We start from the raw sequence: 57,671 nt of genomic DNA, 5'->3' as shown, positions 1-57,671 counted from the left end.
AATCGTTGCTAGTGGCCATTGAGTCACGACATTTTTTTCGTAACGAGCCCACTCTAATCTCAGAGGCATAATATCGCCAAACAGTAAGTCTGTGTATCGATAGTTAATCGAAAAACGGTGTGTTGATTCGGGGAATAATGTTCCTTTTACTAAAAAGGAACGATTACGACTGGAGGTATTAGGGACTTCATTACCAGGACGATAAATATGGGCAATAAAAGGAACATAAGGCGTTAACCTTAATTTATAATCAATAGAATGGATTGCCTTCATATCATCCGTTTCGAGATAAGCTTCTGTATTTCTTTTTCCTGCTAAATAATTTCCTTTTTCTCGTAATGCATAGGTAAATAATAAATTAAATTTTTCTTTTTCAAAACCAATCCCAAGTCGAAATGAATGATCATGAAAGTGCCAATCTTTATTTTTTTGAGGGGTTATTTCTAAAGCTGGATCAACGACCTTTGAACCATGATGATAGAAATAAGGATAATTGCGATAATCTCCGAGCATATCTAAATAGACTTCTTTATACCGTGTGGAGTTATTACTAATATCCCCTTTAAAGTTAATACCAAAAGAATCGCCAATAGGTACAATATCTCGAATATCTAAGGTTTTTACTGCAATACCCCCACCAATACCGGTTTTCATATCAGGTGTTAATGAGGGACCTTTTTCAATATAGATACTGCTAATCAGATTAGAATCAATATAATTACGATTAGATGCGCCACTATAACCTCGATAAACAGTAATTGCCTGCTCTGTACCATCGACAGTCACAGGTATTCTACCTTGCCCTTGAATACCTCGAATATTAGGATCAAGCGCTCCCCCATTACGCGCTTCGCCACTATAAACACCAATGGCGCTTTTTAGTAAATCAGCGGGAGAAACGCCTTGATAACGCTCTAATAGCTCTTTTCCTAAATAAACATTAGAAACATCTTTCTCATAAACTTGTGAATAACCCTGTTTATCTTTTTCTTTATTATCAGAAATCTGAATATGACCAAGATCGGTTTTATCTTCTTTGGCTTGCAGATAAAAGCAAGGAGAAAATAGCGATAGAGAAACGAAGATTGAAACAATTTTTCGCTTTCTAAAAAGCATTACATGCATTGTTTTACCTATTCAATTAATAAAGGAAGTCACTTATTTAATTAAAATTGTTTTTCTAATTTAAATAACACTTCATGTTGCTGATATTGATATAACCAATCCACATTGCTTAATCTTCGGGTATAACGTAATTCCATTGTGGGATAACACCCTAAAACAAAAGGTGATTTGCTTTTAATATTGGTTGTAAAAATAAAACCATTGTCTTTTCTTCTCTTTTTTAATAAAGGGTTATAGTTATTAAAATATTTAAATTGATGCTGTAAAAAAAGAGAGATATGCCAATTAGCTGACAATGGATAATAAACGCCAGTTTTTATACCATACAGCTGATAATTTAATAAAGTGTTTTTTTTACGATCTAACTGATAATTTAATTGATTAACTAAGTGTATTCCATTATTAAAATAATAGTTATGGTAAGCACTATAACTTACTCGCTTACTATTTAAATTATTTAACGTTTTTTGATATTTCTTTATTTTATAATCCAAGCTTAAATTAATAGTTTGCTTTTTATTAATAAAATAGGAAAGCTGTGTTTCATTTCCCCATGCTTGATATTCATATTGTTCCCGTGATGATTTTATTTCGTAATAAGGTGTTATTGACCACTGATATTGCGGTTTTTGATAGCGGTAGCCCAGTTGTGTATATAATGCAAAAAAATTGGCATTACGGTGAGAGTGATAATCTATATATCTAGCATAAGTATAAGAAGAAAAAGTATGGTGAGAATAAATAATAAAAGGTTGATAAAAAGAAAAATAATGAGTAATTCCTGTAGATGCAATAGGTTTTGCACCTCTTAGCGTCGTTTTTCTTTGAGTGGATTGAGAAATAATTTTTTCAGATAAGTAAGGTGCATGGTTAATATTATCATCATAAAAAAAGCCAAGTTGATAGAAACGTTGGCCTTGAAAATAAGAGGCTAACTTAACCTTATAAAACTCAATAGATTGGATAATATCTTTAGATAAATCAACAATGTTGCTCAGTTGATTAAGTTGTTTCTGTGCTTTTTTATATTCTCGTAAATGAAAATAAAGTTGAATTAATCCTGTTTGGGCTGGGATAAAATCGGCTTTTTGCTTAAGTTGTTGCTGATAATAAAATTCAGCGTTTAAAAAATCACCTCTATTTTGTGCCAATAACGCCTTTGCATAATTAACAAGTAATGCTTCATGTTGGGGTTGTTGCTGATAATAAAGCAGTAATTTTTCTGCTTTTCGCCACTGTTGCTGTTGCAAATAGTGATAAAGTTGCTGACCTACTTTAGCTGTACTCGTTGTTTCAAGATAAAAAAATAACTTGTCGCGACTCTCTTTTGCGCTCCCATTAAATGAAAATACAATGAGCAATACAGCCAGTAACCCTCTGGTTAAAAGTTGATCATAATTCATGGTATATCCTTATAAAAACAAAAGAACAATTCCTTTAAATCGGCTTAATTTAGATAAAAAAAAACAGATAACCCTATACCAGATTATCTGTTGCTAACATTTAGCGTAATGACCACTAATACCACTTTTAAAGAATTAACCGATTGTATTACCAAATAAATCTATAATGTTATTTTTGAAAAAATCAAGAAGCGTCCGTGCTTGCTGTCATTTATTCACTGTCACTGCTATTTTTCGTACCACCAAAACTAATGTCTTTTTTATGATCTGAACTAAACACCACAATACCCGCTAATGCTTCTGCACTTTCACCAAAGAAAGCGCCTTCAACAACCCCTGATGTTGACCCTTCATTTGCATCTGCAGAAAACGTCACTTGGTTATTTGCGGTATAAAGATTTCCTCCTGCTAAATCAACCGTACGTTGGCTATTAGTCAGCGAACCTTCGATTTTCTTTTGTGAAAAATCAACATCAAACGAACCTGAAAGTAAGTTACTACCACTGTATTGGCTAATACCCGTTACCGTATAAGTGGCACTATCTGCTGGTAATGTGGTTGTAACATCTTTACCGACATAATAGGTTTGGTGTGTCGCATCCGTTGCTGATGTTGTTTTTGCCCAGTCACCAAAATAGACATTGGCATCCGTGATTTTGGAAAAGTGGAAAACCCCCATATCACTATGTTGATGATTAGATTGAACTGTATAAATTCCATTACTATCCGCTCCACTACTCATTCTTGGCGAGGTTAATGAAGCAAAACCAATTTTTTTCCCACCTCCTACTGTACTAATACCAACACCCGGCTCTCCACCTGGTATTTGACTATGACCACGCTGTATAGCATCACTTGCACCGACTTTCATTGTCGTTAAAGGGCCACTTTGATTAGAGTGAATTTCAGCATGTACTGCATGAGAGCCCATTAATATAAATAATGCGCAGACTAATTTATTACGTTTATTCATAATAACTTCCTTATTATTCATTGAAGGGTGTGGCTACTTATTATAAATAGAAATAACAAGTAGCCACTTACAGAAATATTGATATTTTATCTATCGTTCCAGCTTCACTTACGAATATAAAGTTTGCTGTGTTGTTCGTAGGTAATATTAAATAAATCTCTTTTATTGTAAATAACACATTTTAATTAGAGAGATTTTAATTAACCCTATTTATGTTATGAGAATTAAATTAATTAAATGATTTACTTTGATTTTTTATTTAAACACATAAAAAACAAATAAATATTTCATGTTTATTTCTGTGAACAGTCTCGCAATTATTTATCTTTATTTGTTTTAAGACTAATTAATATTTATTAGGTATTTTAGCTTTATTATAAATTATATGTTAGAAATATAATCATTACTCAAATTAAAAACCTTTTTCATTCACTATATTTTATTTATTTCCTCATAAATTATTTTTATAAAGATATCACGATCTTTATTCTGAATATTATTATTCCAAATAACACCTATTTCCCATTGTGTATACAAACCAGACAGTGGCAATAAAGTGACTTTTTGTTTGTCACAAATAAGTTCTGCATTTTTAGGCACCAATGCCATACCTAATCCTGCGGCAACTAATGCTAACTGCGTTTGAATATCTTGTGATTGTTGTAATACACGAGGTTTGATTTGATGATGTTTTAGAAAATCATGGATTTGTTGATACAGTTTTTTTCCTTTTTCAGGAGACAACTGAATAAGCCCAAGCGTATTAAAGTAGTGGAGTGGATCATCATCAGCCTCTAGCACCATAATAGTTTGCGTGGGGATTGCTAACATTAATCGCTCTTGCACTAATGAAATACTTTTTAGTGGCTCTGTAACCGGTAAACGTGAAAATGCCAGATCAAGCTCACCCAAAAGTAATTTGTCTTCCATTGTGTTAGAAGGCATATCATCAATATGAACAGTAATATCAGGGTGAACACGATTAAATTTTGCCAATAATGGTGTAATAAAATTTAATGAGGACAGACCAAATCCTGCATACAGCTCTACTTTTTGAGGTGCACTTAATTGGCGAGCTTGTTTTTCTAGAATACGGGCTTCTCTTAAGACTGACTGAGATTGACTCAGTAAATACTGTCCTTCAGGGGTTAATTTTGCGCCGTGACGCCCACGCTGAAAAAGAGTGACACCCAACTGAGATTCTAATGTTTTTATCTGTTTAGTGAGTGCGGGTTGGCTAATAAAAAGCCTTGATGAAGCTTCACCAAAATGTTCTGTTTCAGCTAAAACAACAAATGCATTCAATAAACGGGTATCCATGATTAATTATTGATCCTATCTTATTTTTCCTTTTATTATTCTAACATAGAATAAATAAATAAAATTAATAACCAACAGCAATACATTAATAAGTAAAACAAATAAATTAAATTGAGATTATTCTTTAACCAAAACAAAAACAGCCAACAAAATGAAAGCTGTTTTTTTATTGAATTACTCTTTACCAAATCGAACTGAAATAGGATCTTGTTCATTTCCTAATCTTGTCGTTAATATCGAATAAAGTTCAGGTCTTCGCCCTGTTAGCCAACGTCTTCCTGTTGAATTTTCTAATAATGTAAGATCAAGATCTGCAATCACCATATCATCATCAATTGCTTTGCTCTCTTTTATTACTCGTCCATAAGGGTCAATGATCATCGCATTACCTGTGCGAATTTCTTCCTCATCACGGCCTACACCATTACTAAATAACACAAACATGCCGTTATCATGGGCTCTTGCTGGCAACCAACGCATTAACCAACCTCTTCCATACTCTCCTTGAAATGCCTCTTGTAATGATTTGGGATCTTGATGTCGATTTTCCCAAAGTGTCATAGGGATCGGCTTCATACTATGTGGACTACGTGAATTTGTTCCACCTGTTTGATGAGGTGCGAGTAAAATATCAGCACCTAATAATGCATTAGCCCGTGCATTCTCAACCAAATTATTATCCCAGCAAATTAATACTCCCATTTTAACGCCCCAAGGGGTTTCAAATACGGTGTATTGCTCACCACTTTTGATGATCGGATGTTCGAAGGCATGTAATTTCCGATGCTTATGCAAAGAGCCGTCAGGCATACAAACAACCCATGTATTATAGAGTGTATTATCTTCTGCTTGCTCAATAAGCCCGACACCTATCGCCATTTGATACGCTATCGCTTTTTGTTTGATTAACGCTAAAGACTCACTATCAGAAACACGCTCGCTTAATGCATAGACCGCATGTTCTGGCAATTGAGGAACGTGCCAATATCCAGTAATACACATTTCAGGAAGCACTAATACATTCACCTGCTGACTGGCTGCACTATCTATAAATTGATGGATTTTCGCTAAATTATAAGCTTTGTCGTTTGCTTTATGCTGAAACTGCACTGTAGCAACGTGTAATGTTTTAGATGTATTCATACGTTTCACCTATTAAGCCTGATATCTCTATCAATATAAAAACGTATTTATTGCTTAAAAGATAATCACTTATTCTCTATTTTTGATAACCATTTGGAATGAAATTAGATAACAGCAAGAAATAACAGGGTTATACACCTCTGTTTCACGGAACAATTACCTTATTTTTTGGCATCATAATGGCAATAAAGGAGTATTTATGTCTGCTAAGTTCCTATTTATAATTCTTTCATTGTTAGGATTATCTGTTTCCTGTTTAGCGGGAGATGGCTTAGTGGATAGAACATGGCCAGCTTCTGGATTAGATACACAAAGCTATCGGCAAGCATTAAGACAGCCAACGGCAAGTTCTCGATATACTCTTTTTAATATCACACCAGATATGCCCGTTCCGGGTGGTGCAAGCCATTCTGATCCTCAAGGCATTCGCTATATTGCAATGAAATATGGTCCTTATGGTCAACCGGAACACTACAAAACCTACCAAATTATGTTTTCTCACTATTCAAATAGTAGTACGAAGAAAATTCGCTATTTAGGTGAACTATATACCGTTGTCGGCGATATCTATTTGATTGATCCTTTTGCAACAACCAATGAATGGCAACGTGGCCGTAGCCAAATCGTCGAAGAGTATTATGAGATATTAGATGCTCACGGAAATAGAACAGGCAAAGGATTACGCTTTAATAATTGGGATAAACCAATTCATATAACTAAATGGTCATCAAATTAATATACTCTTAATCAATATTCCTTTTTGTTAACTCTCTCTTAATGTCATCATTTTTTCTTTTATTAAAATAAGTACTTTGAATATTAACCTACGTTAATACTTTCTAAGTTTATATAAATAAAAAAAATATAAGAATATCAATAACTGACATTATTCTCTTAATTTCTATTTAATTTAATTATTTCTTTATATAGAAGTTTAATTCAAAGAAAAGTTAGTTTTTATTTCACTTATCTATTTAAAATAATCATTAGCTTATGAAAATCATAGAATATTATTTCAAACAGTTTCGAACTCTCGCATTGCCTGATCGTGTGTATTTAAAGAACAAGTTTATACGTAACTTAGGTTATCAGCCTAACTTTAAAATACCGACATCACTTAATGAAAAAATTAATGCTCGTATGCTATTCGATAGAAATCCAATTTATACGCGCTTAGCTGATAAAATCAAAGTCAGAGATTATGTGATAGAAAAGATTGGCCCACACTATCTTGTTCCTATCATTAACACCTATTCTCATCCTGATGAAATCGATATTACTCAACTTCCTTCACGTTTTGTACTCAAATGTAATCATGACAGTGGTAGTACAATCATCTGCCTTGATAAAACCACTTTTGATTTTGAAAAAGCAAAGAAAAAGCTTCAGTTTCATTTAAAACGTAATCTCTATCCTGTCACGCGCGAATGGCATTATAAAAATATCAAGGCTCAAATTCTCTGCGAAGAATATATTGATTTATTTGATACACAAAAGCCAATGATACCAACAACTTGTCGTCTTCACTGTTTTAATGGTCAGCCTCTTTATGCTGAAATTGATATTTCTGACACCAAAGGGAATGAGTATATTAATGTGTATGATACAAATTGGCAGTTACAACCTATCACATTAGAAGATCCCAACACTCCAGAACATGTTGAAAAACCAGCTCAATTTGAAAATATGTTGCAATTAGCCGCTAAAATGGCAAGTGACTTTAATTATTGTCGAGTTGATTTTTTAATGTCTGAAAATAAGCTTATCTTTAGCGAAATGACTTTTACTCCAAATGCAGGACGTATCCCCATCAAACCTAAAGAGTGGGATTACAAATTAGGTGCATTGTGGTCATAATCGGCTGACTACGTTTATTAATAAATTAATTAACTATGAAGAATATCGTAATTACACATTTTCAGTCCCGTACTGATTTACTCGAAAAAGCAGAAAAAATGATAGGAGCTCATTGGCCTGCTTTTATGATGGGAACATCGGTTAATGAAAGCTATTGGGATCGCTTATATGCACCTCCTTTTTCTGATTATCAATTTCTCGCAGTATTAAAAGAAAACGATCAAGAAGAAGTCGTTGGTGTAATAAACGCTGTCGCTTTACCTTGGGAACACAACAGTTTTGATGCACTTCCTGATAATGGCTGGGATTGTGTATTTGAATTAGGTATGCAAGCAGATGAAAAACAGCTCCCATGCCAACTTATTTCAGCATTATCTGTAACCGTTGATAACCGCTATCGTGGCCAAGGTATTCCCCAGCTTTTAATTAATGCATTAAAAGTATACGCAAGAAAACAAGGTTATCTTGGTGTTGTGGTTCCCGTTCGTCCCACATTAAAACACCGCTATCCACTGCACTCTTTTGAAGAATATTGCCAATGGCAGAATCATAATAATGAACCTTTTGATCCTTGGATACGGACACACTGGCGATTAGGTGCAAAGGTTATCAAAATAGCCCCACAGTCTATGAAAATCGAAGCCCCGATAGAAACGTGGGAACAATGGACGTCGCTACAATTTCCAACAAATGGTGATTATGCCATTCCTATGGGGCTTGCGCCGGTGAGTATTGATATTCAACACCAATTTGGCACTTATCTTGAACCCAACCTTTGGATGTTCCACGATATTAATTAGTCAATCAGTCGTTGTGGATGAGTAAACACTGTTGCTCTTCCGCGACGACAAAAACCCACCAGCGTCACATTGTATTTATTAGCCACTTCAACAGCTAAAGAGGTTGCCGCAGAAACAGCGAATAAAATTTCTGCGCCACACATAGCAGCTTTTTGCACCATTTCATAACTGGCTCGACTAGAGACTAATACCGCACCTTCATTCCATTTTTCTTGTGCTTTCATACCTAAAAGCTTATCAAGTGCAACATGACGACCAACATCTTCACATCCCCCTTGCATTTCACCTTCTGGCGACAACCAAACAGCGGCATGAGTACAACCCGTTAGCTCTCCAATTTCTTGAACGGTTGTCATCTGCTCTAACGCTTTATCAAGGTTTGAAAGTGAAAACGTTTGTGTAAAAGGTAACGGCGTAATAGGACGGAAAATCTCTTCCAGTTGTTCAGTTCCACAAATACCACAGCCAGTACGGCCAGTCATATTGCGACGACGTTCTTTTAATCCCATAAAACGTCGGCTTGATAATTCAACTTGAACTTCAATGCCACCGTTACAACTTTCCACAATTTCGATACTGCGAATTTCATTAGAAGATTCTATAATGCCTTCGGATAAAGAAAATCCGACAGCAAACAACTCTAAATTTTTAGGGCTTGCCATCATAACGACGTGAGAAATTCCGTTGTACACTAATGCAACAGGAACTTCGAGTGCAATATAATCGTCTTCTTGTCTGCTAAGCGATCCTTTGTGTTGCACAATTGTTTGATCTACGCCAATGATTACACGTTTAGTTAACAATTTTGTCGATTTTGTTTCATCCATAAGATGAATTCCTAAATTTATTAATACATAATAACAATACGGGTAAAACGATTTTACACTACCTATCAGGCAATGAACCTGATCCTATTAAGGATAATAGGAATAAAAAAACAATCAGCTCCATTTTCGTGAAGAAAATCAGAGTCAGTAAAAGCAATGTATGATGAGGAGAGACCCCATGCAGGTCAGCAGAAGACAGTTCTTTAAGATCTGTGCTGGCGGTATGGCAGGTACTACAGCGGCGGCGCTCGGTTTTGCACCAGCAGTTGCGCTAGCAGGTTCACGTCAGTATAAATTACTGAGAGCCCGCGAAACCCGCAATACCTGTACGTACTGTTCTGTCGGTTGTGGACTATTAATGTATAGTCTGGGCGATGGCGCGAAAAACGCAAAAGAAACGATATTCCATATTGAAGGTGACTCAGACCATCCAGTAAACCGTGGTGCATTATGCCCTAAAGGTGCTGGTCTTGTGGATTTCATCCACAGTGAAGGTCGTTTAAAACACCCTGAATACCGTGCACCCGGCTCGGATAAATGGGTAAAACTCTCATGGGAAGAAACGTTTGATCGTATTGCGCGCTTAATCAAAAAAGACCGCGATGCCAACTTCCAGAAATTCAATAAAGAAGGTGTAGAAGTCAACCGTTGGTTAACAACGGGTATGCTTTGCGCCTCCGCAGCAAGTAATGAAACTGGGTTTTTAACTCAGAAATTCTCAAGAGCTCTTGGGATGCTAGCTGTCGATAACCAAGCGCGTGTCTGACACGGACCAACGGTAGCAAGTCTTGCTCCAACATTTGGTCGCGGTGCGATGACCAACCACTGGGTTGATATGAAAAATGCCAACCTTATCGTCGTTATGGGCGGTAATGCGGCAGAAGCACACCCTGTGGGATTCCGCTGGGCGATGGAAGCTAAAATCCATAATAACGCCAAGCTAATTGTTATTGATCCTCGCTTCACCCGTACTGCGGCTGTTGCGGATTTCTATACGCCTATCCGTTCTGGTACTGATATTACGTTCTTATCGGGCGTTATCTTATATCTGCTCGAAAATAAGAAATATCAAAAAGAATACGTTGAGGCTTATACCAATGCTAGCTTGATTGTCCGTGAAGACTATCATTTTGAGGATGGTTTATTCAGCGGATATGATGCAGAAAAACGTAAATACGATAAAACCACTTGGAACTACGAGATGGATGAAAATGGTTTCGCAAAACGCGATACCACATTACAACATCCTCGTTGTGTCTGGAATCTGTTAAAACAACACGTTAGCCGTTATACGCCTGATGTGGTTACTCAGATTTGTGGTACACCAAAAGATGATTTCTTAAAAGTCTGTGAATATATTGCTGAAACTGCGGCGAAAGATAAAACAGCTTCTTTCCTGTATGCATTAGGCTGGACTCAACATACCGTTGGTGCCCAAAACATTCGTACCATGGCGATGATCCAATTACTGTTAGGTAATATGGGTATGGCGGGTGGCGGTGTTAACGCACTACGTGGTCACTCCAATATTCAAGGCTTAACTGACCTCGGTCTATTATCTCAAAGTTTACCAGGCTATCTAACGTTGCCTTCTGAAAAGCAGACTTCATTAGAAACCTACTTAGCTGCGAATACGCCAAAAGCGACAGTACCAGGACAAGTTAACTACTGGGGCAATTATCCTAAATTCTTCGTCAGTATGATGAAGACATTCTATGGCGATAATGCTCAACGTGATAATGATTGGGGCTTCTCACTGTTACCTAAGTGGGACAAACCTTACGATGTTCTACAATACTTCGACATGATGGATAGAGGTGAAGTCAACGGCTATATCTGCCAAGGCTTTAACCCAGTTGCATCATTCCCGAATAAGAACAAAGTTGTTCGTTCATTATCAAAACTGAAATTCCTTATCACAATGGATCCGCTAAACACTGAAACTTCATGTTTCTGGCAGAACCACGGTGAAGAGAACGACGTTAAAACAGCAGATATCCAGACAGAAGTCTTCCGTCTGCCAACAACCTGTTTCGCAGAAGAAGACGGTTCTATCGTTAACTCTGGTCGCTGGTTACAGTGGCACTGGAAAGGTGGTGATGCCCCTGGTATTGCTATCCCTGATGCTGAGATTTTATCAGGTATTTTCCATCGTTTACGCCAACTCTATAGAGAAGAAGGCGGCGCGATGCCAGAGCAGGTGTTGAATATGACTTGGGATTACTTTGATCCTGATAATCCAACATCGGCAGAAGTGGCACAAGAAAGTAATGGTAGAGCATTAGTCGATTTAAAAGACGCTGATGGCAATATCATTCTGAAAAAAGGTCAACTGCTTAGCTCGTTCGCTCAGTTACGTGATGATGGTACAACAGCAAGTGGCTGTTGGATCTTCGCTGGTAGCTGGACAGAGAAAGGCAACCAAATGGCTAACCGTGATAACTCCGATCCATCAGGATTGGGTAATACATTAGGTTGGGCATGGGCATGGCCTCTTAACCGTCGCATTATTTATAACCGCGCATCGGCAGACCCACAAGGTCAACCATGGGATCCTAAACGTAAATTAATCGAATGGGATGGCAGCAAATGGACAGGTATTGATGTACCTGACTATAGCAACGCTGCACCGGGTTCTGATGTTGGTCCATTTATTATGCAGCCGGAAGGTATGGGACGTCTGTTTGCTATCGATAAAATGGCAGAAGGCCCATTCCCTGAACACTATGAGCCAATTGAAACACCATTGGGTACTAACCCGCTGCATCCAAATGTAGTTTCAAACCCAGCAGCGCGTGTCTTTAAAGATGACTGGAAAGATATGGGTAAAGCAGAAGATTTCCCATATGTCGGTACAACTTATCGTCTGACAGAACATTTCCACTTCTGGACTAAACACGCGCGCTTAAATGCGATTATTCAGCCACAACAATTTATTGAAATTGGTGAGCGTTTAGCCGCAGAAAAAGGCATTGTTCAAGGCGATACCGTTAAAGTCAGCTCAAAACGTGGTTATATCAAAGCGAAAGCGGTGGTCACTAAACGTATTAGAACCCTTGATGTTGATGGACGCAAAGTGGATACCATTGGTATTCCTATTCACTGGGGCTTTGAAGGTGTTGCAGTGAAAGGCTTTATTGCGAATACATTAACGCCATTCGTTGGTGATGCGAATACACAAACGCCTGAGTTTAAAGCGTTCCTTGTTAATGTGGAAAAGGTGTAAGGAGATAAATTATGTCACTGCAATCCCAAGACATTATTCGTCGCTCTGCTACCAATTCCCTCACTCCCGCGCCTAAGGTGCGGGATTACAAGGAAGAAGTGGCAAAACTTATCGACGTAACAACCTGTATCGGCTGTAAAGCCTGTCAGGTTGCTTGTTCTGAATGGAACGATATTCGCGATAAAATTGGCACTAACGTCGGTGTTTACGATAACCCAACTGACCTAACCGCGAAATCATGGACAGTGATGCGTTTCTCTGAAGTTGAAGAGAATGGCAAACTGGAGTGGCTAATTCGTAAAGATGGTTGTATGCACTGTGCTGATCCAGGCTGTTTAAAAGCCTGTCCAGCAGAAGGCGCAATCATTCAATACGCTAATGGTATTGTTGATTTCCAATCAGAACATTGTATTGGTTGTGGTTATTGTATTGCAGGTTGTCCTTTCGATGTGCCTCGCATTAATGAAGAAGATAACCGTGCTTACAAATGTACGTTATGTGTTGACCGTGTCGAAGTCGGTCAAGAGCCTGCATGTGTGAAAACTTGCCCAACAGGCGCGATTCATTTTGGTTCGAAAGAAGCCATGATCAATCTTGCTAATGAGCGTGTTTCTGAACTGCAAACTCGTGGTTACGACAACGCTGGTCTTTACGATCCACAAGGTGTGGGTGGTACACACGTGATGTATGTTCTCCATCATGCTGACAAACCAAATCTGTACCACGGTTTACCAGAAAACCCAGAAATTAGCTCTACCGTTAAATTCTGGAAAGGTATTTGGAAACCATTGGCTGCCGTTGGTTTTGCCGCAACCTTCGCGGGTGCAATTTTCCACTATTTAGGTGTCGGTCCAAACCGTACAACTGAAGAAGATGAAGAAGAAGCACTCAAAGAGATGGAAGCATCTTCTAAAACACAGACTTCTGTGAATAAGGAGGAGCAGAAATGATGAAGAAGAAAGGCGATAAAATTCTTCGCCACACCGCTTCTGAGCGTATTAACCATTGGTTAGTAGTGATTGTATTTCTGTTTACTGCTATCAGCGGATTGGGTTTCTTCTTCCCATCTCTGAACTGGTTCATGAATATTTTAGGTACACCAGAACTGTCGCGTTTGTTACACCCATTCGTGGGTAGCGTGATGGCGTTCCTCTTTCTCTTTATGTTCTTCAGATATCTGAAGCACAACTTTATTGATAAAGATGACTTAGTCTGGGCTAAAAACATTCATAAAGTACTGCAAAATGAAGAAGCTGGTGATATTGGCCACTACAACTTAGGTCAGAAGGGCATTTACTGGACATTAAGTATCAGCCTGATCTTACTAACAGTCAGTGGTGTTATTATTTGGCGTCCTTATTTCGCAGAGTATTTCTCGATCCCAGTGATCCGAATTGCCTTATTAGTTCACTCATTATCAGCAATCTTACTGATAATCACCGTATTTGTTCACGCTTATGCGGCATTCTGGGTGAAAGGTTCAATTCGTAGCATGATTGAAGGCTGGGTAACTCGTGGTTGGGCTAAAAAGCACCACCCTCGTTGGTATCGTGAAATTCTCGAAGAAGAGAAAAAAGAAGCCGAAAAGCAGTCAGAGAAATAATGCCCTAAAGCATATTTCAGAACAAACGGAGGCTTGTAAGCCTCCGTTTTTTATTCAATTTACGTCTGATTTTAAGGCGTAAAAAACAATAAAATCACGCTATTATTACCCACTGTCATGGCTTCGTATCTGTATTTGATTTATTCTGAAGCCAAACCCTGTGGGTATTCACTATAAAATTTATGATAATAGGAAGATAGAACGTTATGAGTATTCGCATCGTTCCTAAAGAGCAATTAGGTAAAGAGCAATCAGAAAAAGGGATCAGTTTCATTCCCCCCGTATTATTCCCTAATCTGAAAAACCTTTATCAACGTCGTGCTGAACGTTTTCAAACACTAGCAAAAGATAACCCTTTCGCAGACTACCTTGAATTTGCAGCAGAAATTGTCAAGGCTCAAGAAAAAGCACTTCATGACAATCCGCTTGTCATTGATCTTGCTCCACTCCTTGCACAACAAGTTGGCGTAGCGCCTTTAGATAGAAAAACATTTAAACGCAGTAAACATTGGCATGCTTTATTAGCCTCGATTATTGCTGAATTACGTCCAGTTGTGCCTGAAAGTGCCACTATCACTTTAGAAAACCTCTCTAAAGCTTCTGAAACTGAATTAGAAGAGATGGCAACAGCATTACTCAATGATGAATATTCAAAAGTCTCAGCAGATAAATCTGTCTTTATTTGGGCAGCACTGTCTCTTTACTGGGCACAATTAGCAGCAAATATTCCGGGTAAAGCGAAAACAGAATACGGTGAAAATCGTCAATTCTGCCCAGTTTGTAACAGTATGCCAGTGGCAAGCATGGTACAAATCGGCACAACACAAGGTTTACGCTATTTACACTGTAATTTATGTGAAACACAGTGGCATGTCGTACGCATTAAGTGCACCAACTGTGAATTAACAGGCAAATTAAATTACTGGTCTTTAGACAGCGAAAATGCCCCAGTAAAAGCAGAAAGCTGTGGTGATTGTGGAAGCTATCTGAAAATTTTATATCAAGAAAAAGATGCCAATGTGGATGCTGTCGCTGATGATTTAGCGTCTATTGTCCTTGATGCAAAAATGGAAGAAGAAGGCTTTGCTCGTAGTAGCATTAATCCATTCCTGTTCCCAAATGAATAATAATTAGGTATTAGCATGACAAATGATACGCGCTCACTTTATAGCCAACTGCCATCTATTGATAAGTTACTGCACCAAGCAGACATTCAAGCCCTTGTGGCTTCTTATGGACAGACATTTATTGCAGAGCATTTACGAAAGTTACAAGAAGAAGCGCGTATCATTATTCGTCAAAAAAACGAGTTACCACAATGGCACAACCATTGGGCTGATGAATTAAAAAATCGCATTACATTACAACGAAAATCTTCGATTAAACCTGTTTTCAATTTAACGGGTACCGTTTTACACACCAATCTAGGGCGTGCATTAATGGCAGAATCCGCCATTGAAGCCGTTAGCCAAGTTATGCGTTCACCAGCAACCTTAGAGTATTCTCTCGATGGTGCTTCAAGAGGACACCGTGATCGCGCTATCGCTGATTTGTTATGTGAATTAACAGGAGCCGAAGATGCCTGTATCGTAAATAACAATGCAGCGGCTGTTTTATTGATGCTTGCAACAATGGCTCCAAATAAAGAGGTTGTTGTTTCTCGCGGTGAATTAGTTGAGATAGGTGGTGCTTTTCGTATTCCTGATGTAATGACACAAGCAGGATGTACACTCAAAGAAGTCGGTACAACAAACCGAACTCACCTTAAAGATTATCGTAACGCCATTAATGAAAATACGGGTTTGCTAATGAAAGTTCATACTAGCAACTATTGTATTCGAGGCTTTACAGCTGAAGTACATGGCGATGAACTTGCTGCGCTTGGTAAAGAGATGAACTTACCAACCGCTATCGATTTAGGCAGTGGCTCAATGACTAATTTAGCTGCCTTAGGTTTACCTTCAGAGCCAATGCCACAAGATTATCTGCAACAAGGCATCGACCTTGTCACCTTCTCTGGCGATAAACTGTTAGGTGGCCCACAAGCAGGGATAATCCTTGGTAAAAAAGTGTGGATTGAGGCTATTCAGCGCCATCCTTTAAAACGTGCATTACGTGTTGATAAAATGACATTAGCTGCTTTAGGCGCCACATTACGCCTTTATCAGCAACCTGAAAAAATGGCTGTTGAGATCCCGACATTACGTTTGTTAACTCGGACACAAACAGAAATTAATGATATGGCGCAACGGTTATTGCCTCATTTTCAGGCATATTATGGGGATAACTACCATATCACGATATCCTCATGTGCTTCTCAAATAGGCAGTGGTTCGTTACCTATTGAAAGTTTACCGAGTGCAGCACTTACCTTTGAAGCCAAAGATGGAAAAGGTAGCCAGTTAGATGCGCTAGCTGCGCATTGGCGTAATTTAGAAAAGCCAATTATTGGTCGAATTACTGATGGTCGCCTGTGGCTTGATCTGCGCTGTCTTGAGGATGAAAATGCATTAATACAGGCACTTTTACTATGATTTTTGCGACAGCAGGTCACGTAGACCACGGAAAGACCACACTTATACAGGCCATTACTGGGGTAGATACGACCCATTTACCTGAAGAGAAAAAACGAGGCATGACCATTGATTTAGGTTATGCCTATTGGCGTCAAGATGATGGAACCTCAATTGGTTTTGTGGATGTTCCCGGCCATGAGAAATTCCTTTCAAATATGCTCGCGGGCGTCGGTGGGATCTCTCATGCACTATTAATTGTGGCTTGTAACGATGGCGTTATGGCACAAACCATCGAACATATTTCTATTTTACATCTTGCTGGCTGTCCTCAAGTTACCGTTATTCTCACCAAAGCAGATCGCGTTACACCTGAGCGAATTGAAGAAGTTCGTTCACAAACAATCGATGTATTAGCCAATTTAGGCTGGCAACAACCTGATATTTTTGTCACTTCAGCCCCTTCAGGTGAAGGTATTCCAGCGCTTCGTAACTACCTTGTTGAGTTGCATCAGCAAGAGCAACAACACCCTCAATGGCATAAACGTTTTCGTTTAGCAATAGACCGTGTTTTTAGCATTAAAGGGGCTGGCTTAGTTGTCACGGGTACCGCACTTGCAGGACAAATCTCTGTTGGTGATACCTTTTGGCTAACTGGTGCAGATAAACCAGTAAGAATAAGAGCCTTACATGCACAAAATCAGCCCGTAGAGAGTGCGGGTGCAGGTCATCGTATTGCCATTAACATCACAGGTGATGTCAGTAAAGAAAATGTCTCTCGTGGTGACTGGTTGCTTTCTCAAGCACCTAACTATCAATCTCATAAAATATTAGTCAGTTTAATTGGAGATGAACCTTTAAAGCATTGGCAGCCTGTACATATTCACCACGGTACACGCCATATTACAGGTCGTGTTGCTCTTTTAAATGATGCTAATGAAATACCACAGTTAGCTGAGCTTATTCTTGATGAATCCCTTTGGCTGGTGGATAACGACAGACTTATCTTGCGCGATATCAGTGCTCAACGCACTTTAGCCGCCGCAAAAGTCTTACATTTGCACTCACCACGTAGAGGTAAACGACAAGCTGAATTCTTAACTTGGTTACACCAACTTAATAGCGCAGACAGCGTTAGCGCCAATTTAGCGTTATGTTTACCAAAAGGTGAACTCTCTCTAAGTCAATTTGCTTGGGCTCAGCAATTAACTGAGAGTGCACTAACTCAGTTATTAGAAACCTTTGATTTAGTCAGCGTTGCAGGCGTTATTCTTTCTAAAGAAAATGCTGATAATGCAAAACAGAAATTACTCGATACCCTTGCGGAATATCATCAACAACATAATGATCAAATGGGTGTGGGTCGTTCTCGTTTAAAACGGATGTCACTACCGACTTATCATGATGAATTGGTCTATCACTTAATAGATCAATTACGTAAAGAAGGTGCTATTAGTCAAAGTCGTGGTTGGCTTCATCTCCCAACTCATGGTCTTGCTTTTTCCCCAGAACAAGATGCGTTATGGCAAAATGCCAAAGTCTACTTTGAGCAATCTGAACCTTGGTGGGTACGTGATCTAGCCAATGAAATGAAAAATGATGAGAAGGTGATCCGCTCATTATTACGTAAAGCGGCGCAATTAGGTTTAATTATTCCGATTATTGCCGATCGCTACTATACACACCAAACAATAGAAAAATTTGCATCTATCATTGTGAAATATAATGAAAACAATGGCAGTGTTACCGCAGCGGATTTCCGTGATGAATTATCCGTTGGGCGTAAATTAGCAGTGCAAATTTTAGAGTATTTTGATCGCACGGGTTTTACTCGCCGCAAAAAAGATCTTCATATTTTACGAGACAAAGGGTTATTCTAAATACAGATGTTAATTTAGGCTAAATAAAGTTATTTAGCCTATTTAAGGTTATCGCCTACAATATTTGTAAAATATCCCTTTATTCTTTATCGCTATACTCGGAAGAGACATGAAAAAAATATTAGGAAGTGCTTATCTTGCACTTATTCTTATAGCATCACTCTTTATTGTTTTTGAGAAAGTAACGTTTATTTATACTGCACTTCTTTCTGTAGGTGCTTATTTTATTCTTTTTTCTCTTTGCTTTATTTTATCTGCTCGTGTCTTATTTTCGGCTATTACCACCGGTACACTCTTCCTGATAACTAAGTTTATTAATCAGCTCAAAGTCCATTATTACAAAGAAACATTAATGTTCTCTGACTTTGATCTGGCTTTTGATAGCTCGAATTTAGGGACATTAGGCCATTATTGGGAAGCCGGTGTTGCATTGATTGCGATGCTAATATGGCTTCTTATCAATATGTCCATCGCTTGGCGTTTTTCCCAAAAATCACGCCCAGCCTTACGTATAAGTAGCCTACTCTTAATAGTCATTGGGTTTACCACTATCCATTTCACCGTAGAAAAATGGCAGGCTGAATGGGAAGGCACACTTCCGGGTGGACGAGGTACTGTCACTAATTTAATTATGTCTGGCTACCAAACGGCTTATCACCCTCCTTATTTCAAGGAAGATGCAGATTACTTTCTTGAACAAGCGAACAAAACCGTGTTACCAGAAACACAGACAGACATAAAACCTGACATTATTGTTTTATTACAGGAATCGACAGTTAACCCTCATATTTATCAATTTAATACAGATGTTGCACTGCCTGATTTATTTATGTTCCAAAAAGATGAAGGTGTGAGTGCACAAAGCCCTTTACGTGTACAAACCTTTGGTGGTGGTACTTGGCTTTCTGAATTTTCTGTATTAACAGGGCTAAATACGGATGATTTCGGTGCACGCAAAAACTCCGTATTCTATTTTGTTGTCGATAATCTTAATGAAAGTTTATTCCGCCAACTAAAAGCTGAAGGTTATTACACTGTTTTACTCACCCCGTTTAATCGTAGTGCTTACCATGCAGGTTACGCTTATGAAAAAATGGGAATTGATGAAATCATTCAACCTCAGGAGCTTGGCTACCCGGGAACATTAGAGGAAAACCTCTGGAAGATATCGACAGTAGATATGCTGGGTTACGTTGAAGAGGTACTGAAGAAACGTACAGACAAACCCTTGTTCATATTCTCATTAACTATGTATGAACATGGCCCTTATGACGAATCACACAGAGATATGTACCAAATTGCAGGTCATACAGAAAGCAGTAATGCACCGGGTAAATTTAGCCACTATATGGAAAAAATAATTACCAGTGATCCGGCAATTAAAGATTTCTCTAATTTTGTCGCCCAAAGAGAAAAACCGACAATGTTTCTCTATTTTGGTGATCATCAACCTAATATTGAGCTAAATAATTACCAGTCACCATTTACTAACCCCGCACATATCACTCAATTCACATTGAGAGACAACCTAACGCAAGGTGCGTCACTTTCAACGGGTGAGTTAACGGATATTAGCTTCTTAGGTGGCATGATACTGGAGCGTGCTCGTTTGCCATTATCTCCTTTCTACAAAGCAAACATTCAAATGCGCCATTTATGTGAAGGTAAATTAAATGACTGTGAAGACGAGAAATTAGTTAACAGTTATAAAAATTATATCTATAACAAACTTAAAGTTGCAGGTAGTACAGATAATTAATTTTTATTACCTGAATAAAAGATGATCGGGATAATAAATTCAAAAAGATAATTAATATCAAAAAGAAAGAGGCTAAATATTTAGCCTCTTTCTTTATTTCAAGAAATAAACTTGCAATTATTTGCGTGTCGCAACAATCACACTTGATGCTTTCACTAACGCTAAAACATCACTACCTTTTGCCAGTTTCATCTCTTGTAAGCTTTCATTTGTAATAACAGCTGTCAGTTCTAGACCTTTAGCTGTTTCTAAATGAACGGTAGAGTTCACCGCACCTTGTGCGATTTGAGTTACTTTACCTAAAAATTGGTTACGTGCAGAGAAATTTAAACCGCAATCAGGCAGTGCTAAAACAACCCACGGCGCTTTAATAATGGCAATTGCTTCGCCATCTTTTTTGATTTTTAAACTGTCACGGCTCTCTTTAGTAATAATTGTGGCAAGTTTTTCACCATGGGCTAAAGATAAAATCACTTCGCTATTAACGGCACCTTCAATAATATCAATAACTTTACCAACTAACTGATTGCGTGCTGAAACTTTCATTTATTCACCTCTATTCTATTATTGATGAGAGATTATATTAATAACACTGTCAAATTACTGAGATAACTTTAGCATAAATATCATCAAATAAATTATTTTTAGATCATAGCTTAAGGTTTATTTATTATTTAAAAACATAGTGTTACAAAAACATAGAGATAACAAATTACTATTAACTTATTAGTATTGAATAAGTATAAATAATTTATAAATTTATTTTTTAGCACTATCAATATAAACAAAATAGATAACTTAATGCCTTTCTGTATTAAAAGGAATTTAAGCTATCTATCATTCAAATTAACTAAATATACTTATTGTCCGTTTTGAGCAAAGGCCGCTAATAAATGTAAAGCTGAAGAATAATAATCCGTATCTTCACTTAAATCGACATCTTCAATAGGTGCTTTCATCGTTAAATCTCTCACCGCCATCATGCCGGGAGTAAGGTTATATTCAGCGCGCTCTTGAGCATCAATACTTACCCAAGCTGGGGTTTTATAACGATCAAATTGCTGCCAATACTGCACAAAAGGTTGTAGCGCTAATTCATCATGTGCCCAAGCTAAATAAAGCGGAATACGTATTGCGTCAAAGCTAAATCGTGCAGGCCATTTTTCACTCGGTTCTATCTTTCCATCTGGATATAAACTTACCCAGTCTGTTGGTAATTGATATTCACCAAATCGCATATTTCTAAGTAAAGACTGACTATCATTAATTAACACTTTCCAACGAACATCGTTACTTGTGCGGTAAAAATCTTTCCATGCAGGGAAAATAAAATAGGATGGATTAATAATAATTTCTTCTGGCGTCTTAAAACCATTAATACCGGGTAAAAGTACGGTATAACTTTTTGTCTTAATTAAAGTATGTTCCAAAATAGCGTGTTGAATAGAATCAGAAGCTGAAAGGTAACTTTCATCATTCCATTTTTCGCCAGCTTTTAATAATGCCCACGCAATTAAGATATCACCATCTGTTGCATTATTAGGATCAGGGGTATGTTCACTATTTTCAGGCTCATAACGCCACTTAAATAAGCCTAAATCGCCACGATAAAGAGAAGTGGCAGTCCAGCGCCATAACTTATTAAATGTTTCATGATCATCACTCATCACGGCCATTAACATGCCATAGCCTTGACCTTCAGAGTGTGAAATGTTTTTGTTAGCGCTGTCTATAACTCGCCCATCATCCTTAATATAGCGCTCTTTAAACTGTTGCCATCCTACTTGGGTATCTGCTGCCTGTATTGAGGGAGAAACCATAAGCAACAAACCTAAAATAAAAAAGGTGGAAAATAGAAAATTACAACGAGATAAGTGCCTAAAAGACATTGACTTTCTCTCCTGCTATTGCCGACCGCCATCTTAGTTCGGTCGGCATATTGCATATTATTTCAAGATAAACTCAAAAGATAGCAACTATCTTTTGTGCTTCACTTACTTCATCTTCTTCTATGACTTCTGTTTTGGGTAACAATGTTTTTTCACAAAAGTCCTGCATCCAAGAAGCAAATTCTTCTTTTAAGGCAGAATTATGTAGGCCATATTCAACAAAGGCTTTCATATATCCTAGCTTATTACCACAGTCATGTGATTTACCCACTAAGGTATATGCTTCAGCGACTTCTTTTTTCAATAATAAATCAATCGCATCCGTTAATTGAATTTCACCACCTACGCCAGCTGGTAGACCATCTAATAATTCCCAGATAGCTTCAGAAAAAACGTAACGGCCAACAACAGAAAGATTAGAAGGTGCATCTTCAGGATTGGGTTTTTCCACGATACGACGAATAGGAGCCCAATTACCTTGAGGACAGAAAACCCCTTCACAATCTACAACACCATATTGTTGTACTTGGCTCATTGGCACAGGCTCAACCATAATTTGGCTACGTTCTGTTTTTTCAAAACGTTTTATCATTGCTGATAAATTATCATGTTGAGGATCGCAATAGTGTGCATTTAATAAAACATCTGGCAGTAAAACAATAAATGGATTATTGCCGATAACTGGACGTGCACAGCAAATTGCATGGCCTAAACCTAAAGCATGGCCTTGGCGAATTTGAACAATTTTGACATTGTCAGGACAAATTGAGCGCACTTCTTCTAATAATTTATTTTTAATACGCTGTTCCAGCATATTTTCTAATTCAAAGCTGGTATCAAAGTGATCCGCAATTGAATTTTTAGAAGAGTGAGTCACTAAAATAATTTCCTCAACGCCTGCCTGAGCACACTCTTCAACAATATATTGAATTAAAGGGCGATCAACGATTGGCAGCATTTCTTTAGGAATTGATTTCGTTGCAGGTAACATACGAGTACCTAATCCAGCAACAGGGATAACCGCTTTCATCATAATAAAATCCTCTAATAGACATTTATCTAAAACTAATATTTAGTATTATTTTAAATTTACTCTTATATTTCATCAGGAATGCTAGATATATTTTAAAAACAGTTATCCCCTCTTCGTTAAAAAGAAATAACGTTATTTTTATATATCTTTATTTAAAAAAACTTCTATTTAAAACCTTTTATTTAAAATCCGGAATAAAACCCATATTTATTACCACCCATTTCTTTTATAGAATAAAGTGTTTCATCTGCAGATTTTAATAATTCAGATAATGTTTTTCCGTCTTTAGGATATTCAGCAATACCTAAACTAATTGAAGGGGTTAACACAAAATCCGAATTAATATCGATGGGCTTTTCCATTGATTTCCAAAGTGATTCTATTATTTCTAACAAAATCACAGAACAAGAACGTAATCCTTTAGGGAAAAGCACAGCAAATTCATCGCCACCAAGCCGCCCACAATAGACTTCACTATTTTCTAATTGTGACAATCGTTTTGATATTTCACACAATACTTTATCGCCTGCATGATGCCCGAATTGATCATTAATAGATTTGAATTTATCGCAATCTATAATACCAAGACAAAATGAAGATGGCTGTGAAATATTTAAGCGTTCATTTTCGATTTTTTCAACAATACTTAATCGATTAGATATTCCAGTTAATGAGTCAATATAACTTTTATTAAATAACTCGTTTCTTAGCTCTACCTTATCAGTAATATCTAAGCTAATAAACACATAGTGAGAAATTAAATTATTTTCATCAAACACAGGAATAATACTAATATCTTCCCATACATCTTTTTGTGTATCGTTATTTCTTTTGGCTTCTAATCTATATACTCCCTTATTATCATTATTACCATTTACACAATAATTAATTTGATTCTCATCAACCAAGTTAAATAAACTGTATTTTTTACCTTTTATATTTTCAAAGTGAACATTATTGAATTCACAATATTTTTCATTTGCATAAATAATGATGCCATTAATATCTGTTACTAACATCATGAAAACATTATTAGTAAATTGCTTTATTAATAAGCATTTAGAATTATCATCATTAAATATCATTTCATTCATTTTTGACCTCCTATGCTCATCAATAAAGCATATATATTATTATTCAGCTGATGAGTTATGCGCATAGCGGAAAATAAAGACATCTTTTGCATCCGTAGATTGACGATGCACTTGCATTTTGGCATTACCACCTTGATCCGTTAACCAGCCTTCATATAACCCTTCTAAAACACTGGCACTTGCAACACGCCACTGTTCATCATCTTGGCTTTGCGTAAAATGAGGCCATGCACAATGAACCAGTAAAAGTTCGCTCATTGCAGGAGATATCGTGACAAAACCCCATTTAAATAGCGTTAATACGCGATTAATATGTGATTCAAGTAATTGAATATTTTCGCTTTCAGGTAAAGGATAACGTAAGGCAATATCTTTACCTATGTTCCTTAATTTATTTCCAGCAGTAGAAATATCATTGTCATTTAAGATTTGAAAAAATAATAATTGAGTTAGATCTTGCCAGCCACTTTCAAAAGGTAATTGTAAGATATCACTGTCATGCTTATTCATTATTTGTCTCCTTAATTATTTAGACAGGAAGTCTGGGGTATATTTTAAGTGTAACCACATATTATCTTCAGCATAATCACCCGATGTATCATGCGATAAGCTGACACCTAACTCGGTTTCTTTGTTTAAATAATATTTCGCGTCTAAACCTAATCTGTAAGTAAAATTCGTTTCGTCTTCTTCTTCGTACTGAGATTTAATACGAGGATCGCTCGCATTCTTTTTATTTAATGCGTTTTGCATATAACCATGCGTTGGGAAATAATCGCTACCTTTCTGTTTGTAACTTTGTATCCCTATTGCACCATTTAATGAGACTTCACCTTTTTCAAAACGACGGGTATAAGCAACAGGCAATGAAACCGACACATAGTCTTGTGGACTAAAATAACCGCCGTGTCCTAGAGAGAAGTAGTTTTGGTTATTTCTAAAGTTCATATAATCAACATGCACACCTGCTTTGACTTCTTGTTGATCATCTTTATAGAACTTAGCATAAGAACCAATCCACGCTTTCACTTCATCATTACTCGCAACACTTTTACCTTCGTAGTTATAGAAACCACCACCAGCATAAGCCCCAACTTTTCCATCATCCCAAGCATATTGAACTTTAGCGCCGTTACGAGTTACACGGCCCCAACTTTCGCCAGTCATTGGATCAGTACGCCCCATATAAGAAAGTAGACTATCTTTTATGGCTCTGCGCTCTGCGGTCAGTGTTAATTGCCCATTTTGGCTAATTTGAGGTGAATATGTGAGGCCACCGACAACCGTTGCCGTATCTTTACCTAATGGCGTTGAGCCCACATCAAAGCTGACATCCTTGTCTGATAAACGTAGCCCTAATTCAACACCAGAAGCACGTTGGCTACCTGCTTCATCGGCATTAATTTTGTTTTTCTCGTCATGGTTATCGCTATTCTTAGCAAAGCGTTCAGCATGTTGAAGCTGTCCTGTACCAAAGCGGTTAGCTCTTTCTCCTGAAACCGAACCACTGGTCATCGAAACTGGGTTAACACTAAATTCCCAACGGAACTCTTCACCAGGTACACTTGAAATACTCATTGGTGCAGAAATTTCGGTGACGTTAGATAATCCTTTATCACCATTACGATGACGTATAGCTACACCACCTTGTACCCAAGGTGAGACTTTCTCTTCTAGCTCACGAATAGAGCGTTGAACCGATGCCATCTCTTTACGTTCATAAATAGACCCCGCAATCGTGGCATTATCACTGTCACCTAATGCTTTTAATTGGCCTGCTGAAGTTTTCAATGAGCTATCACTGTTTTGCCATTGCGCACTACGTAGCAATGTTAATGCTTTACGATTTTCACCATTTAATTGCGCAATTTGCGCGGCTTGTAATAAATAAGCCGGTTGTGAAGATGAAGGTATTTGCTGCAACAACTGCTGTGCTTTTCTTCCATCTTTCTGTGCTAATGCCACTTCAATTTGAGCTTGGATTAATTTGCTATCTTTTCCTTGCTCTTTTTCTAAGTAAGAAAGAATTTTGTTTGATTGTTCAGGCATTGATTGCGCTAAATAAACACGACTTAATGCCATTAATAAATCGGGATCATTAGGTGATGCCTTTAAAGCAACGACTAACGTGTCGTAAGCCGCTTTAATTTCGCCTTTTTCACGTAAGCTATCTGCTTGCGCAACTTTAGTGGCAACTTCTAAACGTTTTTTCTCAACAATCGGTGTTTCTTGTTGTAAAGCGGGATCATTAATCAAGCTAGATGCCTGTGTATAATGGCCTAACTCATTGAGAACGTTGATGTGGCCTGCGTAGTTACCAACCGAGCCTTTAGTGCCTTTTGCAATATCACTTTCAACTAATTGTAACGCTTCATCGTTTAATCCACTGTTAACCAATTTCTCTGCTAATTCACCCACATCATTTGGATAATCAGCAACTTGATTAATTAATGGGCGTAAAATATTACGCATAGCCACAAGGTTTCCAGCCTGACGATAATGGTCAGCTTGCGCAAGTTGGCGATGGAAACGAGCTCGTTGTAATAACTCTTTTTCAGCTTCAGTTTGTTGATTATGGCTACTTAGTAAGTTAAAAACTTTATCCCACTCTTTTTGCTCAACATAAAATAGAGATGCCACATAATCAGAATCTCTTGTTCTGCGGTTTTGTAACTGTGAAATAATATTTTTTGCACCAACACTGTCGCCATCAGCCGCCATTAGGCGTGCTAAATCAAGGTAAACCCAGTTATTTTGCGGGTTTTTACGCTGTGCTTGTAAAAGTAATTGTCTTGCTTGAACACGATTACCACTTTCTAATGCTTTTTGCGCTTCACGGCGTAATTTCTCAGAAGGGTCGGTATTCGCAGTCAATTTTTGACGCAAAGCAGCAGATTGTTGAGCCAGTAATTGTTCTGCTTTCGTATTCTGTCCTTCCTGAACTAATAAATAGTAATAAGCAGAAATCACTTTTTCATTACGGCTATTTTGCTGATAAAGCCCTGACAGCAATTGGTGGGCAGCAGGTAAATTACCTTGCTTTCGCAATAAGTCAGCTTGTAATAAATTGGCAGATAACCCTTTTTCACCTGAAGCACTGGTTAATGGCGCTAATTGTTCAATAGCTTGTTGAATATTGCCTTGTTTAGCGCGTTGTTGTGCGTTGCGTAATTGCGCGTAAAAACCCGCATCTTCCGCTTGTTGCTTCCATTTACTGCCTTGTTCGCCACCTGATTGCGCAGCTTGATTTAATAAACGTTGACCTGTGGTTAAATCGCCTGAACGTAATGCGATATAACCTAAACCCGCTAAGGCTTGCGCATCATTCTTATCTGACGCCAAAGCTTGCTTGAAATAACCTTCGGCTTCTTTCAATTTACCTTTGTTTAATGCGGTATAACCTGCTTGGCGTGCATTACCTTGAATAGCGCCTTGAAAATGTTCTGCAACCGCTTTATCGTTCGGGTTTGCTTGCAAATAGGTTTTGTATAACACTTCATCATCAGGACGAACATTCAACCATAACAGTGCTTGACGCAGACCTTTTTTGGCCGACTCATCACCCGAAATATTCCCTAAAATAGTTATCCCTTCACGACGAGTTTCTTCGTTATAAGTCAGTGTTAATCCTAATGCTTTTTGCGTTTCTTTATTATCAGGCATTAATGCAGCACGTTGCTTTAATCCCGTAATGGCTTGAGGCAACATTGCCGGTACACCTGCCATCGTTTGATAATATTCTAACGCCAGTGTTTCAGGTGGCTCACTGCTGACAAATAAACGTTGGTACGCTTTTATCGCTTCTTCGTGTTGCCCTTTTTTCGCTAACTCTCTGGCATATCCTAATTGTTGTTCACTAAATTGTGATGAACGGATGTTTTTTAATCCTTCAATTCGTGGATCTTGCGGTGCAATTTGCGCAAGCTTTTCTCGCCAATAAGTTGCTTGTTTTTCATTACCTTGTTGCGCAGTAAAGAATGCCATTAAATACAGCGCATCTTGATTATTGCTTTCCATAATCAAAACTTTTTGCAGTGCTTCTACTGCACGTTCATCGTGCGCTCTACCATGCCAATAATTAGCTTGTTCAATAAGAGAACTAACAATAGTTGGATCAGTTGCCGTTGTATTTGCCTCAACTGCGGTTGCTTGTACTTGGCTTGAAACCCCTAGAATACAACCTGCATAGATGACTTGAACGATGATATTAAGTGCGTGATTTTTCATCTCATATCCCCCTTTATTTGTCTGAACGATGCTGTGATATCTGATGTAAACGACGAGTTGAGCGACGTTGTAACCAGCAATAAGTCACGAAGCCCGTCAACGCACAAAAACCAACCGCTAAAAGACCCAGCAAATAGACGTGTCTAGAGCTATACCAAAGGAATTGTTGTAAGAAAGGTAAGTCACCTTGCGAGAAGTGTTCACCTAAATGGAAACTTTTTACGGTGTCTTTACCACTAATAAGTGTGATATCGCCTTTAATCGCCGCATTTATTTGGGCTAAATTTAAGTCATTGATAATGGTTTTTATCGAATCATTACCTTTCGCGGTAACTAACACGACAACCCTATCGCTTGCCCAAGGTGAAATAAAACTCATCATGCCACGCCAATCTTTCACTGAAGATAAGTAACTTGCAGCATCACCACTTTGAGATAAATAATCGCCAGCCATCCAACCTTTTGCTTTATCAATCAATGATTGCGGTTTGACTTCGACGTTTTTATTTAAAAACGAGAAAGCTTGTTGTGAAAAACGTGCTGGTAAAAAACCGTCACTACTTAATGAGCCAATCGCTAACACATCGTGTTGAGAGAGATTATTTTTCTCAAGCTCTTTAGCACCTAAGAAAACTGATGCATGAGAAACCGGTGTACCTGTGGCATAGCCTGATCTCGCCATTAAGTTCACTAAGGTATAAAGCTCTTCGATTGTTGGATTCTCAGGTAATAACAGTGTCGTTTGTGAAAAATCAGCACGACGACTAAATGGGAATGAAGCCCCTGAAAAATACGCCAAATTCGGCATTCTTGAATAGTGCCAAGTATTTTTAAATTGCAGCGTTGATTGCGGATCAATTTGGCTAATTAAGCCACTACCATCCGTTAAAATACAAGGAGCATCCTCAGGTTCACGTAAGTCAAAATAAAACTGCAATTGATTCTGACTGTAGATCTGACGAGGATTTAAATAGAGCGTGCTATTTTGCTGTTCACTCTCCATTCCTAGCCATTGTCTTAACATACCTAAAGGTTCTGAACGCGCCGGATACAATGCACCTAAGAATTGGTTATTCAAAGAAGCAATCAATGAAGAGCGACGACTATTTAGTTTATCCGAATGAGGGAAAACATATTTCAAATCTAAAGGCAACGCATCACCATCCCACCAAAAGAGATCAGGAGAAACACGAAACGAAAACTGATTCGGTGCATGGTTAATACCTTGACGCGAAAAGTCATCACTACCATTAGCAATTTGACCTAATGTGACGGGTTTATTAGTGTTTAACCAACGAGGGGCATCGTAATCTTTGCGTACTTCCAATGTTTGAAAAGGTACGATTAAGTGATCATTTTGTGGCAACTTGCCGTTGTTTAACGCCCATACAGCTTGGCGAAGAGATTTCTCATTATCACCACTTATCAGTAATAATTTGAAAACAGGATCGACTGGATTATCAACAATGGTTAATTGCCCACTATTTCCTGACGGTAATGTAATACCCGCGATAGTTTGTCCTGAATAACCAACTAAAACACCATCACTTTCAGGTAACTGATTCATTAAAACAGGTAAATCAACTTGCTTAATATCATGACTAAAACTGCCAAACCATGATGCAGCAATAGCTGCTGTTGTTACCTCTGCATGGTCAGGTTTATCTGACAATATGATAGGTAACGAGGTCGCTGTCATTCTGTCAGGATCAAAGAACGGTAGGGGCAATCGTTCCAGACTATACCCGCCATTAATCCAGCGACCTCGATAATCTAATGATGAATCTGGTGAAATAACCAAACTTAATCCTTCAGCCAATGGAGGGATACATTGGTTTTCATCCAATGCATCACGATTGGCCAAACGAAAACTGAGATTATTTACATTCGTCAACATCATTTCAGGGATTTCTAAAACATATTCATGCTCTTGCCCACCTTCTTCTAAAGGTAGAAATCCCATAGGTTGACCATTTAGCATTAAGTGAAGTGTTTGATCAGATTGAATTAATCCTTGAGACGCTTTCACTTTCATCGTTAATGTAGCGTTATCAATAAATAAATCGTTCGCCATATTAAACGTCACACCAGAAAGTAATCTTCTTCCTGATAACACGATAGGTGATGGACTTCCCATCTGTGCCAATGTTAATTGCTCTTCGATATTACGTGCTTCAGACAATACACCCTCTTCAAGTTGGATCGGGTTATTCGTATTTTGTTGTACTGGCGAATGTGTATAAGAAGTTGGGTCAGGTAAAAACTCCCCTCCTAGCTCTAACATTCCCGTATCTGCTTGAGAAAGATTAATACTTGCGATCGCCATCGCCGTTAGGCTTAGCATTAATGTCAGTTTCTTTTTCATGCTTAGTCATCCCCGTTAATAGATTGCACAGAGAGTGAAGCTTTTGCTTTCGTTCTTGTTGCTGGTGCTTTCACTTTTTGGCGACGACCAAAGAACAGTTCAAAAATACAACGCGTAATGCCTGCCAATTCTTTAAATGGTTTGTCTTTATAATCCGCTTGATGGATCCATGCATCAGCACGACCAAAGACAATACGCACTAATTTGCGGCGAAGATTTAAATCAATAGGTAAGAATTCAAGACGTAGTTGATTGCTTTCTAAACTCACCATATCAACAGGAACAGTAACTTCATCTCGTTGTACATTCAGAGTGATTGACGTGACATTACGTTGGCGAAGTTCAGACATCTTATTCACGGCGATGCGAACGCCCCCCATTGAAATATCTTCAGTGGTTGTCGTTAACTCAGCGCCATCATCAAAATGTAAGGTAATAGGGAGAGATGCATTGATCCGTGTATGCTTACGAATTTGTCGAGTCTCTTTACCTACTGCAATAGAAGCAAGAATAATAAATAAACTATAAGTTGCCCAAGTCAGGTTTAAAACAATTACTAGTGGATCAATGCCTTGGAAGTCATTTAATAGGTAACGAACAATAACCCATGAAATCCCAGTGATAAGAAGAAGTGCAGTGATGATTAATGGACGCACAGTGAGGTAATCCATATAGCTTTTATCAAGCAAATCACCTTTATCTGTTACGTTAAATTTACCTAATTTTGGTGAAACTAGGCTCAGCAAAGTTGGTAACACCAAACTAAATGCCATAACGGTTTCATAAATTTCGCCCCAGAAAGAGTAACGGTATTTACCGATATTTTTCGAATTTACATAAACCGACATGATTAAGTGTGGTAACGCATAAGCAAATATCATGCTGGCGGATGAAGCGATAATATTGAGGTTAAATAACATAAACAGTAACGGTGCAGTCAAGAAGATGATACGAGGTAAACCGTACTGAAAATGGAGCATGGCATTGAGATAACATAAACGCTGAGGGAATGTTAAACCACGACCTAACATTGGATTATCGACACGGAATATTTGCGTCATCCCTCTAGCCCAACGGATACGTTGGTTAACGTGTAATGCTAAACGTTCTGTTGCAAGACCTGCGGCTAAAGGAATATCAATAAATGCAGAGTTCCAACCTAAACGTTGTAATTTAAGCGCGGTGTGAGCATCTTCAGTTACCGTTTCAACAGCAATACCACCGATTTCTTCAAGAGCACTACGACGCATAACAGCACATGAACCACAGAAGAATGTCGCATTCCAGTTATCATTACCACGTTGAACAGGGCCATAGAAAAGTGCGCCTTCATGGGGTGCATCTTTAGCGGCACTTAAGTTACGTTCAAATGGATCTTGTGAGTAGAAATAGTGCGGTGTTTGTATCAGTGCTAATTTAGGATCTTCAAGGAAGCTACCAACCGTTGCTTGCAAGAAAATACGTGTTGATATGTGGTCACAATCAAAAACACAGATTAACTCACCGTCTGTTAATCCCATTGCATGATTTAAGTTACCCGCTTTAGCGTGATCATGAACTTCACGTTCAATGTAAGTTACACCAACATCACCAGCGAATTGTTTAAATTCTTCACGGCTACCATCATCCAATATATAAACTTTCATTTTATCTTGTGGATAATCGATAGCTTGTGCAGCTAAGACGGTATCACGTACTACATCCAAACTTTCGTTATAGGTTGGAATATAAATATCAACAGTCGGCCATTGAGAAACATCTTTAGGTAACGGTGCTATTTTTCTATTTAATGGCCATGATGTTTGGAAGTATCCTAGGACTAATATTATCCAAGAATAAATTTCAGCCATAAATAAACCACTACCTAAAACAGCCTCGATAGTTGTATTAAAATTTAAGGTATTTGTTGCGCGCCAATAGAGATAACGCGTTGACATCAACAATGAAATAAAAACCATTGTTAACAATCGTTTTTTTGATTTTTTAAAACCGATAACAAATAACAGCAATATATTGATAATACCGAATATATATTGTTGTTCGGCGCTCATTGGCATAACAATGAGTGAAAACATTGTTATCAATAGAAAAGCCGTAATTAATGTTTTAAATATTTTATTCATAAACCTATACCTTTGTCATCGCCATAGATATTTTCTTAAGACAAAGGCACCCCATCGACATTAATAAACATCGAAAAGAAATAAACCTATCTTAAAAAATAAAATAACAATGGCTAAAGATTGACACCAGTCAATATTATTTATTTACACAAAGAGTTTTGCTTATTTAGATTAGACAGAGGCAATAAATGACAATATATCTTTTAATGATATATTTTCATGAGCATGAGCTCTATCCGTTTCGTTGCTATCAAATATTTTATTATCTGCTAACAAATTTTGCTTACTCTTAATTAAATTGTCTTTCTTTGCTTTAACAACTAAAGCATCCTGGCGATAAGAAGGGATAGACGATGAAGTAACAGGCTGTTTTGGTTCGTTTTTCACAACAAGTGAAGTTTCAGAAAACGTATTATTACTTAAATTACTAATTTTATTATTATCTTCTTTATTTATAACTACTGGTTCTATTTTATTATCAACATCTTGTATTGTAGAGGAAGAAAACTCCTGAAAAGCAAAGGCATCTTCCTGAAACTTATCTTTTAGGTTACTAATATCATCATACATAGTGTGGCCCCTTTAATAACAGTACTCTAAACCTTGTTCAATAATTTGATGCTCATCCAAAATAAGGAAGAGAGAACCTTATAGATAATTTTCACAACAAGTTAAAAATATATCTTTATAAATTCATATTTAAACTCTCATTAAATCATCAATTAATGAACATCAACTATGTAGGGTAAAATAATCTTATAAATACCAACTTATTTAATTACAAATAAACATCATCCGATTAAGAGCAATGATTATTTAAATTAAATTGTATAATTATTTTAATGAAAAATACAACATCAAAAAAAGTGTAAAAAGTAAAACAGTACTCATTTTTACTTTATAAAAATAAGTATTTTTACTTAACTAAATATTTATTGTTACTATTAAAAACAGCATCTTTTTCACCTAAAAAAACAGGTTTAAAAACCAGATAATAACTAAAGTTAATTAATAACAATTTGTATAAATTTTATAAAAATAAAATTCTAAAATAATTATTTATTGATATTATTTCTTCTAAAAATCAAAGAACACATCAAGATCAATTTTAATAAACTCTCTTTTTTTGATTCTAAAAAAGACTAGAAAATAATAATTTAAAATAGAAAATATTATTTATTGATATTGATCATCATCAAAATAGGTTTCTTTTTTACACCTAAAAGGTGAATTTATTGCTTTTTATCATATTAAGACCGTTTCATTTTATTAAGGGAAAATAAAATACATCAGCCTTGGTTAAGTTTTAGAAAAAAACATCAAAATAAAAGACAAAAATAGATTATCAATCTATGATGTGTTTTTTTATTTGCTTATAGTAAATACCGCTAAGAATAACCTGTATTACAGAATAATTAACTTAAGTAATATTTTATCTATAAAATGGTATTGTTAACTTAGCTTAACAAACACACAAGCGTGACATAGTTCAAATAATAAATGTAACAATGAAAATAAGCACACAAACCAATATAAGTTATTGAATTTATAATATTTTAAATATTAAATTAGTTATAAATACCAATGTTTAGTATAAATACCAGTATTTACGATTTTTTATATTAAGAATACTTAATTAAATACACCTTTCTACTAAGAGATTGGTATCATTTTAAGATTATCTTTTTATGTAACTATATAAATAAAGATATTTTTTATATAAATTTTTTAAGAGCAATCCTAAGAAACTAAGCTCTATTTTTTTTATCATTCAGTAAAAACCAATCAAATTAAGATTAGTTTAATAAAGATAATTTAAAATAGCGGAATCGCTTCACCTGTTCACAGAATAGCAAAAAGGCACTCTATCCTTCTTTACTTCTATGCTATCTTTATTAAGTGAATCAGGAGTATTCGACATAACGGGAAAAAGATGGATTTAGAACAATTAAAAAAAGAATTTCGTACCGGCAAGAAAATAAAGTTCGTTTACTTTTGGGGACACAAAAGTAAAGGTAATGACATCGCAAAAAGTTGCTTTAGCCAATGGTATCCAGCACCTTTTATATTAGATGAAGTACGTTATGCTAGCGCTGAGCACTATATGATGGCTGAAAAAGCAAGATTATTTAATGATATAGAAGTCAGAGAGCGCATAATTACCACCTCTAATCCAGGTTCAGCAAAAGCATTAGGTAGAGAAGTAAAAGGATTTGACCAAAACATTTGGGAACAACACCGTATGGATATTGTTATTCGTGCCAATATCGCTAAGTTTTCCCAAAATAAAGAACTCGGTAAATTTCTGATTTCAACAGGCAATCGTGTGCTTGTTGAGGCAAGCCCCGTTGATAAAATATGGGGAGTCGGTTTAAGTGAGCAAGATAACGAGATTAACAATCCTCTTCTTTGGAATGGATTAAATTTATTAGGTTTTGCTCTAATGAAAGTACGTAGTGTGTTGATTGAAGGTAGAAATCAATAGATAAAGAAAACTCAACTGTCACCAATCACTGTTCTTCTTTAACCTAGTGTATAAGCAGTAGAGATAACTTAAGTATTGACTGAAATAGAAATGGCCACGTAACGACAACCTTGTCGTTGCTATAAATAATATTTACAGAATAATTAAGAGACTGATATGTATTATGGTTTTGATATGGGCGGCACAAAAATTGAGCTTGCCGTTTTTGATAAAGATTTAACTCAAGTATGGCAAAAACGTGTTCCGACACCTAAAAATGACTATCAGGCATTATTGAATGTTTTTAAGGATCTGACTTTAGAAGCTGACAATGAATTAGGTTGTAAGGGAAAAGTGGGGGTGGGTGTTCCTGGTATTGTGAATGCTAAAGAAGGAACAGTGTTTACCACTAATGTTCCGGCAGCTAAATACAAACCTATGGTTCACGATCTCGCACATATACTCAATAGACCCGTTAAAGTCGAAAATGATGCTAACTGCTTTGCCTTATCGGAAGCTTGGGATCCTGAGTTTCGTCATCACCCTTCTGTATTAGGTCTTATATTAGGCACGGGAGTGGGGGGAGGATTTGTTATTGATGGCAAAGTATTGTCTGGCAAGAATGGGATTGCTGGTGAAATCGGTCATATGAATCTGAATGTAGATGCAGATAATGTGATCGGTGAAACGATGCCAAAAATTATTTGTGGCTGTGGTAAAAAAGCGTGTTTTGAAACCTATTTATCGGGCCGTGGTTTTGAACGCATGTATAAAGCCTTCAATAATACCCCACAAAGAGCGGTTGATATTGTTGAGCAATATTATGCAGGCGATGAAAAAACTCAAGAACATGTTGATCGCTATATGAAAGTACTTGCGATTTACCTTAGCAATATTCTTACTGTACTTGACCCTCATTTGATTGTTATTGGTGGTGGGTTATCACAATTTAACGCACTGTATGAGCTATTACCTAAATATCTCTCACACTGTGTTTACGGCAATGCACAAATTCCAGTAATAGAAAAAGCACGTCATGGTGATGCAGGTGGCGCTCGTGGAGCGGCTTGCCTTAATTTATTAGACTGATAAATAAAAAAGAGCCTTTCTTCTTTTTTTCTTAAAGGCTCTTCTATTTATAGCTTATAGTGTTTTATCAGAGCCATCACATTATTAAGGCTATCGGTATGGATAAGATTTGGTTTAAAAAAAGACTCACCTTTCTTGGTGGATTAACTATCATATTAGTCTTACTTCAACTTATTAACTCACTACTCCCCATCTCTCTTCTTCAATGGGGCATTATTCCAAGAACAGGTGAAGGTTTAATTGGTATTTTTATCGCGCCTTTCATTCATGGATCTTGGTCTCATCTATTTAGTAATCTACTCCCACTTCTTATTCTTAGTTTTTTATCCATGACCCAATCTCTACGAGAATATGTGTTATCTAGTATATTTATCATTATTGTAAGCGGTTTATTAGTTTGGATTTTTGGACGAAGCGCTGTTCACGTTGGTGCAAGTGGATGGATTTTTGGGTTGTGGTCTTTGCTTATTGCTCACGCTTTTACTCGACGTAAAATCATCGATATCGTGATCGCACTCTTTGTTCTATTCTATTATGGATCAATGGCCTACGGATTAATCCCGGGACAATTAGGTGTATCAACAGAATCACATATTTCAGGTGTTGTTGCAGGGCTACTTTATGCATGGTGTGCAAGAAAGCTAATTCGCCGTAAAAGCCGAGTAGTAGAAGTGGCTAAATAGCCACTTCTTTATAAAACAGTTACTTATGACCAATTGGCAGTATTGTTCTGCCATACATCTCATTTAATACTTCAGCCATTGCAAGATAAAAAGCACTGGCACCACAAATAATCCCTTCAAAACCTGCAATTTTTAAAATCAGTGCATTGCCGGTGATATTTCCTATCGCCAGTAAAGCAAATAAAACTGTCAGACTTAAAAAGACAAACTGTAGCGCTCTATTGGCTTTTAACGTGCCAATGAACATGAAAAAGGTAAAAATTCCCCACAGTGCTAAAAACACACCTAAAAAGAGAGGTGTTGTTGGCTCGCTTAAGCCCATCACTGGTAATAACCAAATTCCTACCAATGTTATCCAAAAGAAGCCGTAAGAGGTAAATGCAGTGGCGCCAAAAGTGTTGCCTTTTTTGAACTCAAAAATTCCAGCAATAACTTGAGCGATCCCACCATAAAAAATTCCCATACTCATAATGACTGAGACAACTGGGAAAAAACCGGCATTATGTATGTTCAACAAAATCGTTGTCATACCAAAACCCATTAAACCTAATGGACCCGGATTGGCAATACGTTCGTTAGTCATAAAACCTAAAACCTCTAAAAATAATAGGGGAAAATTAAAAAAATTTTGAAAGCGCTGGATGATAAGAGGTAACACATCCAAAAACAATGATCCCAAAGGGTATATTTTTGAATAACTGCCAACACCGATCCTAAGGGGAAATAACTAGTAGATTTAACTTAGAGAAAAGAAGTATTTAGTGATAGATACTTATATCAACAAAAAGAACAAAGAAAAATAAAGGTCTATAATTTAAATGTTAATATCAATCAGTTGATATATTAATACTTAAATTTACCTTAAAATGCGGTTTTATACATAGAAATGAAATAAAATCTAATACATTAATTAGTTGAATTATTAACCTATAAGCGAGCTTGTTATGAAAAAAATACTTGTATTATTAATCGGTAGTACTTTGGCTTTTGCATCTCAAGCAAGTACAACACATGAAGGTGGCTTTCAAGGATCTATTCAGACCCCCACAACAGAGCAAGGTGGATTTAAAGGCCCTTCTATTAGTGAAACAACCGTTGCTAAAGCAAAGGATCTTTCTGATGACACTTGGGTTATCTTAACGGGTAAAATTACCAAAAAAATTGGCGATGAGCTGTATGTTTTTGAAGATAGCACCGGCGGTATCAATGTAGATATTGATAATAAAAGATGGCGCGGACAAACAGTCACACCAGAAAATACTGTCAGAATTGAAGGTAAAATTGATAAAGAGTGGACAAGTACCGAGATCGACGTAAAACAAATTACTATTATCAAATAATTACCATCAAATAATTTGTCTTCAAATCAAATACAACCTGATTATGATAAAAGCTAATATATTGAAATATATTGGCTTTTTATTTTTCACTTTTTTATATTTTAGTTTAATCAATAAAATTGGATCCTTTATACAAATTTCTCCGCTTTAACCTCAGGTTAAGTTTAGGTTTATAGTTATTATCAGTTAAAGCACAGCTACTCTTCGCAAGAGGTGATTTAACTCATGAGATACCCTCATAGTCGTTTACATCCTAACTACTCTACGTTTACCCTGTTTTCTCCATTTTAAGCCTGCTATGCAGGCTTTTTTTCTACTTATATCAAGTCATATTCTCGAAAAAAATCAAAAAAAGATAAGCAAAGTATTATTTATACCTTTGTTTTCTATAAATATTTTTTTACAAAACTCTACGCGTTTATACCTTAATTAAATTGACCTTCCTGTAGGGGGAAAGATTATTGTTTCATCTATCAACTTAATGAAAGGAATAGACAATGAAAAAGTTATTACTACCTTCTATTATCGCTATCTCTGCTTTTACAAGCACAGCTTATGCTTCTAGTCATAATGTTGTTGAGGTTTATAAAACAGAGAGTTGCGGATGCTGTACTTTATGGGCTGATGGTGTAAAAGAAGCTGGCTTTAACGTTAAAGTAAATATCGTTTCAGAAACACAATTAATGGAAAAGTACCAACAAGCAGGTGTACCCAATAATTTATTAAGTTGCCACTTTGCGACTTATCAAGGTAAAGACTTAGTCGGACATATCCCGGTTGATAGCTTAAAAAATATCGACTTAGTGGATAAATCTAAATCGGGTATTGCGGTTGGGGGAATGCCTGCAGGAAGTTTAGGTATGTATGCCGGTGATTATAAAGAGCCTTACCAAGTTATCGCTTTTGATAAATCAGGTAATCAATCCCTATTTAAGTCTTACAACTAATTTTTTCTTACTTATTTTCTTAATTAGTTTTGTTCTTACTGTAGTGTTGTTTTAATAGCAATATATCTCTCCGATAGTGCTATTTTCCTCTGCCTGTTATCGATTACAGGCAGAGTTTTATTTTTGAATAGTAAATAATGTTGGCACAATAGGATTAGCGGGTGAAGGTTTTAAAAAAAATAGACAAATCAATCCTAAAACAACAAACCATGTTATTAAATGAAATCCATCTATAAAGGATGCAACATGAGACTCCCTTGTTATTAAAGCCATAACATCTTGAACGTTATTAAGTCCCTTTCCTAATAATTTTTGTTCCCCAGTTTGCACATACCCTCTTAATGATCCTTGGTGTGTATCATAAGATATTCTTAAATACGTATTCATTAAGGCTCCAGCTAGTGCTGGCATTAATACTCTTGCTATTGAAATATAAGCCCCAAGATGCAACGCTTCACTGGGTTTAATATTGGTCACAAATGAAGCAATTAAACCAATTAATAAAATACATTCCCCAATAGCTTGTATCACCATAAGCAAAAAGAAATCGTCTGATCTCCACTGATAAGTAATTTGATGACCAAGTAAACAAGAAACACCAATAATAGTCATTCCTATCATCATCACTAAACGAGGCTCTAGCCGACGTGCGATAATAATGGCTAAAGGACTACAAAGAAGATAGGTAATAAAACCAACATTGCTTATTTCTCCTATTTGTTGTGCTTTTAAGCCTGCAACAATACTCAAAAAAGAAGGCACAAATAATGAGTTGGGCAACATTAAAAAACCGTATAAACAAGCAATGACAAAACAGACCCTTAAATTATAATTTGTCAGCCAATTTAGATATCCAAAACTTTTGCTATAAGTTACCGCTCTAATAATAAAAGTCAGTATTAAAATAGCACTACCAAGTAAACAAGAAATAATCAGTCCTGAATCCCACCATCCAAGTAACTCACCTTGAACAACACTAATATATAATAGAGTTAAACCTAGGCATTTTAATGTCATTCCTCCCCAATCACTTTGTGCAAGTTGCTCCTTATTGATAGGTGAAATTGGCATTCCACGCCAAGCAAAAAAGATAATAGCTAACGAAAATAACATTGAAATCCAATAGAGCCAGCGCCAATTTAAGATCTCAAATATTGAACCTGAAATTCCTATTCCTGCATCCATTCCTACTGAAACACGTAGGCTATAAGCCGCCATAACGATTAACCAAACATTAGGGTTTAAACTTCTTAATGCCAAAGAAATTGTCATTGGCAAATAGACCCCCAAACAAAAACCAATCAAAAAATGCAGTATTAATAAAAAAGGTAGCCCAATAAAATCACCATAACTAGAGACAAAAATACAACAGACAAAAAGTAATAAGCTTGAACTAATTAATATTTTCTCAGCACCATAAATCACCATAAACCAAGGTACTAATGTCATACTGATTAACTGAGCAGAATTAATCGCCACGTTTAACCAAGATCCTTGGACTACATCTAGAGCAAAAATGCCTCGTAGATCAGCCAAAGAAATAGAAAACATACGAATAAATAACGTAGATAAAATAGCACCAAAAAAAACAGAAAATACGATAAATAAAGGTCTATTTTCTTGTGCGCCAGACAAGAAATTAAGCGTCACCATCAACCTCCTCTATAGATAAACTTTCTGTGTCTATTTTTATTTCGACAGACATGCCAGCACGCAATTTAGCGAATAATTTATTATTACTATCAAAAGTGATGTAAACAGGAATACGTTGAACAACTTTAGTGAAATTGCCACTTGCATTATCGGCAGGAATTAGTGCCGACTCACCACTACTTTGCGCACCAATATAACGAACTTTTCCTTGATATATTTCATTAGGAAAAGCATCTATCTTGATAGAAACAGTTTGTTCAGGAAGAATTTTTTTTATCTGTGTCTCTTTTAAATTCGCAATGATGTAAATATGATTTAGAGGAGTCAGTGTGACGATTTCTGTGCCAGGTGTAACTAAACTACCAAGATTGACTTTTATTTTATTTAACTGAGCATCAAAAGGGGCTTCTATTCTTGTATAAGTGAGTTCTGTTTCTGTTTGTTGATAACGTGTTTGGGCAATATTTTTTTCTGTTAGACGTATTTCTTCTTGAGCTTTAAGTAATACCAATGATTGTTTAGCTTGCTCCCATTCATTTTTAGCTGCGCTTTGTAATTTTATTAAACGTTGTAAATCAGATTGCGCATCAAGGTAATTTTGTTGAGTTATAGCCCCACTTCGAATTAAATCTTTTCGTAATAAAGGATTTCTTTTCGCTTGAGCGACATCAATAACTGTCGCTTCATAGCGATTATGTAAAGTTTCGATATTAAGTTCAGACGCTTTTATCTCTTCTTTTAAATTATTAAACTGTAATTGTGCTTTTTTAAACTCGGCAATAGCGGCCTTTTTACTAAGTAACTGTTCGTTATCATTAATAATAGCAATAACATCTCCTTGTTTAACAAACTGATAATCCTCCTTTTTTATTTCAGAAATAAACCCCGTCATTCTTGATTTTAATATTGTAGGGTCTGTTTTTATGTAGGCATTATCAGTGGTTTGATATCGTGCATCACTCCTCCATTTATCCCAATCTAACGTCGCAGTTGTAATCAATACAATAACTAAAATGACCGCAATCCAAGGAGTATAAGTCATTATAAATTGCATTATTTTTTCTTTTCTTGATGATGTATTTTTCATATTTCATTCCCAAATAACGATATTTCTACTCACTTAAACTGCAATCTAACATTGTTAGTCTATGTAAACATGTTAAACTAACAACGTTAGATATAAAAGAGGGTAATGAGAATTATTTATGAAAACACCTAAAATTGAACGGCTAAAAGTAGTAGATACCGCCCTTGCATTACTAGAGACAGAAGGTATTGAAGGCTTAACAATGCGTAAACTAGCGGATGCTCTACAGATAAAAGCAGCCTCTCTCTATTGGCATTTTGATAACAAACAGACGTTAATTGAAGGGATTGCAGATAGAATAGTCAGTGATGTTGCCGTAAATTTTGAATTTCATAATGATTGGAAAAAAGATATAACACGCCTTTCTTATGATTTAAGAAACGCATTTTTACGTCATAGGGACGGTGCCAGAGTATTTGCAGGTACTTATGTCATTTCTGAAAATGTATTACGTATAAATAATACTTTTATTAATGCAATTATGCAGTCAGGTACTTCAGCTCAATTAGCCAGCAAAATGACAATGGCGTTACTTTATTTTATTTTAGGATGTTGTATAGAACAACAATCCGTCATGCTCATTGAAAAAGCAGAATTAATGGATAAAAGAGAGGCATTTGAGCAATTAGTCCAAGATAAATTTCCTCAAACTTGGCAAGCAAGAGAGGTTCTTTTTGCTGATGATTTTACAAGTCGCTTCGAATTTGGATTAGAGCAATTATTGCTCGGTTTTCAACATCAAATTAATTAGAATTGAAAAAATAGCCGCTTATTATATGCGGCTATTTTATTTTCTTATTTTATAAATCAGACAGGGCCATAGTTAATAGCGGTTGCGATACCAATCGCCGCCATACCAATCACTGTCCAAATCATCAAGATAGGGAAAACAAATTTAACCCAACGAGTCCAAGGCACTTTTCCTACGGCCAATACTGCCATTAATACGCCAGATGTTGGTGTAATTATGTTAGTAAATCCATCGCCTAATTTAAGGATCAAGACACCAGTTTGGCGAGTGAGATCCAAGATATCTAAGATAGGTACCATAATAGGCATCACTATAGAAGCTTGTCCGGTTCCTGATGTTACCAATAAATTAAATAATAAATTAAAGAAATAAAGTAACTGCGCTCCCCAAAAGTGAGAGGTTTGCTGTAATGGAACGAGTGTGGCTTGAACAATAGAATCCAGTACTCGTCCTTCATCTAAAATAACAATTACAGCTCTTGCAATACCAACAACTAATGCACCATAAACTAAAGATTGAGCACCTTTCATAAAGGTTTTGATGTAGTCATTAGGGCTAATTTTAAACATCGCCGCTACCACAACACTCATCATAATAAAGATGGCAGATAAGTGTTCAATTCCCCACTTATATTCAAATGCACCGTATAAAAACAATCCGATAAATGCAATAAAGACAACAAGACTCAATTTTTGCATTAAAGAGAAAGTACCATCCATTGTTTGATCTTCATGAGCATCATAATCAGGATCATCAGTTGTAAGTCCATACATATAACTTTTAGTTGGATTATTCGCGATACGTCTTGCATACCAAACAATATAAGCAATAGTGACTACAATCAAAATTGAGAATAATACAATCCTAAAAATTACACCTGAAAATAGAGGTACTTCAGCTAACGTTTGTGCTGTACCTAAAATAGTAGGATCTAAAACGCCGACTGCATTTCCTGCATAATATCCGAGGTAAACAACAGCGACTCCTGTTATGGCATCTAATTTCATCGAACGCGAAAGGGCTATTCCTATTGGAATAAAAGCAATAACCGCGTTGGCAGCCAATCCTAATGATGAAAGCATTCCAAAGATAAATGCAACAGTAATAATCAGTGCTTGGTAATTACCTTTTGTTTTGATAATTAACGCATTGATCCCTGAATCAATAGCACGAGTTCTATCATAAATAGCTATCGCACCACCAATCATAAAGATCAGGAAAATAATGCTCGCTGATTGCTTTAATCCCACAGGAATGGCGTAAAAAACATCCATTAATGAAGCTGGATTCTGGTCAACATAACCAAAACTTCCCGGTACAACACGATTTAGCCCATTTACTGTTTCGCGTTCGTAAGTGCCGGCAGGAATTAAATAAGTTGCAATAGCGGCTAAGATAACGATGCCAAAAATAATAATAAAAGCATCTGGCATAGCCCATTTTATTTTTTTATTCTTATCCATACATTCACCTTATTGAGACAAGCGCTTTAAAATATTGGCAAATAGCGCCGTTCTTTCGGTTAATGAAGGCAAATCAATATATTCTTTATCGCTGTGTTGATATCCCCCAATAGGGCCTAAACCATCTACACTAGGTGTGCCAACCCCTGCTGTAAACGAAGCATCAGAGCCACCACCTGTTGAAATATCTTCAATATCAAGACCAAGTAGACGAGCTTGCTCTTTTATGATGTCAATTAAAGCACCACTTTCAGGCGTTTTGACCATAGGAGGGCGATTAATACCACCATTAAGTGTAAGCTTAATACCTTCCAAGGCAGGCTTGCTACATACTTCCCTTACAAGTTTATCAATTTCAACACCTTGCTCATCGGTTGAAATACGAACATCAATTTCAGCACGCGCATTAGGTGCAACGGTATTGACTGATGTACCACCAGAAATCAATCCTACGTTGACAGAAAGCCCGTCATCATGGCGAGAAAGCGCATGTAATGCTTGAATTTTATAAGAGAGTTCTTGAATAGCACTAATTCCCGCTTCTGGTGCAATACCTGAGTGAGATGCTTTACCTTCAATTAAAAGCTCATAAGTGCCCACTCCACGACGCGCACTCACAATCGCCCCATTAGCTCGAGCAGGCTCCATCACTAAGGCATAGGATTTATTCTTGGCATACTGTTCAATCAGACCACGAGAAGTTTTTGAACCAATTTCTTCATCACAATTCAGGAAAATTTCAACATTTTTATAAGCACTATTGCCTGATTGCATCAGTGCATTGATCGCGTAATAAGTCAGAACATGACTGGCTTTCATATCAATAACGCCAGGGCCGTAAGCACGAGTACCTTCAATACTAAATGGACGCTCTGCCACTGTTCCTTTAGGGAAAACTGTATCAAGATGAGCAGCAATGAAAATTTGTGGATCTTTAGCTTCTTTATGCACTAAACGGTAGTTATTCCCTAGTTTGTCATTTTTAAAAATTTCAACAACAAAACCGAGTTTTTCATAACGTTGGATAAGTAAATTAGCAACAGCATCAACGCCCTCTTTATCATAAGAGCCACTTTCTGTGTTCACTAATTCTTTTAAAAATTCAACCATTTCATTGTATTGTGAATTAATTGTGTTTTGCATTTCTCTTACCTCTTGTAATTATAATTTGCAGTTTTTCTTAGCTTGCTTTTGAGCTTTATTTCTCCTGAAATAACTCGCTTATAAACTGCAACAAAACGCTAAATAACAATCATTAGCGTTCATTTTTAATTTTCATTATTTACTAATAAATAAAGAAACCTTAAACTTTACATATATTTAATATGATTGCATCTGTTTTTTAAAATCATAATAACAATTAATTAAACAACCAATAAAAGCAATATAAGAAATATATTTTTTAAATAAGAGATCAGAGGAGATAAGAGAGTTAACCTGAATATTGCTTGACTGTTTTAATAAGAAACTAGAAAAATAAAACAAAATAAAACGTAAAAAAATCTCATTTTAAATCAAATTAATATAGATAAAATAAAATACCGATATAAGAAAAGATCCAATAAAAACAGAATACTCATAAAAATAAAAAATAGAATTATCAAAATAAACAGTAAATTACAACACCAATCTTAACTATTTTTTAAATTATAAAATATAATTTACTTTTATTATTAAATATTTTATTTCTAGAAAAGATAAATAAACGTTCTTATTTAATAAAAAGATTACTTGAATTATTTTTCTTTAAGTTAAGCGCTCCTCATTAATCATTATTAACGATAATTATTGTTGACGTTGTTGTTAATTAGCAGTGTTAGCCTTATTTAATAAATTTTTTTTATATCTAAAAACCTAGATATACGATAAATATAATAAAAAACCCAGTGTATCAGTTAAGATCTCACTGGGTTTAAGTATAAATAACAATAAATTTGTGGGCGGACAAAATAGTTGGGAACTGGGAGGGGTGGAAATGGAGTTTTTAAGGATTATTTAGGGAAGAGTGACAAAATAGATGGGAACTGGGTGTAGCGTCGTAAGCTAATACGAAAATTAAAAATGACAAAATAGTTTGGAACTAGATTTCACTTATCTGGTTAACTAATCTAGCTAACCTGCCGCTCAGCTTAGTACGATCCTATATCCAACTGATCATAATCCTTTCATCAGTATCCCAAATTAAATCCCCCTCCTAGACTGCCTCACCAACACTTTACAGTGATCCCGTATTTCCGGACAGGTGATTGATTTTTTTCGCTTGTACAGGTGTTAAGCCACAGTTATCTTGATGTGGACATTATGCATTGTAATAGCCCATTAACATGCGCTAAGAGCATAAATTAATATACAGTAACAAGCATTACGAGGTGCTAATGTTTGGAAAGCAGCCTCTTCCAACTACAATAATAAGTTAACTATCCTCCACCCACAAATAATTACAAATGACCCCTTTCCGCTATAACTCCGATCTCACCAGCGGCTCGCTACAAACCCGAGAGTGTCGCATTATTACTGGCTTGTTACTCCAAGAGCTTGATGAAGCTGCCTGGGATAAAGCCATGTATAAGGAAAATGTGCTTCAGAAACGCACGCAATCTACGGTAAGACGTATTTCTTCAGCGCTTAGAAAACGCCTAGAACACCTAAGCTCTGACTTTTGGGCTTTTGCGTTTTTATGTTAGGCATTGTCTGGCAACTGGAGGAAGTGTAATGACCATGAATGGTCACTGTGATTGACAGTATCTTGCTTAAACTTATCTGAACAATGGTAGAACTGGCTCATATTTATCCCCTCTATGATTGTTTATCTTTTTCACCATAAAAAGTATCAGGGGCTACTCAGGGCTACATAAAGATATTTATCTACTTTTACTGATTGATAAGTAGCATCAGTCCATCCGCAGGACTGGTGGTGCCGGCAAAATGCTGACCCAACACATGCGTATAGATTTGCGTGGTCTTAACATCGTTATGCCCTAAGAGTTCTTGCACAGTGCGAATATCACGCCCCGCTTGTAATAGATGCGTAGCAAACGAGTGACGAAATGTATGACAAGTGACACGCTTGCTAACGATGCCTGCTTTTTGTACGGCTGCCTTCAATGCCTTTCGCGCAACGGAGTCATGCAGATGATGGCGGCATAATTTGCCGTTATACGGGTGGTTGCAGAGCGTGCTGGAGGGAAAGACAAACATCCACGCCGCTTGTCGATAAGCAGAAGGGTATTTGTGATCTAAAGCAAAAGGCAGCGATGGCCCTACGCCTTGTAAGTTGTCGTCTTGCTGAATAAGCCGCGCTTGCTCAATGAGTTATTTTATTGCTGGGATTAGGCGCGTGGGCAGTAGGCTGTTTCTGCTTTTCCCACCCTTACCGTCATGCACAGTGATGCAGCCATTATCAAAATCAAAATCTTTAACCCGCAAACGCAAGCATTCATTAATGCGCAAACCTGCACCATACAGCAGCGTAAAAATAACTTGGTTGCGAGTATCCATAACCTGCAAAATGCGTTGCACTTCATTTGCAGAGATAACAGAGGGTAGCCGTCTAGGCTTGCTTGCAGGGATATAATCAATATCGCCCAACGGCTGTTGTAAAAACCTGTTGTACAAAAAAGCTAGGGCATTTAAAGCGATTTTCTGCGTGTTTATGGCTACATGTCTGCTGTTTGCTAAGCTGGATAAAAACAGCCTGACCTCTTCACTGCCCATGGTCTGAGGATGACGTTTTTTGTGAAACAGAATAAAACGCTTAATCCAGTGCAGGTAAGTTTTTTCAGTTTTCAGCGCATAACCTTTTTGTCGCATATCCGTGCGTATAGAATTTAAAAATGGACTGTTAGACATAAAACGCTCCTTGTCTTGCAACTGTCTGCCTATACAGCCTATTCTAGCTGGGATTTAAAAAAGTGCCTGTTTTTTACGCCTAGAGATGCTTGTTTACCGGTAGAGTTTTAATTTAATGCTAAATAAATTAAAATGTTATGAGTTCTTTGGGTGAGATAATGTGCATCGTGCAAGCAGGATAGACGGCATGCACGATTTGTAATAACAGAGTGTCTTGTATTTTTAAAGAAAGTCTATTTAATACAAGTGATTATATTAATTAACGGTAAGCATCAGCGGGTGACAAAACGAGCATGCTTACTAATAAAATGTTGTGCGTAAGAATAAAACAAAAGCTGCGTATACCTTTCCGCAGAATCAGTGGCTTCAACAAAAGGATGTTTCAATGCTTCAGCAGAAAATGATCGAACGCTTCAAGGAAGCTTGCCATGAGGATGCACGAATAATCGCGGCGCTGATGTTCGGCTCATTTGCTATCGGAGAGGGTGACGAGTTCTCTGATATCGAATTTGCAGTGTTCATCCAGGATGATCATTTTGAAAATTTCGATCAGCGCTCGTGGCTTAATGCTGTAAGTCCGGTTGCAGCTTACTTTCCGGATGACTTCGGCCACCACACCGCGCTTTTTGAAAACGGCATTCGCGGTGAATTCCATTTCATGCGAAAATCGGACATACCGGTCATTTCCACTTGGCAAGGCTACGGGTGGTTTCCCTCGCTTGAGGAGGCTGTTTTGTTGGACCGATCAGGAGAGTTGTCAAGGTACGCGAGTGCTCTCGTGGGCAGTCCCCCGAAACGTGAAGGCGCGCCGCTGGTGGAAGGACTTGTATTGAACCTCATCAGCCTGATGCTCTTTGGGGCAAATCTTTTAAATCGGGGAGAGTATGCTCGCGCCTGGGCTTTGCTCAGCAAAGCACATGAAAACTTACTCAAGTTGGTTCGCCTCCATGAAGGGGCAACAGACCACTGGCCGACACCTTCACGCGCGCTCGAAAAGGATGTCTCGGAGGACTCGTATAATCGCTACCTGGCATGCACAGGCAGCGCGGAACCAAAAGCACTATGTGTAGCCTATCATGAAACGTGGAAGTGGAGTCTCGAATTGTTCAGGAGTGTGGCTGGACCTCTGAATATCGAGCTTCCGAGAATTGTAATTGCGCAGACAAAAAGGTTGCTAAATGAATCTGCGACGCCGCACAATAAAATGTTAACCTCTGAGGAAGAATTGTGAAACTATCACTAATGGTAGCTATATCGAAGAATGGAGTTATCGGGAATGGCCCTGATATTCCATGGAGTGCCAAAGGTGAACAGCTCCTGTTTAAAGCTATTACCTATAACCAATGGCTGTTGGTTGGACGCAAGACTTTTGAATCAATGGGAGCATTACCCAACCGAAAGTATGCGGTCGTAACACGTTCAAGTTTTACATCTGACAATGAGAACGTATTGATCTTTCCATCAATTAAAGATGCTTTAACCAACCTAAAGAAAATAACGGATCATGTCATTGTTTCAGGTGGTGGGGAGATATACAAAAGCCTGATCGATCAAGTAGATACACTACATATATCTACAATAGACATCGAGCCGGAAGGTGATGTTTACTTTCCTGAAATCCCCAGCAATTTTAGGCCAGTTTTTACCCAAGACTTCGCCTCTAACATAAATTATAGTTACCAAATCTGGCAAAAGGGTTAATAAAATGTTAAACATCATGAGGGAAGCGGTGATCGCCGAAGTATCGACTCAACTATCAGAGGTAGTTGGCGTCATCGAGCGCCATCTCGAACCGACGTTGCTGGCCGTACATTTGTACGGCTCCGCAGTGGATGGCGGCCTGAAGCCACACAGTGATATTGATTTGCTGGTTACGGTGACCGTAAGGCTTGATGAAACAACGCGGCGAGCTTTGATCAACGACCTTTTGGAAACTTCGGCTTCCCCTGGAGAGAGCGAGATTCTCCGCGCTGTAGAAGTCACCATTGTTGTGCACGACGACATCATTCCGTGGCGTTATCCAGCTAAGCGCGAACTGCAATTTGGAGAATGGCAGCGCAATGACATTCTTGCAGGTATCTTCGAGCCAGCCACGATCGACATTGATCTGGCTATCTTGCTGACAAAAGCAAGAGAACATAGCGTTGCCTTGGTAGGTCCAGCGGCGGAGGAACTCTTTGATCCGGTTCCTGAACAGGATCTATTTGAGGCGCTAAATGAAACCTTAACGCTATGGAACTCGCCGCCCGACTGGGCTGGCGATGAGCGAAATGTAGTGCTTACGTTGTCCCGCATTTGGTACAGCGCAGTAACCGGCAAAATCGCGCCGAAGGATGTCGCTGCCGACTGGGCAATGGAGCGCCTGCCGGCCCAGTATCAGCCCGTCATACTTGAAGCTAGACAGGCTTATCTTGGACAAGAAGAAGATCGCTTGGCCTCGCGCGCAGATCAGTTGGAAGAATTTGTCCACTACGTGAAAGGCGAGATCACCAAGGTAGTCGGCAAATAATGTCTAACAATTCGTTCAAGCCGACGCCGCTTCGCGGCGCGGCTTAACTCAAGCGTTAGATGCACTAAGCACATAATTGCTCACAGCCAAACTATCAGGTCAAGTCTGCTTTTATTATTTTTAAGCGTGCATAATAAGCCCTACACAAATTGGGAGATATATCATGAAAGGCTGGCTTTTTCTTGTTATCGCAATAGTTGGCGAAGTAATCGCAACATCCGCATTAAAATCTAGCGAGGGCTTTACTAAGCTTGCCCCTTCCGCCGTTGTCATAATCGGTTATGGCATCGCATTTTATTTTCTTTCTCTGGTTCTGAAATCCATCCCTGTCGGTGTTGCTTATGCAGTCTGGTCGGGACTCGGCGTCGTCATAATTACAGCCATTGCCTGGTTGCTTCATGGGCAAAAGCTTGATGCGTGGGGCTTTGTAGGTATGGGGCTCATAATTGCTGCCTTTTTGCTCGCCCGATCCCCATCGTGGAAGTCGCTGCGGAGGCCGACGCCATGGTGACGGTGTTCGGCATTCTGAATCTCACCGAGGACTCCTTCTTCGATGAGAGCCGGCGGCTAGACCCCGCCGGCGCTGTCACCGCGGCGATCGAAATGCTGCGAGTCGGATCAGACGTCGTGGATGTCGGACCGGCCGCCAGCCATCCGGACGCGAGGCCTGTATCGCCGGCCGATGAGATCAGACGTATTGCGCCGCTCTTAGACGCCCTGTCCGATCAGATGCACCGTGTTTCAATCGACAGCTTCCAACCGGAAACCCAGCGCTATGCGCTCAAGCGCGGCGTGGGCTACCTGAACGATATCCAAGGATTTCCTGACCCTGCGCTCTATCCCGATATTGCTGAGGCGGACTGCAGGCTGGTGGTTATGCACTCAGCGCAGCGGGATGGCATCGCCACCCGCACCGGTCACCTTCGACCCGAAGACGCGCTCGACGAGATTGTGCGGTTCTTCGAGGCGCGGGTTTCCGCCTTGCGACGGAGCGGGGTCGCTGCCGACCGGCTCATCCTCGATCCGGGGATGGGATTTTTCTTGAGCCCCGCACCGGAAACATCGCTGCACGTGCTGTCGAACCTTCAAAAGCTGAAGTCGGCGTTGGGGCTTCCGCTATTGGTCTCGGTGTCGCGGAAATCCTTCTTGGGCGCCACCGTTGGCCTTCCTGTAAAGGATCTGGGTCCAGCGAGCCTTGCGGCGGAACTTCACGCGATCGGCAATGGCGCTGACTACGTCCGCACCCACGCGCCTGGAGATCTGCGAAGCGCAATCACCTTCTCGGAAACCCTCGCGAAATTTCGCAGTCGCGACGCCAGAGACCGAGGGTTAGATCATGCCTAGCATTCACCTTCCGGCCGCCCGCTAAATATCTCCTTTTGGGTTGTTAATAAAACATCCAATAAGTTGACTGTGCGTGAAAAAGAAAGTTTTGTGTGATGGCGTTGAAGATCGCACCGTTAAGCTCTTATGTGGGATGGTGCAGAGCTCGACGACTACCGATAAAACGCAACCGCCGCAAACAGACAAGAAAAAGCCCCAACTGATAACAGTTGGGGCTTCAGTATTGTGATTGGTGGAGCAATAGCACCCTGAACCCAAAACCTTCTCGCTCAACCGGTAGTGGCTGATAACAACTCGTGAGGGCTATTGCGGGTTAAGCATTTAGCGATGTCTAGGGCCAGACTGGACGTCTGAACGCAAGCCGCTGATACTGTACATAACCACAGTATCAGCGGAGGATACCCATGTCGCTGGCAAGGAACGCCACGGCGAGTCAATCGCCCACTCAAACAAACGGTTACGAACGCCACCAACCCGACCAGACGCTGCTCTACCAGCTGGTTGAGCAGCACTACCCAGCCTTCAAAGCCTCACTCGAAGCCCAAGGTCAACACCTGCCTCGCTACATCCAACAAGAATTCAACGACCTCCTCCAATGTGGCCGTCTGGAGTATGGTTTCATGCGGGTTCGCTGCGAGGATTGTCATCACGAGCGTCTGGTCGCCTTCAGCTGTAAACGACGCGGCTTTTGCCCTAGCTGCGGTGCCCGCCGGATGGCCGAGAGTGCGGCGCTGCTGATAGACGAAGTCTTCCCCAAGGAGCCCATTCGCCAGTGGGTGCTCAGCTTTCCTTTCCAGCTACGCTTTTTGCTGGCTCGCCATCCCCAGCTGATGGGCCAGGTCTTGAGTATCGTCTATCGTACACTCTCAACTCATCTGATCAAAAAAGCCGGTTACACCAAAGCCTCTGCACAAACTGGCTCAGTGACTCTTATCCAACGCTTTGGCTCCGCGCTAAATCTCAATGTCCACTACCACATGCTGTTTCTCGATGGTGTCTATGCCGAAGATGACTATGGCAAGCAACGCTTCCATCGTGTCAAGGCACCCACTTACGATGAGCTGAATACGCTCGCTCACACCCTCAGCCATCGCATCGCTCGCTGCATGGAAAAGCGTGGGATTTTGGAGCGTGATGCCGAGAATACGTGGTTGACACTGGAAGAGGGCGAAGACGATACGCTGACTCAATTACATGGTGCTTCGGTTACGTATCGCATTGCCGTCGGCCCCCAGCAAGGGCGCAAAGTCTTCACCCTGCAAACCTTGCCAGGGCGTGAGGATAAAGCCGACTCAAGCAGTCGAGTAGCCAACCATGCTGGTTTCTCGCTACACGCCGGTGTGATGGCCGAAGCGCATCAGCGGGATAAGCTTGAGCGCTTGTGTCGCTACATTAGTCGGCCAGCGGTTTCAGAAAAACGTCTGGCATTAACCGCCAATGGGCAGGTGCGTTACGAGCTCAAAACTCCGTACCGCAATGGCACCACCCATGTGATCTTCGAGCCGCTGGACTTCATCGCCAAACTCGCTGCGTTGGTACCTAAGCCGCGAGTCAACCTCACACGCTTCCACGGCGTCTTTGCACCGAACAGCAAACACCGAGTTCAAGTAACACCCGCCAAGCGGGGCAAGAAGCCCGACAAATCGGAAGGTCTCGATACTAACTGGCGTGACAAGAGTCCTGCAGAGCGCCACCGCGCCATGACCTGGATGCAACGCCTCAAGCGAGTCTTCAATATTGATATTGAAGTCTGCGAACACTGCGGCGGTCACGTCAAAGTGATTGCCAGCATCGAAGATCCGAAGGTCATTGAGCAGATTCTCAAGCATCTGAAACAGAAAACAGCCAAGGCGAATGCCGCCAAGCAGCGTGAGCTGCCACCAGAACGAGCGCCGCCACTGACTCCCAGCCTGTTCGATCCATCACAGAGTCGTCTCTTTGACTGACGACCCCAAATCCAACACTGCTCAACACTGCCAACTTTTAAACGGGGCGGTGGGGCAGTTTGTATCTCTCGAGCTATCAGGCTAGAGATTTTACCGCCAAATCGAACCTTATTAGAGCGGTTTAGGCTGGACCGGCAGTTAAAATTGGGGCTTGAGCGGTAAACGAGTGAGGGAATTTCAGGTAAGATACTTCGGATGAGGAGCAAAAAGGTGGTTTATACTTCCTATACCCACAATCTGCGCTGAATTATCATCACGGTTATAATTAACCGCCGAAGGGCGCTGCACAGACGCGGAAATATCCTGCACCACCAGCGGCGCAACATCCACCGGCTTCGGTTTGTTCTGATACCAGTGCCAGGTGTAATAACTGCCCGCTGCCACCGCAGCAGTCAGTAATAATAAGGCAGATATGGTTTTCGGATAGCGGTTGCCCCCCCGCTCCAGCCGGGCAAGCTGATTACCGGCAAAGGTCACCCAGCCCGGCACCGCCCAGCGGATCCGTCCGGTGAACGGGCGCAGCAGAAAACCCAGCAGAGTAAAGAGATAAACAAGACTGCGAGCCGCCAGACGCAGCAAAATAAAAGGTAAGCGGAGGATAAAACGCAGAACGTCCATGACAACATTTTCCTCTGTGTGTTGAGACTGACATCAGTTTGCCGCAGCACACAGTGAAATCCGGTTCAGCCGGAAGCTGTCAGTGCCCGATACTCTCATCCTCCATAAAACAGCCCATAAAGCAAATTATTGCATAAGGAATAATCTTAAATTACGGCCCCGGCGTATCCGCAGGGGCCTGTTCAGGAAAAAAATTATTCCAGTGCACTCAAAATAGCCTGTGCAGCTTTGACTCTTTCGGTATTCGGGTAGTTTTTATTCGCCAGAATCACAATCGCCACCTGTTTTTCCGGAATAAAGGCGACATAGGCGCCGAAACCAGTTGTTGCGCCCGTTTTATGCACCCAGGAAGCACGGTTATACGGCTGAACCTGGTTGTCTGTTACCGGATGCGGCTGCAATGCGACCTCGTTGGTCACACCGTTAATGATCATATCTTTCTGCTGCGGCCAGTCATACATTTCCCAGCCCAGCCCCTGGTTAATCGCGGCGGTTTTATAGTAGCGGGTCTGGGCGAGATACATTGCCATTTCCAGATCCGCATTACCGGCCCGTGACGGCTCCATATTCATTTCCGCCCAGCGCAGCATATCTTTTGAGGCGGATTTCACGCCGTAAGATTCCGCATCAAGCTGTCCCGGCGACACGCGGACCGGTTTTTTGTTTTTATAACCGTACGCATACTGGCTTTGCGCACTTTCCGGCACAGTAATAAAGGTGTGAGATAACCCCAGCGGTGCCAGGATCCGTGCAGTCAGCAACTGCTCATACGGCATCCCCGCCGCGTTTGCGGTCAGAGCACCAAACAGGCCGATACTGCTGTTTGCATACAGACGCATATCGCCCGGTTTCCGGGACGGCTGCCACTGCTGATAGAAATTCAGCAGATCCGCACGGCTTTTTACCGCATCCGGCACCTGTAACGGCAGTCCGCCTGCGGTATAGGTAGCCAGATCCAGCAATGTGATCCCCTTCCACTGCGGCAGAGCCAGCTCCGGCTGGTATTTTGCCGCCGGATCATTCAGCGCCATCTCTTTTTTCGCCACAGAAACCGCACCCAGCACACCTGTGAAAGTTTTACTTACAGATCCGAGCTCAAATAGTGTATTTTCAGTGACCGGCTGTTTTGCCTGAATATCGGCAAAACCATAATTGAAATAATAGGGCTTACCCTTTACGGAGACGGCAACCGCCATCCCGGGAATATCCTGCTGTGCCATCAGCGGTTTAATGGTGCTGTCCACCACCGCCGCGACATTATCAGCGGCAGAAAACCCCGGGGCGGAAAACGCCAGCAGAGCGGAAATCAGTGTTGCAGATAACGATTTTTTCATCAGAATTAACCTTCCGTGTGTGAGTAACGGCGGCAAGTATAGTCAGATTCACCGGACAGAACAAACGGTTATTTATAACAAGAGCCTAAAGAAAAACTTACAGGTGGATTATGGTCAGACGTTATCTCCCCCTTAACCCGCTGCGCGCCTTTGAGGCCGCCGCCCGTCATCTCAGTTTTACCCGCGCGGCGATTGAGCTGAATGTCACCCATGCCGCCGTCAGCCAGCAGGTCAGGGCGCTGGAAGAACAACTCGGCTGTGTGCTGTTTACCCGCGTCTCGCGCGGGCTGGTGCTGACCCATGAAGGTGAGGGATTACTGCCGGTGCTCAATGAGGCGTTTGACCGGATTGCGGATACTCTGGAGTGTTTTTCTCACGGGCAGTTCCGTGAGCGGGTGAAAGTCGGTGCGGTGGGAACATTTGCCGCAGGCTGGCTGCTGCCGCGTCTGGCCGGATTCTATGACAGCCATCCGCATATTGATCTGCATATCTCCACCCATAACAATCATGTGGACCCGGCGGCGGAAGGGCATGATTATACGATCCGTTTCGGTAACGGCGCGTGGCATGAGTCAGATGCGGAACTGATTTTCAGTGCACCACACGCTCCGCTGTGCTCACCGGCCATTGCAGAACAGTTACAGCAGCCGGATGATGTTCACCGCTTTACCCTGCTGCGCTCATTCCGCCGGGATGAATGGAGCCGCTGGCTGGATTGTGCGGGCGGCACACCGCCTTCCCCGTCACAGCCGGTAATGGTGTTCGATACCTCACTGGCCATGGCCGAGGCGGCACAACTGGGTGCCGGGGTAGCGATCGCACCGGTATGTATGTTCAGCCGCCTGTTACAGTCAGGCGCACTGGTACAGCCGTTTGCCGCAGAAATCACCCTCGGCGGCTACTGGCTGACGCGGTTACAGTCCCGTACGGAAACCCCGGCCATGCAGCAATTCGCCCGCTGGCTGCTGAATACGGCGGCGGCGTAAAACTCACTCACCTTCCAGGCTTTTTACCCGCAAATCATCACCTTCACTGATGCGCAGCCGTTCACTGCCGCAGTGCGGACAGCATCCGGCGTGCTGCATGATTTCGGCCTCACGGCTGCAATCCCAGCACCATGCCTGTGCCGGGATAACATCAATATGCAGTGTGCAGCCCTGCGCCACGGTATCACGGCAGGCGATATCAAAACAGAAATGCAGTGCACTCTCCTCAACATCCGCCAGTGCGCCGACTTCCAGCCAGACATCCGTTACCCGCGCAATGCCGTGCTGTTCAGCCTGTTCGCGGATAATGTCCGCCGCACCGAGGGCTTTACTAAGCTTGCCCCTTCCGCCGTTGTCATAATCGGTTATGGCATCGCATTTTATTTTCTTTCTCTGGTTCTGAAATCCATCCCTGTCGGTGTTGCTTATGCAGTCTGGTCGGGACTCG

Annotated in this window: 48 protein-coding genes and 1 pseudogene (1 of these 49 only partly in view); 25 read left to right on the top strand and 24 right to left on the bottom strand. The window is 39.2% G+C overall.

The annotated features are described in order from the left end of the window. The 5 genes from NBG71_RS17395 to NBG71_RS17375 form a co-directional block, all read right to left on the bottom strand. Positions 1-1,125 carry the 5' end (the start) of a TonB-dependent receptor domain-containing protein gene (locus NBG71_RS17395; RefSeq protein WP_250917047.1) on the bottom strand. It extends 1,920 nt beyond the left edge of the window, so the window shows 1,125 of its 3,045 coding nt (coding positions 1-1,125); it begins with the start codon at positions 1,123-1,125; its stop codon lies off the left edge, out of view. Between the two features lie 41 nt (positions 1,126-1,166). After that, positions 1,167-2,528, bottom strand: coding sequence for a surface lipoprotein assembly modifier (locus tag NBG71_RS17390; RefSeq protein ID WP_250917046.1), 1,362 nt, complete (start codon positions 2,526-2,528; stop codon positions 1,167-1,169). Positions 2,529-2,739: 211 nt separating this feature from the next. Then, a complete protein-coding gene (locus tag NBG71_RS17385; RefSeq protein ID WP_191901684.1) occupies positions 2,740-3,501 on the bottom strand; it encodes a Slam-dependent surface lipoprotein in 762 nt (253 codons plus the stop codon). Between the two features lie 432 nt (positions 3,502-3,933). Further along, entirely contained in the window at positions 3,934-4,821 is an 888-nt protein-coding gene (locus NBG71_RS17380) for a LysR family transcriptional regulator (protein WP_191901683.1), read from the bottom strand. A gap of 174 nt (positions 4,822-4,995) precedes the next feature. Next, positions 4,996-5,964, bottom strand: a complete 969-nt coding sequence (locus NBG71_RS17375) for a nitrilase family protein (protein ID WP_191901682.1) — start codon at positions 5,962-5,964, stop codon at positions 4,996-4,998. 199 nt (positions 5,965-6,163) lie between these two features. Here NBG71_RS17375 and umoA point away from each other — a divergent pair, with 199 nt between their 5' ends. The 3 genes from umoA to NBG71_RS17360 all read left to right on the top strand — a co-directional run bounded on the left by umoA (position 6,164) and on the right by NBG71_RS17360 (position 8,621). After that, complete coding sequence (umoA, locus tag NBG71_RS17370) at positions 6,164-6,700, top strand: UmoA family flagellar biogenesis regulator (protein ID WP_099659545.1); 537 nt, start codon at positions 6,164-6,166, stop codon at positions 6,698-6,700. Between the two features lie 257 nt (positions 6,701-6,957). Beyond that, positions 6,958-7,821 (top strand): ATP-grasp fold amidoligase family protein, encoded by an 864-nt coding sequence (locus NBG71_RS17365; RefSeq protein WP_075673725.1) that lies wholly within the window; start codon positions 6,958-6,960, stop codon positions 7,819-7,821. A gap of 35 nt (positions 7,822-7,856) precedes the next feature. After that, entirely contained in the window at positions 7,857-8,621 is a 765-nt protein-coding gene (locus tag NBG71_RS17360) for a GNAT family N-acetyltransferase (protein WP_191901681.1), read from the top strand. Here the strand turns inward: NBG71_RS17360 and fdhD are convergent. Continuing rightward, positions 8,618-9,448 (bottom strand): formate dehydrogenase accessory sulfurtransferase FdhD, encoded by an 831-nt coding sequence (fdhD, locus tag NBG71_RS17355; protein ID WP_109419596.1) that lies wholly within the window; start codon positions 9,446-9,448, stop codon positions 8,618-8,620. The genes NBG71_RS17360 and fdhD overlap by 4 nt on opposite strands. A 178-nt stretch (positions 9,449-9,626) precedes the next feature. On the opposite strand from fdhD, the gene fdnG reads away from it, so the two are divergent. From fdnG to NBG71_RS17320, 7 genes are all read left to right on the top strand, one after another. After that, positions 9,627-12,674: a formate dehydrogenase-N subunit alpha gene (fdnG, locus tag NBG71_RS17350; protein WP_143484136.1), complete on the top strand. Its 3,048-nt coding sequence runs from the start codon at positions 9,627-9,629 to the stop codon at positions 12,672-12,674. An 11-nt stretch (positions 12,675-12,685) separates the two neighbouring features. Then, positions 12,686-13,624 (top strand): formate dehydrogenase subunit beta, encoded by a 939-nt coding sequence (fdxH, locus tag NBG71_RS17345; protein WP_099659548.1) that lies wholly within the window; start codon positions 12,686-12,688, stop codon positions 13,622-13,624. Further along, positions 13,621-14,277, top strand: a complete 657-nt coding sequence (fdoI, locus tag NBG71_RS17340) for a formate dehydrogenase cytochrome b556 subunit (RefSeq protein WP_075673730.1) — start codon at positions 13,621-13,623, stop codon at positions 14,275-14,277. The genes fdxH and fdoI overlap by 4 nt, the downstream gene beginning before the upstream one ends. Positions 14,278-14,483: 206 nt before the next feature. Then, complete coding sequence (gene fdhE, locus NBG71_RS17335; protein WP_075673731.1) at positions 14,484-15,404, top strand: formate dehydrogenase accessory protein FdhE; 921 nt, start codon at positions 14,484-14,486, stop codon at positions 15,402-15,404. A 15-nt stretch (positions 15,405-15,419) separates the two neighbouring features. Continuing rightward, positions 15,420-16,811: an L-seryl-tRNA(Sec) selenium transferase gene (gene selA, locus NBG71_RS17330; RefSeq protein WP_196576235.1), complete on the top strand. Its 1,392-nt coding sequence runs from the start codon at positions 15,420-15,422 to the stop codon at positions 16,809-16,811. Continuing rightward, complete coding sequence (gene selB / locus NBG71_RS17325; protein WP_250917045.1) at positions 16,808-18,670, top strand: selenocysteine-specific translation elongation factor; 1,863 nt, start codon at positions 16,808-16,810, stop codon at positions 18,668-18,670. The genes selA and selB overlap by 4 nt, the downstream gene beginning before the upstream one ends. 109 nt (positions 18,671-18,779) lie before the next feature. Continuing rightward, entirely contained in the window at positions 18,780-20,429 is a 1,650-nt protein-coding gene (locus tag NBG71_RS17320; protein ID WP_196576234.1) for an LTA synthase family protein, read from the top strand. Between the two features lie 117 nt (positions 20,430-20,546). On the opposite strand, the gene NBG71_RS17315 is transcribed toward NBG71_RS17320, so the two are convergent. The 9 genes from NBG71_RS17315 to NBG71_RS17275 all read right to left on the bottom strand — a co-directional run bounded on the left by NBG71_RS17315 (position 20,547) and on the right by NBG71_RS17275 (position 33,730). Continuing rightward, on the bottom strand, positions 20,547-20,975 hold the full coding sequence (locus NBG71_RS17315) for a TOBE domain-containing protein (protein ID WP_191901679.1): 429 nt from the start codon (positions 20,973-20,975) through the stop codon (positions 20,547-20,549). Between the two features lie 314 nt (positions 20,976-21,289). After that, positions 21,290-22,318, bottom strand: a complete 1,029-nt coding sequence (locus tag NBG71_RS17310; RefSeq protein WP_075673736.1) for a family 8 glycosyl hydrolase — start codon at positions 22,316-22,318, stop codon at positions 21,290-21,292. 73 nt (positions 22,319-22,391) lie between these two features. Continuing rightward, on the bottom strand, positions 22,392-23,351 hold the full coding sequence (gene galU, locus NBG71_RS17305; RefSeq protein WP_223672818.1) for a UTP--glucose-1-phosphate uridylyltransferase GalU: 960 nt from the start codon (positions 23,349-23,351) through the stop codon (positions 22,392-22,394). A gap of 182 nt (positions 23,352-23,533) precedes the next feature. Further along, positions 23,534-24,445 (bottom strand): sensor domain-containing diguanylate cyclase, encoded by a 912-nt coding sequence (locus NBG71_RS17300; RefSeq protein WP_075673738.1) that lies wholly within the window; start codon positions 24,443-24,445, stop codon positions 23,534-23,536. Positions 24,446-24,484: 39 nt separating this feature from the next. Further along, positions 24,485-24,955 (bottom strand): cellulose biosynthesis protein BcsD, encoded by a 471-nt coding sequence (gene bcsD / locus NBG71_RS17295; RefSeq protein WP_075673739.1) that lies wholly within the window; start codon positions 24,953-24,955, stop codon positions 24,485-24,487. A gap of 15 nt (positions 24,956-24,970) precedes the next feature. Beyond that, entirely contained in the window at positions 24,971-28,672 is a 3,702-nt protein-coding gene (locus NBG71_RS17290; RefSeq protein WP_250917044.1) for a cellulose biosynthesis protein BcsC, read from the bottom strand. 13 nt (positions 28,673-28,685) lie between these two features. Next, positions 28,686-31,037 (bottom strand): cellulose biosynthesis cyclic di-GMP-binding regulatory protein BcsB, encoded by a 2,352-nt coding sequence (gene bcsB / locus NBG71_RS17285; RefSeq protein ID WP_075673741.1) that lies wholly within the window; start codon positions 31,035-31,037, stop codon positions 28,686-28,688. 2 nt (positions 31,038-31,039) lie between these two features. Then, a complete protein-coding gene (gene bcsA, locus NBG71_RS17280) occupies positions 31,040-33,160 on the bottom strand; it encodes a UDP-forming cellulose synthase catalytic subunit (protein ID WP_075673742.1) in 2,121 nt (706 codons plus the stop codon). Positions 33,161-33,331: 171 nt separating this feature from the next. Beyond that, entirely contained in the window at positions 33,332-33,730 is a 399-nt protein-coding gene (locus tag NBG71_RS17275) for a hypothetical protein (RefSeq protein WP_075673743.1), read from the bottom strand. A gap of 1,363 nt (positions 33,731-35,093) precedes the next feature. Here NBG71_RS17275 and ybiA point away from each other — a divergent pair. The 3 genes from ybiA to NBG71_RS17260 all read left to right on the top strand — a co-directional run bounded on the left by ybiA (position 35,094) and on the right by NBG71_RS17260 (position 37,396). Then, positions 35,094-35,645, top strand: a complete 552-nt coding sequence (gene ybiA / locus NBG71_RS17270) for a riboflavin biosynthesis intermediates N-glycosidase (RefSeq protein WP_075674280.1) — start codon at positions 35,094-35,096, stop codon at positions 35,643-35,645. 156 nt (positions 35,646-35,801) lie between these two features. After that, complete coding sequence (gene nagK / locus NBG71_RS17265) at positions 35,802-36,713, top strand: N-acetylglucosamine kinase (RefSeq protein WP_075674279.1); 912 nt, start codon at positions 35,802-35,804, stop codon at positions 36,711-36,713. Between the two features lie 98 nt (positions 36,714-36,811). Further along, a complete protein-coding gene (locus NBG71_RS17260; protein ID WP_075674278.1) occupies positions 36,812-37,396 on the top strand; it encodes a rhomboid family intramembrane serine protease in 585 nt (194 codons plus the stop codon). Positions 37,397-37,415: 19 nt separating this feature from the next. On the opposite strand, the gene satP is transcribed toward NBG71_RS17260, so the two are convergent. Further along, positions 37,416-37,979 (bottom strand): acetate uptake transporter, encoded by a 564-nt coding sequence (gene satP / locus NBG71_RS17255; protein ID WP_075674281.1) that lies wholly within the window; start codon positions 37,977-37,979, stop codon positions 37,416-37,418. A 346-nt stretch (positions 37,980-38,325) separates the two neighbouring features. Here satP and NBG71_RS17250 point away from each other — a divergent pair, with 346 nt between their 5' ends. After that, a complete protein-coding gene (locus NBG71_RS17250) occupies positions 38,326-38,736 on the top strand; it encodes a YgiW/YdeI family stress tolerance OB fold protein (protein ID WP_075674277.1) in 411 nt (136 codons plus the stop codon). 497 nt (positions 38,737-39,233) lie between these two features. Then, entirely contained in the window at positions 39,234-39,683 is a 450-nt protein-coding gene (locus NBG71_RS17245) for a DUF411 domain-containing protein (protein ID WP_099659555.1), read from the top strand. Between the two features lie 117 nt (positions 39,684-39,800). Here NBG71_RS17245 and NBG71_RS17240 read toward each other — a convergent pair whose 3' ends face one another. After that, positions 39,801-41,336 carry an MFS transporter gene (locus NBG71_RS17240; protein ID WP_191901677.1) on the bottom strand — a complete coding sequence of 512 codons (1,536 nt, stop codon included), beginning with the start codon at positions 41,334-41,336 and terminating at the stop codon, positions 39,801-39,803. Then, entirely contained in the window at positions 41,323-42,423 is a 1,101-nt protein-coding gene (locus NBG71_RS17235) for an HlyD family secretion protein (protein WP_075674274.1), read from the bottom strand. Before NBG71_RS17235 ends, NBG71_RS17240 begins: the two co-directional genes overlap by 14 nt. 118 nt (positions 42,424-42,541) lie before the next feature. Here NBG71_RS17235 and NBG71_RS17230 point away from each other — a divergent pair, with 118 nt between their 5' ends. Beyond that, positions 42,542-43,174, top strand: coding sequence for a TetR/AcrR family transcriptional regulator C-terminal domain-containing protein (locus tag NBG71_RS17230; protein ID WP_075674273.1), 633 nt, complete (start codon positions 42,542-42,544; stop codon positions 43,172-43,174). A 56-nt stretch (positions 43,175-43,230) separates the two neighbouring features. On the opposite strand, the gene NBG71_RS17225 is transcribed toward NBG71_RS17230, so the two are convergent. Both NBG71_RS17225 and NBG71_RS17220 read right to left on the bottom strand, forming a co-directional pair. Beyond that, positions 43,231-44,637: a YfcC family protein gene (locus NBG71_RS17225; protein ID WP_075674272.1), complete on the bottom strand. Its 1,407-nt coding sequence runs from the start codon at positions 44,635-44,637 to the stop codon at positions 43,231-43,233. Between the two features lie 9 nt (positions 44,638-44,646). Next, a complete protein-coding gene (locus tag NBG71_RS17220) occupies positions 44,647-45,780 on the bottom strand; it encodes a M20 family metallopeptidase (RefSeq protein WP_075674271.1) in 1,134 nt (377 codons plus the stop codon). Between the two features lie 1,301 nt (positions 45,781-47,081). Between NBG71_RS17220 and NBG71_RS17215 the strand changes: the two genes are divergently transcribed. Then, positions 47,082-47,321: a BrxA family protein gene (locus NBG71_RS17215; protein ID WP_001353740.1), complete on the top strand. Its 240-nt coding sequence runs from the start codon at positions 47,082-47,084 to the stop codon at positions 47,319-47,321. Positions 47,322-47,508: 187 nt separating this feature from the next. On the opposite strand, the pseudogene intI2 reads toward NBG71_RS17215, so the two are convergent. Beyond that, positions 47,509-48,486, bottom strand: a pseudogene (gene intI2, locus NBG71_RS17210) (class 2 integron integrase IntI2). 385 nt (positions 48,487-48,871) lie between these two features. Between intI2 and lnu(F) the strand changes: the two are divergent. From lnu(F) to NBG71_RS17180, 6 genes are all read left to right on the top strand, one after another. After that, on the top strand, positions 48,872-49,717 hold the full coding sequence (lnu(F), locus tag NBG71_RS17205; RefSeq protein ID WP_070342364.1) for a lincosamide nucleotidyltransferase Lnu(F): 846 nt from the start codon (positions 48,872-48,874) through the stop codon (positions 49,715-49,717). After that, positions 49,714-50,187, top strand: a complete 474-nt coding sequence (gene dfrA1 / locus NBG71_RS17200; RefSeq protein ID WP_000777554.1) for a trimethoprim-resistant dihydrofolate reductase DfrA1 — start codon at positions 49,714-49,716, stop codon at positions 50,185-50,187. Before lnu(F) ends, dfrA1 begins: the two co-directional genes overlap by 4 nt. A gap of 16 nt (positions 50,188-50,203) precedes the next feature. After that, a complete protein-coding gene (gene aadA1, locus NBG71_RS17195; RefSeq protein WP_001206316.1) occupies positions 50,204-50,995 on the top strand; it encodes an ANT(3'')-Ia family aminoglycoside nucleotidyltransferase AadA1 in 792 nt (263 codons plus the stop codon). Positions 50,996-51,158: 163 nt separating this feature from the next. Next, entirely contained in the window at positions 51,159-51,506 is a 348-nt protein-coding gene (locus NBG71_RS17190) for a quaternary ammonium compound efflux SMR transporter QacE delta 1 (protein WP_000679427.1), read from the top strand. Beyond that, positions 51,500-52,339, top strand: coding sequence for a sulfonamide-resistant dihydropteroate synthase Sul1 (gene sul1, locus NBG71_RS17185; RefSeq protein WP_000259031.1), 840 nt, complete (start codon positions 51,500-51,502; stop codon positions 52,337-52,339). The genes NBG71_RS17190 and sul1 overlap by 7 nt, the downstream gene beginning before the upstream one ends. A gap of 404 nt (positions 52,340-52,743) precedes the next feature. Next, entirely contained in the window at positions 52,744-54,285 is a 1,542-nt protein-coding gene (locus NBG71_RS17180) for an IS91-like element ISCR1 family transposase (RefSeq protein ID WP_000050481.1), read from the top strand. A gap of 177 nt (positions 54,286-54,462) precedes the next feature. Here the strand turns inward: NBG71_RS17180 and NBG71_RS17175 are convergent, their stop codons facing one another. Beyond that, positions 54,463-54,903 (bottom strand): hypothetical protein, encoded by a 441-nt coding sequence (locus tag NBG71_RS17175; RefSeq protein WP_223672965.1) that lies wholly within the window; start codon positions 54,901-54,903, stop codon positions 54,463-54,465. Between the two features lie 194 nt (positions 54,904-55,097). After that, positions 55,098-56,237, bottom strand: coding sequence for an extended-spectrum class C beta-lactamase DHA-1 (locus NBG71_RS17170; protein WP_004236386.1), 1,140 nt, complete (start codon positions 56,235-56,237; stop codon positions 55,098-55,100). A gap of 110 nt (positions 56,238-56,347) precedes the next feature. On the opposite strand from NBG71_RS17170, the gene ampR reads away from it, so the two are divergent. Next, entirely contained in the window at positions 56,348-57,223 is an 876-nt protein-coding gene (ampR, locus tag NBG71_RS17165; RefSeq protein WP_004193231.1) for a LysR family transcriptional regulator AmpR, read from the top strand. A 3-nt stretch (positions 57,224-57,226) separates the two neighbouring features. On the opposite strand, the gene hypA is transcribed toward ampR, so the two are convergent. Beyond that, a complete protein-coding gene (hypA, locus tag NBG71_RS17160; protein ID WP_050583588.1) occupies positions 57,227-57,532 on the bottom strand; it encodes a hydrogenase maturation nickel metallochaperone HypA in 306 nt (101 codons plus the stop codon). Between hypA and NBG71_RS17155 the strand changes: the two genes are divergently transcribed. Further along, positions 57,485-57,671 (top strand): DMT family transporter (locus NBG71_RS17155; protein WP_231433162.1); only part of this gene is annotated, 187 nt, incomplete at its 3' end. The genes hypA and NBG71_RS17155 overlap by 48 nt on opposite strands.

Source organism: Proteus sp. FZP2095, assembly GCF_023701425.1.
GTDB classification, from domain to species: Bacteria; Pseudomonadota; Gammaproteobacteria; order Enterobacterales; family Enterobacteriaceae; genus Proteus; species Proteus cibarius.
The sequence above is the reverse complement of the archived record's forward strand: the minus strand, read 5'-3'. Positions and strand labels throughout refer to the sequence as shown.

Coding starts and splice junctions, on each gene's coding strand:
- NBG71_RS17390 (WP_250917046.1), bottom strand. CDS start 2,528: ATGAATTATGATCAACTTTTAACCAGAGGGTTACTGGCTGTATTGCTC.
- NBG71_RS17385 (WP_191901684.1), bottom strand. CDS start 3,501: ATGAATAAACGTAATAAATTAGTCTGCGCATTATTTATATTAATGGGC.
- NBG71_RS17380 (WP_191901683.1), bottom strand. CDS start 4,821: ATGGATACCCGTTTATTGAATGCATTTGTTGTTTTAGCTGAAACAGAA.
- NBG71_RS17375 (WP_191901682.1), bottom strand. CDS start 5,964: ATGAATACATCTAAAACATTACACGTTGCTACAGTGCAGTTTCAGCAT.
- umoA (WP_099659545.1), top strand. CDS start 6,164: ATGTCTGCTAAGTTCCTATTTATAATTCTTTCATTGTTAGGATTATCT.
- NBG71_RS17365 (WP_075673725.1), top strand. CDS start 6,958: ATGAAAATCATAGAATATTATTTCAAACAGTTTCGAACTCTCGCATTG.
- NBG71_RS17360 (WP_191901681.1), top strand. CDS start 7,857: ATGAAGAATATCGTAATTACACATTTTCAGTCCCGTACTGATTTACTC.
- fdhD (WP_109419596.1), bottom strand. CDS start 9,448: ATGGATGAAACAAAATCGACAAAATTGTTAACTAAACGTGTAATCATT.
- fdxH (WP_099659548.1), top strand. CDS start 12,686: ATGTCACTGCAATCCCAAGACATTATTCGTCGCTCTGCTACCAATTCC.
- fdoI (WP_075673730.1), top strand. CDS start 13,621: ATGATGAAGAAGAAAGGCGATAAAATTCTTCGCCACACCGCTTCTGAG.
- fdhE (WP_075673731.1), top strand. CDS start 14,484: ATGAGTATTCGCATCGTTCCTAAAGAGCAATTAGGTAAAGAGCAATCA.
- selA (WP_196576235.1), top strand. CDS start 15,420: ATGACAAATGATACGCGCTCACTTTATAGCCAACTGCCATCTATTGAT.
- selB (WP_250917045.1), top strand. CDS start 16,808: ATGATTTTTGCGACAGCAGGTCACGTAGACCACGGAAAGACCACACTT.
- NBG71_RS17320 (WP_196576234.1), top strand. CDS start 18,780: ATGAAAAAAATATTAGGAAGTGCTTATCTTGCACTTATTCTTATAGCA.
- NBG71_RS17315 (WP_191901679.1), bottom strand. CDS start 20,975: ATGAAAGTTTCAGCACGCAATCAGTTAGTTGGTAAAGTTATTGATATT.
- NBG71_RS17310 (WP_075673736.1), bottom strand. CDS start 22,318: ATGTCTTTTAGGCACTTATCTCGTTGTAATTTTCTATTTTCCACCTTT.
- galU (WP_223672818.1), bottom strand. CDS start 23,351: ATGATGAAAGCGGTTATCCCTGTTGCTGGATTAGGTACTCGTATGTTA.
- NBG71_RS17300 (WP_075673738.1), bottom strand. CDS start 24,445: ATGAATGAAATGATATTTAATGATGATAATTCTAAATGCTTATTAATA.
- bcsD (WP_075673739.1), bottom strand. CDS start 24,955: ATGAATAAGCATGACAGTGATATCTTACAATTACCTTTTGAAAGTGGC.
- NBG71_RS17290 (WP_250917044.1), bottom strand. CDS start 28,672: ATGAAAAATCACGCACTTAATATCATCGTTCAAGTCATCTATGCAGGT.
- bcsB (WP_075673741.1), bottom strand. CDS start 31,037: ATGAAAAAGAAACTGACATTAATGCTAAGCCTAACGGCGATGGCGATC.
- bcsA (WP_075673742.1), bottom strand. CDS start 33,160: ATGAATAAAATATTTAAAACATTAATTACGGCTTTTCTATTGATAACA.
- NBG71_RS17275 (WP_075673743.1), bottom strand. CDS start 33,730: ATGTATGATGATATTAGTAACCTAAAAGATAAGTTTCAGGAAGATGCC.
- ybiA (WP_075674280.1), top strand. CDS start 35,094: ATGGATTTAGAACAATTAAAAAAAGAATTTCGTACCGGCAAGAAAATA.
- nagK (WP_075674279.1), top strand. CDS start 35,802: ATGTATTATGGTTTTGATATGGGCGGCACAAAAATTGAGCTTGCCGTT.
- NBG71_RS17260 (WP_075674278.1), top strand. CDS start 36,812: ATGGATAAGATTTGGTTTAAAAAAAGACTCACCTTTCTTGGTGGATTA.
- satP (WP_075674281.1), bottom strand. CDS start 37,979: ATGACTAACGAACGTATTGCCAATCCGGGTCCATTAGGTTTAATGGGT.
- NBG71_RS17245 (WP_099659555.1), top strand. CDS start 39,234: ATGAAAAAGTTATTACTACCTTCTATTATCGCTATCTCTGCTTTTACA.
- NBG71_RS17240 (WP_191901677.1), bottom strand. CDS start 41,336: ATGGTGACGCTTAATTTCTTGTCTGGCGCACAAGAAAATAGACCTTTA.
- NBG71_RS17235 (WP_075674274.1), bottom strand. CDS start 42,423: ATGAAAAATACATCATCAAGAAAAGAAAAAATAATGCAATTTATAATG.
- NBG71_RS17230 (WP_075674273.1), top strand. CDS start 42,542: ATGAAAACACCTAAAATTGAACGGCTAAAAGTAGTAGATACCGCCCTT.
- NBG71_RS17225 (WP_075674272.1), bottom strand. CDS start 44,637: ATGGATAAGAATAAAAAAATAAAATGGGCTATGCCAGATGCTTTTATT.
- NBG71_RS17220 (WP_075674271.1), bottom strand. CDS start 45,780: ATGCAAAACACAATTAATTCACAATACAATGAAATGGTTGAATTTTTA.
- NBG71_RS17215 (WP_001353740.1), top strand. CDS start 47,082: ATGACCCCTTTCCGCTATAACTCCGATCTCACCAGCGGCTCGCTACAA.
- aadA1 (WP_001206316.1), top strand. CDS start 50,204: ATGAGGGAAGCGGTGATCGCCGAAGTATCGACTCAACTATCAGAGGTA.
- NBG71_RS17190 (WP_000679427.1), top strand. CDS start 51,159: ATGAAAGGCTGGCTTTTTCTTGTTATCGCAATAGTTGGCGAAGTAATC.
- sul1 (WP_000259031.1), top strand. CDS start 51,500: ATGGTGACGGTGTTCGGCATTCTGAATCTCACCGAGGACTCCTTCTTC.
- NBG71_RS17180 (WP_000050481.1), top strand. CDS start 52,744: ATGTCGCTGGCAAGGAACGCCACGGCGAGTCAATCGCCCACTCAAACA.
- NBG71_RS17175 (WP_223672965.1), bottom strand. CDS start 54,903: ATGGACGTTCTGCGTTTTATCCTCCGCTTACCTTTTATTTTGCTGCGT.
- NBG71_RS17170 (WP_004236386.1), bottom strand. CDS start 56,237: ATGAAAAAATCGTTATCTGCAACACTGATTTCCGCTCTGCTGGCGTTT.
- ampR (WP_004193231.1), top strand. CDS start 56,348: ATGGTCAGACGTTATCTCCCCCTTAACCCGCTGCGCGCCTTTGAGGCC.